The 56082-nt window shown below is 62.1% G+C and carries 53 protein-coding genes (1 of these 53 only partly in view); 33 read left to right on the forward strand and 20 right to left on the reverse strand.

Translation table 11 applies throughout. The features are described 5' to 3' along the window. From BT173_RS17505 to BT173_RS17565, 14 genes are all read left to right on the forward strand, one after another. The coding region (locus tag BT173_RS17505) for a DUF2345 domain-containing protein (protein WP_139256212.1) at nucleotides 1–480 on the forward strand (480 nt) is incomplete at its 5' end. 3 nt (nucleotides 481–483) lie between these two features. Further along, entirely contained in the window at nucleotides 484–2757 is a 2274-nt protein-coding gene (locus BT173_RS17510; protein ID WP_072429973.1) for a peptidoglycan DD-metalloendopeptidase family protein, read from the forward strand. After that, nucleotides 2747–3367: a hypothetical protein gene (locus BT173_RS19465; protein ID WP_139256213.1), complete on the forward strand. Its 621-nt coding sequence runs from the start codon at nucleotides 2747–2749 to the stop codon at nucleotides 3365–3367. The genes BT173_RS17510 and BT173_RS19465 overlap by 11 nt, the downstream gene beginning before the upstream one ends. Before the next feature lie 77 nt (nucleotides 3368–3444). Next, nucleotides 3445–3699 (forward strand): hypothetical protein, encoded by a 255-nt coding sequence (locus tag BT173_RS17515; protein ID WP_072429974.1) that lies wholly within the window; start codon nucleotides 3445–3447, stop codon nucleotides 3697–3699. Nucleotides 3700–3724: 25 nt separating this feature from the next. Continuing rightward, nucleotides 3725–4450, forward strand: coding sequence for a hypothetical protein (locus tag BT173_RS17520; RefSeq protein WP_072429975.1), 726 nt, complete (start codon nucleotides 3725–3727; stop codon nucleotides 4448–4450). A gap of 90 nt (nucleotides 4451–4540) precedes the next feature. Beyond that, a complete protein-coding gene (locus BT173_RS17525) occupies nucleotides 4541–5263 on the forward strand; it encodes a hypothetical protein (RefSeq protein WP_072429976.1) in 723 nt (240 codons plus the stop codon). Between the two features lie 39 nt (nucleotides 5264–5302). Continuing rightward, complete coding sequence (locus tag BT173_RS17530; RefSeq protein ID WP_139256214.1) at nucleotides 5303–5770, forward strand: hypothetical protein; 468 nt, start codon at nucleotides 5303–5305, stop codon at nucleotides 5768–5770. An 859-nt stretch (nucleotides 5771–6629) separates the two neighbouring features. Then, nucleotides 6630–7841 carry a nitrate/nitrite transporter gene (locus BT173_RS17535; RefSeq protein ID WP_072429978.1) on the forward strand — a complete coding sequence of 404 codons (1212 nt, stop codon included), beginning with the start codon at nucleotides 6630–6632 and terminating at the stop codon, nucleotides 7839–7841. Between the two features lie 132 nt (nucleotides 7842–7973). After that, nucleotides 7974–9719 (forward strand): bifunctional protein-serine/threonine kinase/phosphatase, encoded by a 1746-nt coding sequence (locus BT173_RS17540; protein WP_072429979.1) that lies wholly within the window; start codon nucleotides 7974–7976, stop codon nucleotides 9717–9719. A 4-nt stretch (nucleotides 9720–9723) separates the two neighbouring features. Further along, nucleotides 9724–12156: a nitrite reductase large subunit NirB gene (nirB, locus tag BT173_RS17545; RefSeq protein WP_072429980.1), complete on the forward strand. Its 2433-nt coding sequence runs from the start codon at nucleotides 9724–9726 to the stop codon at nucleotides 12154–12156. 183 nt (nucleotides 12157–12339) lie between these two features. After that, nucleotides 12340–12666, forward strand: coding sequence for a nitrite reductase small subunit NirD (gene nirD / locus BT173_RS17550; RefSeq protein ID WP_072429981.1), 327 nt, complete (start codon nucleotides 12340–12342; stop codon nucleotides 12664–12666). Between the two features lie 122 nt (nucleotides 12667–12788). After that, nucleotides 12789–15470: a nitrate reductase gene (locus BT173_RS17555; protein WP_072430055.1), complete on the forward strand. Its 2682-nt coding sequence runs from the start codon at nucleotides 12789–12791 to the stop codon at nucleotides 15468–15470. Nucleotides 15471–15587: 117 nt separating this feature from the next. Beyond that, complete coding sequence (cobA, locus tag BT173_RS17560) at nucleotides 15588–16337, forward strand: uroporphyrinogen-III C-methyltransferase (RefSeq protein WP_072429982.1); 750 nt, start codon at nucleotides 15588–15590, stop codon at nucleotides 16335–16337. Between the two features lie 246 nt (nucleotides 16338–16583). Further along, nucleotides 16584–17000, forward strand: coding sequence for a hypothetical protein (locus tag BT173_RS17565; RefSeq protein WP_072429983.1), 417 nt, complete (start codon nucleotides 16584–16586; stop codon nucleotides 16998–17000). Between the two features lie 65 nt (nucleotides 17001–17065). Here the strand turns inward: BT173_RS17565 and efp are convergent, their stop codons facing one another. Then, a complete protein-coding gene (efp, locus tag BT173_RS17570; protein WP_072429984.1) occupies nucleotides 17066–17629 on the reverse strand; it encodes an elongation factor P in 564 nt (187 codons plus the stop codon). 124 nt (nucleotides 17630–17753) lie between these two features. Next, nucleotides 17754–18905 (reverse strand): elongation factor P maturation arginine rhamnosyltransferase EarP, encoded by a 1152-nt coding sequence (gene earP / locus BT173_RS17575; RefSeq protein ID WP_072430056.1) that lies wholly within the window; start codon nucleotides 18903–18905, stop codon nucleotides 17754–17756. A gap of 98 nt (nucleotides 18906–19003) precedes the next feature. Between earP and BT173_RS17580 the strand changes: the two genes are divergently transcribed. Genes BT173_RS17580 through BT173_RS17620 form a run of 9 tightly spaced genes read left to right on the forward strand, consistent with a single transcriptional unit; the run spans nucleotide 19004 to nucleotide 26686 of the window. Next, a complete protein-coding gene (locus BT173_RS17580; protein ID WP_072429985.1) occupies nucleotides 19004–20302 on the forward strand; it encodes an NAD(P)/FAD-dependent oxidoreductase in 1299 nt (432 codons plus the stop codon). Then, complete coding sequence (locus tag BT173_RS17585) at nucleotides 20295–21095, forward strand: DUF1365 domain-containing protein (protein WP_072429986.1); 801 nt, start codon at nucleotides 20295–20297, stop codon at nucleotides 21093–21095. Before BT173_RS17580 ends, BT173_RS17585 begins: the two co-directional genes overlap by 8 nt. Continuing rightward, nucleotides 21092–22303, forward strand: a complete 1212-nt coding sequence (locus BT173_RS17590; protein WP_072429987.1) for an SAM-dependent methyltransferase — start codon at nucleotides 21092–21094, stop codon at nucleotides 22301–22303. The genes BT173_RS17585 and BT173_RS17590 overlap by 4 nt, the downstream gene beginning before the upstream one ends. Then, nucleotides 22288–22797, forward strand: a complete 510-nt coding sequence (locus BT173_RS17595) for a chalcone isomerase family protein (RefSeq protein WP_072430058.1) — start codon at nucleotides 22288–22290, stop codon at nucleotides 22795–22797. Before BT173_RS17590 ends, BT173_RS17595 begins: the two co-directional genes overlap by 16 nt. Continuing rightward, nucleotides 22794–24062 carry an MFS transporter gene (locus BT173_RS17600; RefSeq protein ID WP_084658830.1) on the forward strand — a complete coding sequence of 423 codons (1269 nt, stop codon included), beginning with the start codon at nucleotides 22794–22796 and terminating at the stop codon, nucleotides 24060–24062. The genes BT173_RS17595 and BT173_RS17600 overlap by 4 nt, the downstream gene beginning before the upstream one ends. Next, complete coding sequence (locus BT173_RS17605) at nucleotides 24059–24583, forward strand: DUF3833 domain-containing protein (protein ID WP_072429988.1); 525 nt, start codon at nucleotides 24059–24061, stop codon at nucleotides 24581–24583. The genes BT173_RS17600 and BT173_RS17605 overlap by 4 nt, the downstream gene beginning before the upstream one ends. Nucleotides 24584–24597: 14 nt before the next feature. Continuing rightward, nucleotides 24598–25365 carry an SDR family NAD(P)-dependent oxidoreductase gene (locus tag BT173_RS17610; protein WP_072429989.1) on the forward strand — a complete coding sequence of 256 codons (768 nt, stop codon included), beginning with the start codon at nucleotides 24598–24600 and terminating at the stop codon, nucleotides 25363–25365. After that, entirely contained in the window at nucleotides 25362–25778 is a 417-nt protein-coding gene (locus BT173_RS17615; RefSeq protein WP_072429990.1) for a nuclear transport factor 2 family protein, read from the forward strand. The genes BT173_RS17610 and BT173_RS17615 overlap by 4 nt, the downstream gene beginning before the upstream one ends. Then, nucleotides 25775–26686, forward strand: a complete 912-nt coding sequence (locus tag BT173_RS17620) for a MerR family transcriptional regulator (RefSeq protein WP_072429991.1) — start codon at nucleotides 25775–25777, stop codon at nucleotides 26684–26686. Before BT173_RS17615 ends, BT173_RS17620 begins: the two co-directional genes overlap by 4 nt. Before the next feature lie 3 nt (nucleotides 26687–26689). On the opposite strand, the gene mltA is transcribed toward BT173_RS17620, so the two are convergent. From mltA to BT173_RS17670, 10 genes are all read right to left on the reverse strand, one after another. Next, complete coding sequence (mltA, locus tag BT173_RS17625; protein WP_072429992.1) at nucleotides 26690–27856, reverse strand: murein transglycosylase A; 1167 nt, start codon at nucleotides 27854–27856, stop codon at nucleotides 26690–26692. 112 nt (nucleotides 27857–27968) lie between these two features. Further along, the gene (locus BT173_RS17630) at nucleotides 27969–29609 is read right to left on the reverse strand and encodes a porin (RefSeq protein WP_072429993.1); all 1641 of its coding nucleotides are present in this window, start codon (nucleotides 29607–29609) and stop codon (nucleotides 27969–27971) included. A gap of 201 nt (nucleotides 29610–29810) precedes the next feature. Continuing rightward, nucleotides 29811–30860: a porin gene (locus tag BT173_RS17635; RefSeq protein WP_072429994.1), complete on the reverse strand. Its 1050-nt coding sequence runs from the start codon at nucleotides 30858–30860 to the stop codon at nucleotides 29811–29813. A gap of 220 nt (nucleotides 30861–31080) precedes the next feature. Further along, entirely contained in the window at nucleotides 31081–32130 is a 1050-nt protein-coding gene (locus tag BT173_RS17640; protein ID WP_072429995.1) for a porin, read from the reverse strand. Between the two features lie 206 nt (nucleotides 32131–32336). Further along, complete coding sequence (trpC, locus tag BT173_RS17645; RefSeq protein ID WP_072429996.1) at nucleotides 32337–33128, reverse strand: indole-3-glycerol phosphate synthase TrpC; 792 nt, start codon at nucleotides 33126–33128, stop codon at nucleotides 32337–32339. A 3-nt stretch (nucleotides 33129–33131) separates the two neighbouring features. Next, the gene (trpD, locus tag BT173_RS17650) at nucleotides 33132–34160 is read right to left on the reverse strand and encodes an anthranilate phosphoribosyltransferase (protein WP_072429997.1); all 1029 of its coding nucleotides are present in this window, start codon (nucleotides 34158–34160) and stop codon (nucleotides 33132–33134) included. A gap of 173 nt (nucleotides 34161–34333) precedes the next feature. Then, a complete protein-coding gene (gene leuA / locus BT173_RS17655) occupies nucleotides 34334–36013 on the reverse strand; it encodes a 2-isopropylmalate synthase (protein WP_072429998.1) in 1680 nt (559 codons plus the stop codon). Nucleotides 36014–36417: 404 nt separating this feature from the next. Further along, the gene (locus tag BT173_RS17660; protein WP_072429999.1) at nucleotides 36418–37716 is read right to left on the reverse strand and encodes an NAD(P)/FAD-dependent oxidoreductase; all 1299 of its coding nucleotides are present in this window, start codon (nucleotides 37714–37716) and stop codon (nucleotides 36418–36420) included. A 47-nt stretch (nucleotides 37717–37763) separates the two neighbouring features. Further along, nucleotides 37764–39254 carry an Ig-like domain-containing protein gene (locus BT173_RS17665; protein ID WP_072430000.1) on the reverse strand — a complete coding sequence of 497 codons (1491 nt, stop codon included), beginning with the start codon at nucleotides 39252–39254 and terminating at the stop codon, nucleotides 37764–37766. 206 nt (nucleotides 39255–39460) lie between these two features. After that, a complete protein-coding gene (locus tag BT173_RS17670) occupies nucleotides 39461–40030 on the reverse strand; it encodes an aminodeoxychorismate/anthranilate synthase component II (RefSeq protein WP_072430001.1) in 570 nt (189 codons plus the stop codon). Nucleotides 40031–40118: 88 nt separating this feature from the next. Between BT173_RS17670 and BT173_RS17675 the strand changes: the two genes are divergently transcribed. After that, nucleotides 40119–40811: an META domain-containing protein gene (locus BT173_RS17675; protein ID WP_072430002.1), complete on the forward strand. Its 693-nt coding sequence runs from the start codon at nucleotides 40119–40121 to the stop codon at nucleotides 40809–40811. A 37-nt stretch (nucleotides 40812–40848) separates the two neighbouring features. Here BT173_RS17675 and trpE read toward each other — a convergent pair whose 3' ends face one another. From trpE to rpe, 4 genes are all read right to left on the reverse strand, one after another. Continuing rightward, on the reverse strand, nucleotides 40849–42312 hold the full coding sequence (gene trpE / locus BT173_RS17680; RefSeq protein WP_072430003.1) for an anthranilate synthase component I: 1464 nt from the start codon (nucleotides 42310–42312) through the stop codon (nucleotides 40849–40851). Nucleotides 42313–42432: 120 nt separating this feature from the next. Further along, a complete protein-coding gene (locus BT173_RS17685) occupies nucleotides 42433–43104 on the reverse strand; it encodes a phosphoglycolate phosphatase (protein WP_072430004.1) in 672 nt (223 codons plus the stop codon). A 6-nt stretch (nucleotides 43105–43110) separates the two neighbouring features. Continuing rightward, complete coding sequence (locus BT173_RS17690) at nucleotides 43111–43863, reverse strand: SDR family NAD(P)-dependent oxidoreductase (protein ID WP_072430005.1); 753 nt, start codon at nucleotides 43861–43863, stop codon at nucleotides 43111–43113. Between the two features lie 3 nt (nucleotides 43864–43866). Next, nucleotides 43867–44550, reverse strand: a complete 684-nt coding sequence (gene rpe, locus BT173_RS17695) for a ribulose-phosphate 3-epimerase (RefSeq protein WP_072430006.1) — start codon at nucleotides 44548–44550, stop codon at nucleotides 43867–43869. A gap of 205 nt (nucleotides 44551–44755) precedes the next feature. Here rpe and apaG point away from each other — a divergent pair, with 205 nt between their 5' ends. Next, complete coding sequence (gene apaG, locus BT173_RS17700; RefSeq protein ID WP_072430007.1) at nucleotides 44756–45139, forward strand: Co2+/Mg2+ efflux facilitator ApaG/CorD; 384 nt, start codon at nucleotides 44756–44758, stop codon at nucleotides 45137–45139. A gap of 84 nt (nucleotides 45140–45223) precedes the next feature. Here the strand turns inward: apaG and BT173_RS17705 are convergent, their stop codons facing one another. Both BT173_RS17705 and BT173_RS17710 read right to left on the reverse strand, forming a co-directional pair. Next, entirely contained in the window at nucleotides 45224–45682 is a 459-nt protein-coding gene (locus BT173_RS17705; RefSeq protein WP_072430008.1) for a hypothetical protein, read from the reverse strand. Between the two features lie 58 nt (nucleotides 45683–45740). Beyond that, nucleotides 45741–46652, reverse strand: a complete 912-nt coding sequence (locus BT173_RS17710) for a polysaccharide deacetylase family protein (protein ID WP_072430009.1) — start codon at nucleotides 46650–46652, stop codon at nucleotides 45741–45743. A gap of 237 nt (nucleotides 46653–46889) precedes the next feature. On the opposite strand from BT173_RS17710, the gene BT173_RS17715 reads away from it, so the two are divergent. Continuing rightward, nucleotides 46890–48182, forward strand: coding sequence for a DUF4397 domain-containing protein (locus BT173_RS17715; protein WP_072430010.1), 1293 nt, complete (start codon nucleotides 46890–46892; stop codon nucleotides 48180–48182). Nucleotides 48183–48234: 52 nt separating this feature from the next. Here the strand turns inward: BT173_RS17715 and BT173_RS17720 are convergent, their stop codons facing one another. After that, the gene (locus BT173_RS17720; RefSeq protein WP_084658834.1) at nucleotides 48235–48867 is read right to left on the reverse strand and encodes a Smr/MutS family protein; all 633 of its coding nucleotides are present in this window, start codon (nucleotides 48865–48867) and stop codon (nucleotides 48235–48237) included. A gap of 87 nt (nucleotides 48868–48954) precedes the next feature. After that, complete coding sequence (gene trxB / locus BT173_RS17725; RefSeq protein ID WP_072430011.1) at nucleotides 48955–49908, reverse strand: thioredoxin-disulfide reductase; 954 nt, start codon at nucleotides 49906–49908, stop codon at nucleotides 48955–48957. Nucleotides 49909–50310: 402 nt separating this feature from the next. Between trxB and rpsB the strand changes: the two genes are divergently transcribed. The 7 genes from rpsB to ispC all read left to right on the forward strand — a co-directional run. Beyond that, the gene (gene rpsB / locus BT173_RS17730) at nucleotides 50311–51033 is read left to right on the forward strand and encodes a 30S ribosomal protein S2 (protein WP_072430012.1); all 723 of its coding nucleotides are present in this window, start codon (nucleotides 50311–50313) and stop codon (nucleotides 51031–51033) included. Between the two features lie 86 nt (nucleotides 51034–51119). Then, nucleotides 51120–51992 (forward strand): translation elongation factor Ts, encoded by an 873-nt coding sequence (gene tsf, locus BT173_RS17735; RefSeq protein WP_072430013.1) that lies wholly within the window; start codon nucleotides 51120–51122, stop codon nucleotides 51990–51992. 158 nt (nucleotides 51993–52150) lie between these two features. Continuing rightward, nucleotides 52151–52870, forward strand: coding sequence for a UMP kinase (gene pyrH, locus BT173_RS17740; protein WP_072430014.1), 720 nt, complete (start codon nucleotides 52151–52153; stop codon nucleotides 52868–52870). A 182-nt stretch (nucleotides 52871–53052) separates the two neighbouring features. Then, complete coding sequence (gene frr, locus BT173_RS17745) at nucleotides 53053–53610, forward strand: ribosome recycling factor (protein ID WP_072430015.1); 558 nt, start codon at nucleotides 53053–53055, stop codon at nucleotides 53608–53610. Between the two features lie 79 nt (nucleotides 53611–53689). Continuing rightward, nucleotides 53690–54385 (forward strand): polyprenyl diphosphate synthase, encoded by a 696-nt coding sequence (gene uppS / locus BT173_RS17750; protein WP_217651506.1) that lies wholly within the window; start codon nucleotides 53690–53692, stop codon nucleotides 54383–54385. Further along, nucleotides 54379–55197, forward strand: coding sequence for a phosphatidate cytidylyltransferase (locus BT173_RS17755; protein ID WP_072430017.1), 819 nt, complete (start codon nucleotides 54379–54381; stop codon nucleotides 55195–55197). Before uppS ends, BT173_RS17755 begins: the two co-directional genes overlap by 7 nt. A gap of 18 nt (nucleotides 55198–55215) precedes the next feature. Further along, nucleotides 55216–56082, forward strand: the 5' portion of a protein-coding gene (gene ispC / locus BT173_RS17760; RefSeq protein WP_072430018.1) for a 1-deoxy-D-xylulose-5-phosphate reductoisomerase. Its footprint extends 330 nt past the window's final position; 867 of the gene's 1197 nt are visible here — the first part of the coding sequence; it begins with the start codon at nucleotides 55216–55218; its stop codon lies beyond the right edge, outside the window.

Raw genomic sequence — 56082 nt, forward strand, 5'->3', positions numbered from 1 at the left:
AGCCAGGACGCCTTCTTCCTGACCGGCGAAACTCAGAACTGGCTCGCCGGCGGCCACCTGAACCTGCTCACCGGCCATCAGCTGCGTCTGGATGCCAACCAGGCGATCAGCTTCACCGGCGGCCTGGCCGAAGGTGACAAGGACCAGGGCCAAGGCCTGAGCGCGATCACCGGCGAAGGCGACCTGCTGATCCAAGCCCACGCCGGCCCGATGAACCTGGCCGCGAAGGGCAAGCTGACGCTGGAATCGGCCAAGGCGGACACCACGCTGGCGGCAGCCAAGACGATCGTGATCCAGACGGCGGGTGGGGCGAGCATCACGCTGGATGGTGGGATCACGGTGGCGTGTCCGGGGACGATTACGGTGAAGGCGAGTAAGAAGTCGTTTGTGGGGGCGGCGAAGCTGGATGCCGATCTGCCGAAGTTTCAACAAAGCCAACTTGAATTCAAGTTCAAGCGCCGTTTCTCGTTTTCGATGTAAATCATGCTGATAAGCCCACCCTTTTTGCCAACACGCCAAGCCAATGAAACCGATGAGGCTTGGTTGAATCGCGCGCTCATCGAAGCTAGGGGCGAGGGAATGTACCCCGTCGGTAACAAACTTTGCTGGCATGGGGGCGTGCATCTTGAGGCGCCGGAAGAGAACCGGAACCGCTTACGCGTGAGAGCGATTGCTGACGGCACTGTTGTCTTTGCTCGTGCCGGAGAGGCGACACGTAGTGATGACCCTGCACATGTACTGAACTACAACGGCTGGACCAGCAACGGCGTCGTTGTGCTTGAGCACAACACAGAGATAGGCGCCACCGCCGAGGGCGTAGCTACTAGCGTTCGGTTCTATTCCATTTACATGCATTTAACCGACATACCGCGCTCGGTGCGTGCTGGACAGTCGATTCATAGAAAAGCTGAGATCGGGCAGGCTGGATATATTGAGGGACAGCCCAATTGCATGCATTTCGAAATACGTTGCGACACAGAAAATCTTGGCCGGCTTGCTGGCCGGACAACTGGTGATTTGGCTACTCATCGCGATGGACGCAGTGACGCTGTGTTTGGCGAAATCTATTTCCATCTTCCTCAAGGAACGCCGGTCTACGATCAATGTCCGCTGGATAACAACCCACTTGCTCAGGTTCAACCACCGCGGCCAACGAGACAAAGCCCGCTTCCCCCACCAGTTCCGTTGAATCCCGCCGCCAGTACAGAAATCCCCTGCATTATTGGGATGCGTTTTGCTGCCGGTGACGGGGCGGCAGAGGTGCGTGGGAATATGTTGGCCACCACCTATCGCGAGGATGGGAGTGAGTGCGGCCGGCATAACAATCCTGCTTATGAATATCAATTGTATGCTCGGGCGAAACAGATCAGCGAGTCCTACCCTGCTGCCACCCGACCTGCAATGAGCGCGGTTTACGAGTTGCTACGATTTGGACGAGTGATCAATACGGCTCATGAAACGCTGAACCCTGCCGATGTACCCCACTGGCAGCAGATCGTCATTCCACTGGCCCAAGGTACCGGTACGCAAACGGGATGGGTTAATCTCAATGCGCAAGGTATGGAGATGACTGTACGGAAATTCAGCGATGCTGATTTTCCGCACTGGAAAGGCTGGCAGTTCATCGAGGACGATACCGCCGCAACGGATAGCCGCTGCGACTCGGCCACCGTGAAAGCGCTGTTAGATATTGATGGCGACATGCATGTTTCGCCGGCAGAACGCCGGACACGCATGGCCGAGCCGGCAATAAACGCAAAGCTGCGTAAGACAATCTGCGCCATCCCTTTAGACTGGAATGCTGCGTCGCTACAAGCGCGCTGGGCCTGGTTGCAGCAAGTAACACCTGAGAACCCAGAAGCACTGGACGCCGAGAGCTTTGCTGGCTTTACCAGTAATGCCGAGGCGCTTTGCTTCACAGCGCCTGCTTTGCAGACTGCTTCCTGGTGTTTTCATCCGCGAGCATTCATTGAAACGTTTAGGCGGTGTGGTTGGTTAAGTAATGCCGATTTGGCGCGTATATATCCTGATACTAAGTACGCTATGACTGCATTGTCTCGCGAGGGTAGGGGCAGAACACCTAGCTCGATAAGAGGTCTTTACCTGGAGCATATTAATAGAATAATCCGGAAGTATTTAATCTTAAGCCCAGCCAGAATGACCCATTTTTTTGGGCAGGGTGCTGTTGAGTCAATGTTTCTTTCTTTAATGGTGGAAGGGTCTGCAAATTACTCACGCAACCCAACGCACCCAAGCTTTCAACCGGAAGATGCTGGATATTACGTCCCTGCCCAGAGTACTGATTACCTTTTTTATCTGGAAGGTCGATTAGGTAATATCGAGGCAGGAGATGGGCCGAAATATCGTGGGCGAGGAATGAAGCAACTCACTGGCAGAGAAAACTATAGTAAGTATTGGGTGTATAGGCACTGGATTACAAGCGACTCATTTCAAGCACCTTGGTGGAATCCTGCACGACCTACGAGAGCGCCGGCAATCCCCGACCCACAAAGGCTATCGGTTAGTCCATTTAATGCGATTGATGCAGGCGGCTGGTATTGGGAGGGGGGGGCAGCTAGCAATGATTTTCGAACAATAAACTCTATTATTACTGGTGACGATATAAATCGGCAAAGTGTTCGCGCCGTGGCAAGAGCAATCAACGGCATTAACAGGAATACTGGCGAGCCGAATGGATTAAACGAGCGGCTCGCCGAAACAATTGCGATTGAAATGATAATTATGGATGGGTCGTAAAATGCGATTTTTACATATTCAAACAATTCTGAGTTTGGCATTGGTTCTAACCGCCCACGCAGAATCCAATGTTAAATTAGATGCATCACGTGTCGATATAACCTTGCCTTCGTATATGCATGCAAAAGAATCTCGTTCAGAAAAATATTCGGCATATGAAAAAACAAAATGCTTGGAGGTGTTTGCCACCTCGAACAAACGTTTTGTTGGTGATTTTTGTATCTCAGAGGATGTCCATTTCCTACGTGACATGGGTGTGATTGAGCGAAATGTCGATGTCAACGCATTGCCAAACATGAATGAACAAAGATCGAGCCTGGTGTTCGCATCGCCAATGTCTCAATATGAAATGAAGCCGCTTCTTGAGAATGATTCGAGAATTCAGGCGTCAATTGTTGATTGTGACATTGGGTCAGGAAAAATCTATCGACCTACCGCAACTTGCCATGTGGCAGTTTCCAGCATAAGCAATAATCGCTTTATCTACAGTTATTTCTTTGTCAAAAATAATTTAAATAAAAAGCAACTGGTTCGCGTGAGCGATATTAAAAAAATATGGTTGAATCTAAAAAAACAGGCCGCTGAGGCGAATGCATTAAATGCAAAATGAACTGTAAAAGTAATGCATAAATTGCATGTGCAGATAGAAGGAAGTGCCCATTATAACAATGGGAAACACAGGTCGAGATGGCCCGGCTTGACAGGGAAATTGCTGCGTTCAAGCGCGGGGACAAGACCTTCCTGAACCGCGGCGGCGTCAATCAGGAAATGTATGCGATGTGGGGCTATCTGCGCTGGCGGCGCTGTAAAGCAATGAATTGCAGACATTGGACATCATCCGGTTTAATGATTGAAAGCATCAGTGGCGACACCAGGATGCAGTATGCCTTCCAGGCCCCGCGCCTCAACACCAACCCGCTCGAAGTCACGGATGTGGCTTGATCTGGGAATAATGAAAGCGAACCGAATGACCCCCAGCAAATACTGCTTTGCGCTGCTGACGTTCGCCGCCACCGGCCTAGTCGGTGCGAAGCCGGTGAAGGCGCCCTCGATGCGCGCCATCAGCGGTCATTACTATCTGCAAGGGGTACGCGAGGTAGGGGCGGAGTTGCTGCTCAGTCGCGATGGCCGATTTGAGTACGGCATCAGCTATGGCGGCGTTGATCAGCAGGCGCAAGGCAAGTGGTCGGTGCAGGACCAGACCGTGGTCTTGCAGACCGATATAAAGTCCGACGCGCGCTTTGGCGCCATCAGCGAATCGACCGAGGTGCTGGCGCCCTATAACGAGGCCGGTGCGCGACCTGTGCTGCTGGTGGTTGAGATCAAGTCGAGTGCCTTGGGACTGGTCTGGTCCGGGGCTGAGATTAGCGCCGAGTTCAGCAATGGCCAGGTCCGTAACGGCGTGACTGGGCGGAATGGCATGTTGGGCTTTGATGTACGCGCAGAGCCCGAATGGCAGGGTCAGACGATTAAGCGCGTCGGCCTTGCCTATCCGCGTCGTGGCGTAGCGCAGAGCTGGCATGCGATTCAATCGCCCGACACACGCTCGCTGAGCGTGGAGTTCGACCCTGGCCGCAGCCTGCGTCCCGCCTTCGAAACCCTGCATCTGAAAATCGACTACCAAGGCAAGGCGGTGCTGAGCTTAACTATGTTGCCGGAGTCGAATCCGTCTTGGCGGTATGTGCGCCAGTAGCGGTACCACGCCGTCTTATTCCGCTCCCTGACCTAGGGGGCGCTGGGCGGTATTGGATTTCTTAGCCTACCTAGCTCGAAGAGAAAGCACGTGACGATATACCCTAGGATTCTGCTGCTGACGCTGCTCACCCTGCTGGCTGCCTGCCAGCGCCCGGACCTTGATCTTGCCGAGCTCAGCCTGCCCATGGCGCCCAGCGCCATTCTGGATAAGCACACCCATCGGCTTGATTACGAGCTAACTGATTGGGTCGTTTATCGCTCCAAGGACGAGGGTTTGCTGTGGTTTGGCGGTCAGTCGCTCTCGGGCAGCATGCTGGATAATGAGGACAAGCCGAACGCCTTTCTGGCCAGCAACTATGTGCGCTTCTATGTCGATAAGTCGGTCCAGCAGATCGCAGCCTACGAAATTCATACCGAGACTGCGGATAAGACGGCCACGCTTGAGTCCACGCTAATGGAACGCTTGGGGCCGCCGGATTACTTCTACCGCGATGCGCGCTTCAGCTCCCGGGTTTGGGAGCGGCAGGGCCGTTTCTATCTGTTCGCCACCAATAACACTGGGCGCATCATGGGCAAGCCAACCCTTAGCAGCGATCTGCAGGTGCTGCCCGAATCGAGCGCCAAGCTGCTGGCCTGGTTCAGCTCGGCAGGCGGATTTGCCTACTATGGCGAATATCTGGCGGAGCGCGCCAAGCCCGCGCAGCGGGGGCGTACTTACCGCTATCGCGATTTCGTCCAGCAGGCCGAGGCGGAGGCGCAGCGTTGGGGGAGGGCGCACAGCATCTATTTCGACCGCTATGTGCCGAGCTGAGCTGATGCCGCCAGATGCCCATGCCTGGGCGAATTCACCATGAGAAGTAAGCTTGTGCAGGATAGGCTTGGCCGCGTTGCCACGCTGCTGCTGTCCTTTGTGCTGCCGTTTCTGTATCTGCTGGCCAGCGACCTCATCTGGCAAGTGGGTGAGAAACTGCCTGGCAGTGTGGAAGATACGGCCTTGTCCCTGCCCAGTGCTTTGCCCTTGATAGGCCTGGTGTGCCTGGCCTGGCTGGTGGGTTTTGTGCTGTGCCGCTATCAGTCCTGCCCGTTGTTCACCGCCCAACAACTGGCCAATCTCTTGGCGGTGCTAGCGTTTCTATTGGCCTTCCTGCTGACTCAGGATGGCGTGCTGCACAGGGGGCTAGCGGCGCTGGTGCTGCACCCTGAACAAGGCTTGACCAATCTGTTCCCGATCCGCCTCGCACTGGCCATCACGCTGGCCTTTGGCATCAGCGGGCTGGTCGGCTATCGCGCCATGCGCCGCGGCCGACCCATCGCTTGAATGCCATGCGGTCTCGCCTTGCCCTGCTGCCTATCCTGCTGTCGTCCCTGCTGCCCTGGCTGGTTTTCTTTGTCAGCAGCCATCCTGCGTTAGCTCCTCATATCCAAGGCCCCGTATTGCTAGGCCTGGCCCTGGGTATGGCCGCCTGTCCCTTGCTGACTGCCATCTTGATACGTGGCTTGCGCCAGCGCGCTGGTGACTGCTCGTGGGGGATACCTTTGCTGTGAGGCCTGCTGGCTGCGCTGCTCAATAGCCCGGTCATCCTGCTCTATCTGGCCATTGCCCAGCAGGCGCCGTCGGTTTGATGGCGAGCGTGGCTGAGGGCCGTGTATCTGCCTTAGCCGATAGCTAGCCATAGGGCCTTCCTGCTTCACGGCATGATCCTGCCCCCAATCGGGCTTTCCTTGTCTCCCAATCACCAGGGAAGACGCTGCCAGGCGCGTCAACACGCCCCGGCATCCCGATCTGCCGGCGCCAAGCCAACCGCTCCGCCGCAGTGCAATGGGCGGATTGCTTGCACTGTTGCAGTGCAATAAAGGCGTGGCTTGGCGCCACTGCGGGCGGGCTCGGCTCGGGTAAACCCTGATCTATCAAGGCACTCGCCGCTTGGCACGCGCATTGCTGTAGGTAAGGCGAGACCAGTGCAATGAGGTGCTGGTCAGTATTCCGGTAAGTGGGTCGCACGACTCGCTTGCCCGACGGCAAGACTGGCCCGGCAGCATTGGGCCCGGCCTGTTTCCAGCCCGTCACCGTATCAGGACAACGGCGTCCCCTCTGCCTTTATCGGCAAGAGCGGACGCCGTTTTTGTTTTCTGCTCCCTCGCAGGGCGAGGGCCAGCAGCTTCCCGGAGAAACAGCTATGGATCGCTCATTCTGGCGCGCAGGCCACACCCCGACACTGCTGTCGGCCTTTCTGTACTTCGACCTGGCCTTCATGGTCTGGGTGCTGCTTGGCCCATTGGCGATCCATATCGCGCGTGATCTGGGCCTGAGTCCGGCGCAGAAGGGCCTGATGGTGGCCACGCCGCTGCTGGCCGGTGCGCTGCTGCGTTTGGTGATGGGGGTGCTGGTTGATCATCTGAAACCGAAGAAAGCCGGTGCGATTGGCCAGCTGATTGTGATGGCCGCCCTGGCCGCGGCCTGGCTGCTGGGCGTGCACAGCTTCTCGCAGGTGATGGTGCTGGCGGTCTTCCTCGGCGTGGCCGGCGCCTCGTTTGCCGTGGCCCTGCCGCTGGCTTCGCGCTGGTATCCGCCCGAACACCAGGGCGCCGCGATGGGCATTGCCGGCGCCGGGAATTCTGGTACCGCCATCGCCGCGCTGTTCGCCCCCACGCTGGCCGGTATGTTCGGCTGGAACACGGTATTCGGTCTGGTGTTGATTCCGCTCGTGCTGGCCTTCATCGTCTATATGGTGTTCGCCAAGGACAGCCCGAACTGCCCGCCACCCAAGAAGCTGGGCGAGTACTTGACCGTGCTGAAGGACAAGGACGCCTGGTGGTTCATGTTCTTCTACAGCGTGACCTTCGGCGGCTTCTCCGGCCTCGCCTCCTCGCTCACCGTCTATTTCAACGACCAGTACGGGCTGAGCCCGGTACAGGCCGGCTTCTACACCGCCATGTGCGTGTTCGCCGGCTCGCTGATGCGCCCGATTGGCGGCACGGTGGCCGACCGGGTGGGCGGCATCCGCTCGCTGCTGGTCATGTACACGCTGGCGGCCGTTTGCCTGTATGTGGTGTCGCTGAACCTGTCGCAGGCCTGGATGGCGCTCGGTGCGCTGGTGGCCGGCATGCTGTGGCTGGGCATGGGCAATGGCGCGGTGTTCCAGCTGGTGCCGCAACGCTTCCGCAAGGAAATCGGCGTGATGACCGGCCTCGTCGGCATGGCGGGCGGCATCGGCGGCTTCTGCCTGGCGACTGGCCTTGGTTACTCCAAGCAGGCCACGGGTGGCTACAGTCTGGGCCTGACCATCTTCGCCGCCTTGGCCCTGTTCGCCTGGGTGGGCCTCCTATCGGTCAAGCAACGCTGGCGCACCACCTGGGGTGCCGCGCATATCGCCGGCGCGAAGGTATGAGAGGGGTAAGGCGTGAGGGGTGAGGTGTCGTTCAGCGGCGCAGCCGCACCAGATCAAGTGTCGCTGCGCGACAGCCGGTACACCTCACACCTATCACCTCACGCCTCACGCATCACCAAGGAACCAAGCGCCATGCTGCAACTCGCCATCGGCACCGCTACCGATACCGGCCCCAAGCCGCGCAACGAAGATGCGCTGGCGGCGATCGAGCCGCCGGCCGGCTTCGAGGCCAGCAAGGGTTGGCTATTGGCGCTGGCCGATGGGGTCAGCCAGTCGGCGGATGGCAAGCTGGCCGCTCAGGCCACGGTGCGCGGCCTGGTGTCTGATTACTACGCCACCCCCGATACCTGGGAGCCGGCGCATGCGATCGATCGCATCGTTAGCGCCCAGAATCTGTGGCTGAACGGCCAGGCCGGTAGCGGCGAGCCGCTGGCCACCACGCTCAGCGCGCTGGTGCTACGTGGGCGGCGCTTTACCTTGGCCCATGTCGGCGATTGCCGCGTGTATCGCATGAAGGGCGGGCGCTTCGAGCAGCTGAGTGAGGACCATGTCTGGCAGCACGAAGGCTTTCAGCATGTGCTCAAGCGCGCGGTGGGTCTCGACAAGCATGTGGTGCTCGACTTCCGTGATGGCGAGCTGGCCGAGGGCGATGTGTTCACGCTGCTGTGCGACGGGGTGTGGGCAGCGCTGGGCGATGTGGAAGTCCATCGCCTGCTGCAGCTGCACGACGAGCCGCAGCGCGCCGCCGAAGCGCTGGTGGCCGCTGCCCTGGCGGCCAATGCGCAGGACAATGTTTCGGCCATCGTGCTGCGCGTGCTGTCCCTGCCGGGCAGCGGCCTGCGCGACGAATTGGCCAGTGCCCCGGCCCTGGCGGTATTGCCGCGCCTGAAACCGGGTCAGCAGGTGGCCGGCTTCACCGTAGAAAAGCTGTTGGCAGAAAGCCGCGCCAGCCTCGTCTACCTGGCGCGCGATGCACAAGGCCAGCGCGCGGTGCTGAAGACGCTGACCGAGCTGGCCGGCGCCGATGAAGAACTGGCGCAGGGTCTGCTGACCGAGGGCTGGCTGATGAAGCGCGTCGGCAGCCACTACCTGCCCGAACTGATCGAGCCGCAGGAACGCCAATGGCTGATGCTGGCCATGCGCTGGTATCCGGGCGAGACCCTAGGCGACAAGCTGGCGCGCGGCGAGCGCATTAGCGCGGTAGAGGCGGTGCGCATCGGCCTGCGCCTGAGCCGCGCGCTGAGCGGCCTACACCGGCTCGACATCCTGCACCGCGACATCAAGCCGGAAAACCTGCACCTCGATCCGGAAGGGCGCTTGCGCCTATTGGACCTGGGTGTGGCGCACTGCCCGGGCATTACCGTGGAGGGTGATGCCACGCCGGGCACGGCAAGCTTCCTGGCCCCGGAACAATTCGGTGGCGCGCGCGCCAGCGTGCAGACCGATCTGTATGCGACCGGCGCGACGCTCTACCACGCGCTGACCCGCCGCTACCCCTATGGCGAGATCGAGCCATTCCAGACCCCGCATTTCGGCGACCCGATTCCGCCCACCCGCTACCGGCCCGACATTCCGGCCTGGCTGGAAAGCGTGCTGCTGAAAGCCGTGGCGCGCGACCCGGCGCTGCGCTTCGAAACCGCCGACGAAATGCGTGTGGCGCTGGAACTGGGCGAGGCGCGCCCGCTGCGCGTGGCGCGCAAGAGCCCGTTGGCCCAGCGCGCGCCGGGGCGCTTGTGGATGGCGCTGGCGCTGGCCTCGCTTGGTCTGAATCTCTTGCTGTTGTTTGTCCTGCTGGTCAGTTCGGCCGCAGATCCCCAGAAAAATCCATCCCGCGCAGACGGGGCTTCCCATTCATCGTTGGCCGCTAAACGGAGCTAAGACCGTGCAAAAACAGAAACTCGTCATGATTGGTAACGGCATGGCCGGGGTACGTACCCTGGAAGAGCTGCTCAAGCTCCAGCCGGATCTTTACGACATCACGGTGTTTGGCGAAGAGCCGCATCCGAACTACAACCGCATCCTGCTGAGCCCGGTGCTGGCCGGCGAGCAGACCGTGCAGGAGATCATCCTCAACCCGGTCTCCTGGTACGAGGAAAACAACATCACCCTGCATCTAAAGAAGAAGGTGGTGAAGATCAACCGCATGAAGCGCGTGGTGGTGGCCGAGGATGGCACCGAGGCCGCCTACGACCGCCTCTTGATCGCCACTGGCTCCAAGCCCTTCATCCTGCCGATTCCGGGCAAGGATCTGCCCGGCGTGATCAGCTACCGCGATATCTACGACACCGAGCAGATGATTGAGGCGGCCAAGGTCTATAAGCATGCGGTGGTGATCGGCGGTGGCCTCTTGGGCCTGGAAGCGGCCAATGGCCTCAAGCTGCGCGGCATGGATGTGACGGTCATCCATATCGGCGACTGGCTGCTGGAGCGCCAGCTGGACGAGACCGCGGCACGCCTGCTGCAGAAGTCGCTGGAGGAGCGCGGCCTGAAGTTCGCGCTGCAGAAGCAGACTGCTGAGCTGGTGGCCGGGGAGACCGGCCGGGTGGCGGCGCTGCGCTTCAAGGATGGCGAGACCATCCCGGCCGACCTCGTGGTGATGGCGGTCGGCATCCGCCCGAATACCGAGCTGGCCGAAGCGGCCGGCCTGCACTGCAATCGCGGCATCGTGGTCAGCGATGGCATGCAGACCTTCGACCCGCGCATCTATTCGGTGGGCGAGTGCGTGAGTCACCGCGGCATTGCCTACGGCCTCGTGGCGCCCTTGTTCGAACAGGCCAAGGTCTGCGCCAACCATCTGGCCCAGTACGGCATCGGCCAGTACAAGGGCTCGGTGCTATCCACCAAGCTCAAGGTCACCGGCATCGACCTGTTTAGCGCTGGCGACTTCATGGGCGGGGAAGGCACCGAGGAGATCATGCTGAGCGACCCGGCCGGCGGCGTGTACAAGAAGCTGGTGATCAAGGACGACAAGCTGGTCGGCGCCTGCCTGTATGGCGATACCGCCGATGGCGCCTGGTATTTCAAGCTCTTGCGTGAAAACCGCCCGATTGGCGAGCTGCGCGAGCACATCATGTTCGGCGAGACCAATCTGGGCGATACCGGCCATCAGGGCCAGAGCCGCGCCGCCAGCATGCAGGACAGCGATGAGGTGTGCGGCTGCAATGGCGTATGTAAGGGCACCATCGTCAAGGCGATCAAGGAAAAGGGCCTGTTTACCGTCGATGACGTGAAGAAGCACACCAAGGCGGCCAGCTCCTGCGGTTCCTGCACGGGCCTGGTCGAGCAGGTGCTGATGAACTGCCTGGGTTCCAACTTCCAGGAGTCGCCGAAGACCCGCGCCATCTGCGGCTGTACCGACCGCAACCACGGCGAAGTGCGCCAGGCGATACGCGAGAACAAGCTGCTTACCCACAAGGATGTCTACGACTTCCTGGAATGGCGCACCCCGAACGGCTGCGCCACCTGCCGGCCGGCCGTCAATTACTACCTGATCTCCACCTGGCCACACGAGGCCATCGACGACCCGCAAAGCCGTTTCGTCAACGAACGCGTGCACGCCAATATCCAGAAGGACGGCACCTTCTCGGTGATTCCCCAGATGAAGGGCGGGGTGACCAATGCCAGCGAGCTGCGCCGCATTGCCGACGTAGCCGACAAGTACGCGGTGCCCATGGTCAAGGTCACTGGCGGCCAGCGTATCGACTTGCTCGGGGTGAAAAAGGAAGACCTGGTCAGTGTCTGGAAAGACCTGGGCATGAATTCCGGCCACGCCTATGGCAAGTCGATCCGCACCGTGAAGACCTGCGTGGGTAGCGAGTTCTGCCGCTTCGGCACCCAGAACAGCACCCAGATGGGCATCGATCTGGAAACCATGCTGGCCAATATGTGGTCGCCCCACAAGGTCAAGCTGGCCGTATCGGGCTGCCCGCGCAACTGCGCCGAATCCGGCATCAAGGACGTCGGCATTATCGCGGTGGATAGCGGCTGGGAGCTGTATGTGGGCGGCAACGGCGGCATCAAGACCGAGGTGGCGCAGTTCCTGTGCAAGGTGAAGACGGCCGAGGAAGTGAAGGAATACAGCGGCGCCTTCCTGCAGCTGTATCGCGAGGAAGCCTACTACCTCGACCGCACCGTGCACTACCTCGAGCGGGTGGGCCTCGACTATGTGAAGGCCAAGGTGGTCGACGACGCGGCCAATCGTAAAGCCCTGTACGAGCGCCTGCTCTATTCGCTGGATGGCCTGCCCGACCCGTGGGCGGCGCGCATCAAGGGTGCGCAGAAGAATGAATACATCCCTCTGAAGGTCATTGCGTGAACACGGATTGACCATTGCTGAGTTGGCCAAGCGCAGCGCAACACCCGGCACAGCCGGGTGCGAGCGGGCAGCAAGACATTAACGATTCTTCGCTGAGCCCACTCCCCCCGCCCTCGCGCAGCGAGGGAGCCTCGCCAAGGGGCTCGGGCTTAGCTGCAAACAGCGTTTTGTGAAGGAGTAAGCATGAATATGTCCGCATCTACCCCATGGGTTCACCTGTGTGCCGTCGAAGACATCCCCCGTCTGGGCAGCCGCGTCGTGGAGCGTGAAGCCGGCAATTTGGCGGTGTTCCGCACCGCTGCCGATACGGTTTTTGCGCTGCTCGACCGCTGCCCGCACAAGGGCGGCCCGCTAAGCCAGGGCATCGTGCACGGCGAGACAGTGACCTGCCCCTTGCATAGCTGGAACATCGATCTCGTCACTGGCGAGGCCAAGGCACCCGACGAGGGCTGCGCGCGGCGCTTTCCGGTGAAGGTGGAGAACGGCGAGGTGTTTTTGAGTCTGGCTTGATTGCGGCTTAGCCGCCTTCCTACCACTCCCCCTCCGGGAGAGGGGTTGGGGTGATGGTGGCGCGACGAAGCGCCTACCTCATCAGCACCAAGCATCAAAACCAGGCAAAGCCGGAGCGGCAAATGAAAACGATCACGAAATCCACCTGTTGTTACTGCGGCGTTGGCTGCGGTGTGCTGATCGAAAGCGAAAACGGCCAGATTATCGGCGTGCAGGGTGATCCCGATCATCCGGCCAACTTCGGCCGCCTGTGCACCAAGGGCCTGACCCTGGCGCAGACTGCGCAGAGCCAGACCGGCCGCGCGCTCTACCCCGAGCTGCGCCTGAGCCGCGATGCCCAGCGCCAGCGTACCGACTGGGATAGTGCGCTGGATACCGTGGCGGCACGCTTTGCCGGCATCGTGCAGCAGCATGGCCCCGATGCGGTGGCGTTTTATGTGTCCGGCCAGTTGCTGACCGAGGACTACTACGTCTTCAACAAGCTGGCCAAGGGTCTGATCGGCACCAATAACATCGATACCAACTCGCGCCTGTGTATGTCGAGCTCGGTGACGGCCTACAAGCTGGCACTGGGTGCCGATGGCCCGCCTACCTGCTACGAAGACCTGGAGCTGGCCGATTGCGTGCTGCTGGCCGGCAGCAATATGGCCTATGCCCACCCGGTGCTGTTCCGCCGCCTGGAAGCCGCCAAGGCAGCGCGTGGCGCGAAGTGGATTGTGGTCGACCCGCGCCGCACCGATACCGCCGCGCTGGCGGACCTGCACCTGCAAATCCAGCCCGGCACCGATGTGGCGCTGTTCAACGGCATGCTGCACCACCTGATCTGGGAAGGGCTGATCGCCGCCGACTATATCGCCGCCCACACCGAGGGCTTTGCCGCGCTGAAGGCGCTGGTGCGCGATTACACCCCGCGCATGGCGGCGGAAATCTGCGGCATCCTGGAAGCCGATCTGATCCAGGCGGCCGAATTGTTCGGCCGTAGCCCTGCCAGCCTGTCGCTGTACTGCATGGGCTTGAACCAGAGCGCCCATGGCACCGACAAGAATCTGGCCCTGATCAATCTGCACCTGGCCAGCCAGCAGATTGGCCGCCCCGGTGCCGGCCCCTTCAGCCTGACCGGTCAGCCGAATGCCATGGGCGGGCGCGAAGTGGGCGGCATGGCCACCATGCTGGCCGCGCACCGCGATATCCAGAACCCCGAGCACCGCGCCGAAGTGGCACGCTTCTGGGGCGTGGAGCGGCTGTCGGATATTCCCGGCACGCCGGCGGTGGCTTTGTTCGACGCGCTGAAAAGCGGCCAGATCAAGGCGGTGTTCATTGCCTGCACCAATCCGGCCCATTCGATGCCGGATCTGAATACGGTGCGCGAGGCCTTGCAGACGGCTGAATTCGTGGTGCTGCAGGAGGCGTTTGCCCACACCGATACCGCCGCCTACGCCGATGTGCTGCTGCCAGCCAGCAGCTGGGGCGAGAAGGTGGGCACGGTGACCAATTCCGAGCGGCGCATCTCGCGCGTGCGCGCCGCCGTGGCCGCACCGGGCGAGGCCAGGCATGACTGGTGGATTGCAACCGAAGTGGCGCGCCGCATGGAAATGCTGCTGCGCCCTGGCTTGCCGACGCTCTTCCCTTATGCCGACCCGGAGAGCGTGTTCAATGAGCACCGCGCGCTGACTGTGGGGCGCGATCTAGATATCGCCGGTCTGTCCTACGCCCTGCTCGAGCAGGCCGGTCCGCAGCAATGGCCGCTGCCGCAAGGCCAGCTGCATGGCCAGGCGCGCCGCTACACGGATGGCGTGTTTGCTACCGCCTCCGGCCAGGCTAAGTTCCACGCCACGCCCTACAAGCCGCTGGCCGAGCCGACCAATGCCCGTTACCCCTTCCATCTGTTGACCGGCCGCCTGCGTGATCAGTGGCACGGCATGAGCCGCACCGGCCGCCTGCCGCAGCTGTTCAGCCACACACCCGAACCCAGCCTGAGCATGCACCCGCTCGATGCCGAGCGACGCGGCTTCAAGGCCGGAGATCTGCTGCGTGTGAGCAGCAAACGCGGCCAGCTGGTACTGCCTTTGCAGATTTCCGACGAGGTGAGCAGCGGCAGCGTGTTTGCCGCCATGCACTGGAATGGCCAGTTCCTCAATAGCGGTGGCATCAATGAGGCCTCGATCGGCAAGGTGGACGGCAAGTCCTTCCAGCCCGAGCTCAAGCACGCCGCTGTGCGCGTGGAGCCGGCCGAGTTGCCCTGGCGCGCCGTCATCGCCCGCAAGCATCCCGATGTGCTGGCCCTGCAAACCCTGCTGCAACCGTTGCTGGCCGAATGCGGCTATGCCTCGCTGAGCCTGCAAGGGCGCGATGTGCTGGTGATACGGGCGGCGGCCAAGACGGCTATGGACGACTGGCTGGCGCGGCTGTTCACGCTGATTGACCTCTTGCCCGGCGCCGATGTCCTGGAATACCGCGACGCCCGCCGCGGCCTGCTCAAGCGTGCGGGCTGGCAGGACGGCGCGCTGAGCGGCTTCGTCTTCGCCGGCGATGTGCAGGGCAGCGAAGCGCTGCTGAATAGCCTGATCGATGCCCAGGCCTGGCAAGGCCCGCGCCTGGCCGTGTTCTCGCCCAAGCTGGCCAATGCCACGCCGCGCGACAAGGTGGTGTGCAACTGCACCCAGGTGAAGGCCTCGCAGATCAGCGGCCTGCTGCAAACCGGCGCCGAGCTGGAGGAAATCAAGAGCACGCTCGGTTGCGGCACGGTGTGCGGCTCCTGCGTGCCGGAACTGAAACAGATGTGCGCCAAGGCGGTAACAGCGTGAAGGAAAGGTGGGCTGCGTAGGGCGCCATGAGCGCAGCGATTCGCGCCAAATGGCCTTTTGCCGACCTACAAACCCGAAACACCGTATCGAACAACGGAACACAAGGAGGGAACCACCATGCCACAAGCCAAAGTCACCCTGCTCGGCGCCGGCCCCGGCGATCTGGAACTGCTGACCCTCAAGGCCGCCCGCGCGCTGGCCAATGCCGAGATACTGCTGCTGGACGAGCTGGCGAATGCAGATATCGTGACCCTGGCTCCGCAGGCGCGCGTGATCAAGGTCGGCAAGCGCGGTGGCTGCAAGTCCACCCCGCAGGATTTCATCCAGCGCCTGATGCGTCGCTATGCCTTGCAGGGCAAGCGTGTGGTGCGTGTGAAGGGCGGTGAGGTGCTGCTGTTCGGCCGCGCTGGTGAGGAAATCCGCTTCCTGCACGCGGCTGGGGTGGAAGTCGAGATCATCAATGGCATCAGCTCGGGCCTGGCAGCCGCGGCCAGTCTGGGCATCTCGCTCACCCATCGCGACCACTGCCAAGGGGTAACCTTCGTGACCGCCCATGCCCAGGACGATAGCGAGCCGAACTGGCAGGCGCTGGCCGCCACCGGCACCACCCTGGTCATCTACATGGGCATGAGCCGCATTGCTCAGATCAGCCAGGGCCTGTTGGCGCATCTGCCTGCCCACACGCCAGCCGCCGTGGTGCAGTGGGCGAGCACCGCGCGCGAGCGCCGCCTGCTCAGTAGCCTGGGCCAGCTGGCCAGCGAAGCTAGCGCGGCCGGCATGGGCAGCCCCGCCATCATCTTGGTTGGTGCTGCCGTGGGCGAGGCGCAGTCCACCCTGGCGAATGCCGCCTGGCTGGCCGCCGCCTGAGTTTCTGCCGGGCCCGAAGTAACCAAGCTTGCCAGGCATTCGAGTGCGCCTTAGCCACCAGCCGCCTGACTATGTCCCTTGGTCTGGGGCGGGCAGTACTGCTCGCCCTGGCTGATGGCGTAGCGGCAGCGTGCCGTGTGAGCTTGGCCTGCCCCGCATCAGCGTTGAAGCGTACGCCAGACCTTGCGCGGGGAATCTTCCCGGCCTGCGCGGGTCCGAGCAGCATTGACCTCGCTGGAAACCATCATGCGCTTTGCACTTATCCCTCTGGCCCTGCTGCTACCTGTCCTGCTGGCCGCCTGTGCGCCGGAACCCGAACTGAAACAGACCGCCGAGCAAGCCCAGCAAAAGCTGAAGGAAGCGGCCGATGCCACGGCCGAACAGGCCCGGCAGCTGGCCGAGCAGGATGCCAAGACCGCCCTGGGCGGCATCCTGCAGTCGGCCGGAGAGCTGGCGGACAGGCAGGCCGACAAGGCAATCAATGCGATTAAGGAAGAAGCGCTGGCTGCCGCTGCCGAGGCGGAACCGGCCACCCGGGCGGCGATTGCCAAGGCAGCAGAAAGCACGCAGGCCGCGGTGGACAAGGCCGCCCAGGCCGTCAGCAAGACGGCCGAGCAGGTGAAGGCGGCGGCACAGCAGGGCGAGGCCGCGCCCAAGCCCTGAGGCCTTGGGCACAGGCATGAAAAAAGGCAGCCTAGGCTGCCTTTTCTCTCGAACGCAGGAAGGGCTTAGGCGCGCTTCTTGAATTCCATGGTGCGGGTATCGATTTCGATCTTGTCACCGATTTCGATGAATGCGGCCACTGGCAGCTCGAAAGTGGTGCCCTTGAGCTTGGCCGGCTTCATGACCTTGCCCGAGGTGTCGCCGCGCACGGCCGGCTCGGTGTACTCGACTTCGCGCACGATGGTGGTCGGCAGTTCGACCGAGATGGCCTTGCCTTCGTAGAACACCACTTCGCAGATGTCTTCCATGCCGTCAACGATGAAGTTCACGGTGTCGCCGACGTTTTCGGCTTCCACTTCGTACTGGTTGAACTCGGTGTCCATGAACACGAACATCGGGTCGGCGAAGTAGGAATAGGTGCATTCCTTCTTGTCCAGCACGACCACGTCGAACTTCTCGTCGGCCTTGTAGACGGCTTCCAGGCCCTGCTCGGTCAGCAGGTTCTTCATCTTCATCTTCACGACCGAAGCGTTACGGCCCGACTTGCTGTATTCGGCCTTGATCACGACCATAGGCTGGCCATCAACCATGGCGACGTTGCCGGCGCGGAGTTCTTGTGCGGTTTTCATGCTGTTAAGTCCTGCGAAAGAGGTAAGCGTTTGATAAAACGCGGCATTATAGCCGTGTGCCGTCCATGTCCGCCACCTCGGCGCGCGTCGCCTCGGCGGCTCTCGTTGGCGGATGGGGTGGGAATCAGCCGGCGGCCTGGCGTTTCTCGCTGGCGAATGCTGCCAGGGCCTGCATCAGGTCGGGCGCTTGCGCGAGCTCGTCTGACCAGCGGCGCGCGTGTTCGGCCAGCCGCGCCTGTGCCTGCCATAGCGCTGGCCACCCTCGCACGCAGGCCTCGCCATCGCCACGGTTCCAGGCCTGCCAGAAGCCTTGCACAAGCGCCTCGTCTGCTGTGCTCAGGCCTTCCGTGTAGCGAGCCAGGAAGGCGTCGAGCTTAATCAGATGGGCGTCCTCCTCCTGCGGGTAGATATGCCAGACCATGGGGCGAGCCGCCCACTGCGCCCGCACGAAGGAATCTTCGCCACGGACGAAATTGAGCTGGCAGGACCACAGCAGGCGGTCGTAATCGGACTGGGGCAGGAAGGGCAGGGCGATCAGGCGCAGCTGACCGCGCTGCACATGGCTGCCGGGCGGGAAGTCCTCACCCAGCCATTCGGCCACCGCGCGGCGCGGCTTGCCATCGGCTACCAGCAGGCACAGTGGCTGGGCCCGTGACCAGTGCGCAAGCAGCTCGGCCAGCACCGGGTTGTCGTAGCAGAACAGCGAGACGCGCGGCAGGGTCTGTTCCTGCGCATCCAGGCCCAGGGCGCTCAGCCACTGCTGCTGCGCGCCTTGGTGGGTCTGGAAGACATCGCGCGCGGCCAGGAGGTCAGCTTCGCGCAGCAGGCCGCCCGTCTTGGCCGTGAAGCCGGGGAAGAAGAAATGGTGGGTCAGTGGCAGGCGCGGGTGGCGTGAGCCGAGCGCATGGCAGCCCTCCACCCAGGCTTCGGCCGACAGGTACTCCAGATTGATCCAGACTGGCGGCGGGCGTTGTGCGGCCATGGCGGCCAGAAAGTCGGCGGGTGGGTTGCAGGCAAAGGCCTCGATCACCACGGCCTGCGGCTGTACAGCGGGGAAGGGGGCTTGCCAGCGCTGGATGTAAACCCCGTCCAGGTCTTGTTCATCTCTTGTCGCATCGAGACGACGCTCGAGCTGGGCAAATGCAGCCAGATCATCGACCCAGAGTCTGACCGGCTCGGCGCGCTCGTCTGCCAGCTGACGCGCCAGGCGCCAGCACACGCCGATGTCACCGAAGTTATCGATAACGCTGCAGAAGATATCCCAGGAGAGTCGCATGGCCGGCATTTTACCCTGTGGCCCTGTGTGAACAAATTTCGGTGTTTGGTCTTGGACAAAGCATTGACATATGTTCACCTGACTTCTACAGTGCAGCCATGAACGCACATCCGACCTCCTTGCTCGATGGCAGCCGCATTGCCGTGATCGGCGCCGGCATTGCCGGCCTCTCCAGTGCCTGGTTGCTGCAGCAAAAGCACCACATAAGCCTGTTCGAGGCAGGCAGCTATTTCGGCGGGCATAGCAATACCGTCGAGATCACGCTCGAGGGGCGCACCCATCCGGTCGATACCGGCTTCCTGGTTCACAACGACCTTACCTATCCGAACCTGATTGCCCTATTCGAACACCTAGGCGTGGCGGTTCACCCCAGTGATATGTCCTTCGGCGTCTCGATTGCCGACCCCGATATCGAGTGGGCGGGCAGTAATCTGGCCACCGTGTTTGCCCAGAAGAGCAATCTGCTGCGCCCGTCCTTCCTCGGCATGCTGGCCGACATCCTGCGCTTCAACCGCAATGCGCAAGCTCATCTGGATGAAGCGCGCGCACAGGGTTGGACGCTGGGTGAACTACTCGATGCACATCATTACGGCCAGACCATGCGCGACTGGTATCTGCTGCCCATGGCGGCCGCGATCTGGTCGTCCTCGGTGGCCGATATCCTCGGCTTCCCGGCGCAGACCTTCCTGAACTTCTGCCTCAACCACCGCCTGCTGCAGATTGAAGGCCGCCCGCAGTGGCGCAGCGTGGTGGGCGGTGCGCGCGAATATGTGCGCAAGCTGGTCGCCCAGCTGCCTGATGCGCGCCTGAATGCGCCGGTCCACGCGGTGCGACGGGCTGACGGCCAGGTCTGGCTAAGCAGCCCGGCCGGTCAAGAGGCATTCGATGCAGTGGTGTTTGCCTGCCATGCGCCCACCGCACTGGCCATGCTGGATGCCGATGCGCTCGAACAGGACATCCTGTCCGGCTTTCGCTACCAGCCCAACCGCGCGCTCTTGCACACTGACCGCCGCCTGCTGCCGCGCCGCGAGGCGGTCTGGTCGGCCTGGAATTATCTGGCCGCGCCGGGCGATGCGGCCGAGCGGCCGGTGGCGGTCAGCTATTTGCTCAATCAGCTTCAGCAGCTGCCTTTCCAGACCCCGGTGGTGGTGACGCTGAATCCGCATACCGAGCCAGCGCCCGAGCACCTCATCGCGGAATTCGCCTATGAGCACCCGGTCATGGATCGCGCCGCCATTGCCGCCCAAGGCCGTCTGCCCGAGATCCAGGGCCATCGCCAGGCATGGTTCTGCGGTGCCTGGTCAGGCTATGGCTTTCACGAGGATGGTCTGAAATCCGCCCTGCGAGTGGCCCGTGATTTCGGCATTCGTCCGCCCTGGGAGCCTGTCTATGACTAGCGCGGTGGAACTGTGTACTGGCCAAGTCATGCATGCGCGCAGCCGGCCCAAGCACAATCGCTTCAGCTACCCGGTGTTCTTCCTGCGCCTGTGTTTGACTGACCCGGCCGGCCTCGCCGCAGCCAGCGGCCGGCTGTTTGGCTACAACCGTGCCGGCCTTGTCAGCTTTCAGAGCCGCGACCACGCCGAACGCGATGGGGGCGATCTGCTCAGCTGGCTCGACAGCCGCCTGGCGCGCGCCGGCGTGCAGCGTCCCAGTGGGGCGGTGTGGTTGCAGACCTTTCCGCGTGTGCTTGGCTTCGTGTTCAAGCCGGTCAGCTTCTGGCATTGCCATGATGAGGCGGGCGCGCTGCGCGTGCTGCTGGCCGAGGTAAACAACACCTTTGGCGAGCGCCATCAATATGTGCTGACCGCGCCCGGCGGCGCACCGATCCAGGCCGGCACCGAACTGGTGTGCCGCAAGCATTTTCATGTCTCACCCTTTTGTGATGTGAAGGGTGAGTACCGCTTCCGCGTCCGCCACGAGGGCGAACGCCATGTAGCGGTCATCGATTATTACGACGAGCCGGGCGAGCCCTTGCCGCTGCTGAAGACAGCGATTTGGGGTCGGGCGCAGCCCATGGCGCGCGGGCTGCTCTTGCGCACCGTGCTGCGCATGCCCTTGCTCACCTTTGGCGTCGTGGCGCGCATCCACTGGCAGGCACTCAAGCTGTGGTGGATGGGTGTGCCCTTCTTTTCCAAACCTGCCGCACCCCACCACGAAATCTCGCACAACGTCGAGGTCAAACCATGAAATCCACCGATCTTTCCCTGCCCTATAAGGCGGCGCATCTGCCGCTGCAGGCGCGCCTTTTCGTCGGCATGTTGCAGAAGCTGTCAGTCGGCTCGCTGACCTTTATCGACCCCAAGGGGCAGGTTGCCCATTTTGGTCAGCTGGGTGCCCAGCCGCATGCCGAGCTGCAGGTGCGCGATTGGCGGGCGGCCGGCGTCATTCTGCGCCAGGGCGATATCGGCTTTGCCGAGAGCTATAAGCTCGGTTGGGTGGACAGCAATGATCTGCTCGCCGTGTTCACGCTGGCGCTGCGCAATGAGGACGCGATGGAGCGCGCCTTGCACGGCCACTGGTGGGCGCTGCTGGCCAAGCGCATTGCCCACCTGCTGCTGCGTGACAACAATCGGCGCGGCAGCCGGCGCAATATTTCCGCCCACTACGATCTGGGCAATGGTTTCTACCAGCTCTGGCTCGATCCCTCGATGTCCTACTCGGCCGGCATCTTTCTGCCCGAGCACGCGGGCGATCTGGAAGCCGCGCAGTGGGCCAAGTACGACCGCATCCTCGATCAGCTGGATGCCCAGCCCGGTCAGACCGTGCTTGAGGTCGGTTGTGGCTGGGGTGGTTTCGCCGAGCGTGCCGCCCAGCGTGGCCTGAAGGTACATGGCATCACGCTCTCCAAGGAGCAGCTCGCCTATGCCCAGGCCCGGATAGCACGCGCTGGGCTGGATGGGCTGGTCACGCTGTCGCTGACCGACTACCGCGATGTGGCGGGCCAGTTCGACCATATCGTCTCGATCGAGATGATCGAAGCGGTGGGCGAGCGCTGGTGGCCAAGCTATTTCGCCATGCTGGCCCGTTTGCGCAAGCCGGGTGGCAAGGTGGTGATCCAGGCCATCGATATCGCCGATGCGCGTTTCGAGGCCTATCGCAGCGGCACCGACTTCATCCAGCAATACATCTTTCCGGGTGGCATGCTGCCCAGCCCCGAGCGCTTCGTGCAGCAGGCGCAGCGCGTGGGCCTGCGTGTGCACAGTGAATTTGAATTCGGCCTCGATTACGCCGAAACCCTGCGCCAGTGGCGCTTGCGTTTTGAAGCGCAACTGGACGCCGTACGTGCCGAGGGCTTTGACGAGGCCTTCATCCGCCTGTGGCGCATGTATTACCTGTATTGCGAGGCCGGCTTTCGCGAGCGGCGCACGGGGGTGCGGCAATGGACACTAGGCTGATCCTGGCTCTGCTGGCCAGTGCATGCATGGGCCTGGCTCAGGCCAGCTGGCGCGAAGTGCTGCCCGGCGCCCAATCTGTGGGCGCGGGCGAGATGCGCTGGTTCGGGCTCAAACTCTACGATGCGCAGCTGTTCAGCAGCGCCAAGCCGCTCGACCCGCGCAGGCCCTATGCGCTGGTGCTTACCTATGCGCGCCAGTTCCAGGCCAAACGCATTGTCGCCGCCAGCCTTGAGCAGATGGAGAAGCTTGGCGCACCCAAGGCGCAGTTTCCGCGCTGGGCTGAATACATGCAGCGCGGCTTCGTGGATGTGCAGGCCGGCGAGCGCATCACCGGCGTGCATCTGCCCGGCCAGGGCGCGCGCTTCTATGCGGGCGAGCGCCTGACGGCGGCGATTGATGACCCGGAATTCGCCCAGTGGTTCTTTGCCATCTGGCTGGACGCGAAGACCAGCGAGCCAGGCCTGCGCCGCCAGTTGCTGGGAGAAGCGCAGTGACTACGCGCGGCCTGAGCGCCTATGCCGCCCTGGGCCTGCCGCTGGCCATGGCCGCGCTGCCCATCTATGTGGCGGCGCCACAGTTCTACGGTGCCGAGCTCGGTCTCGATCTGGCCATGCTGGGCAGTGTGCTGTTCTTCGCCCGCCTCGTGGATACCGCGCAAGACCCGTGGCTGGGCCGCTGGGTGGATGCCAGCCAGCATCGCCCGCAGGGCTGGCCCCGGCTGATGCGCTGGGGCAGTGCGGCGCTGGCGCTAGGCCTGTATGCGCTATTCAGCCCGCCCGCGCTGGCGGCAGGCTGGCTGTATGCCTGGCTCGCGCTCTGTCTGGTGCTCGTTTACACCGCGCACAGCGTGGTGAATATCGCCTACCTGGCCTGGGGTACCCGGCTTAGCGACCAGGTCGATGCGCGTGCGCGCATCAGTGCCTGGCGCGAGGGAGCCGGCTTGCTTGGCGTGGTGTTGGCCTCGGTGTTGCCGGTGGTGCTGGTGCAGGCCTTGGGCGCACAAGCCGGCTATGCCTGGTTCAGCCTGCTGTTCGCCGCACTGCTGGCCATTGCCCTGTACACCACCCTGGGCTGGTCGCCCGCGCCGCAGCTGGCGCCCAAGGCCGCTCCCACGCCCTGGCGCACGCTGCTGGCTCCGCCGGCGGTACGCCGGCTCTGCCTTGTCTATTTGCTCAATGCCACCGCGGTGGCGATACCGGCCACCCTGGTGCTGTTCTATGTAGCCGATGTGCTGCGCGCGCCCGAGGCTTCGGGCTGGTTGCTGGCCAGTTATTTCGTCAGCGGTGCGCTGGCCTTGCCAGCCTGGGTCTATCTGGCGGCTCGCCTGGGCAAGGCGCGCGCCTGGCTGCTTGGCATGCTGCTCGGTGCCAGCGCCTTCTGCTGGGCGGCTTTGCTCGGGCCGGGCGATACCTGGCAGTTCGCGCTGGTCTGCATCCTGTCGGGCGGCGCGCTCGGCGCCGATCTGGCCCTGCCGCCCGCGCTGCTGGCTGATCTGATCCCGTCCGAGCATCGCCACGACACCGGTGGCTACTTCGGTCTGTGGGCCATGCTGGGCAAGCTCGCGCTCGCGCTATCGGCCGGTGTGGGCCTGCCTCTACTGAGCTGGCTTGGCTATGTGCCGGGCCAGCAGCAGGCGGCCGCCGCGCTGGCTCTCGTCTATGCCGGCCTGCCCTGTGTACTCAAATTGCTCAGTGGCGCCTTGCTGCTGGGCTGGCGCGGCCGTCTGGCGGAAGCGCCCCTGTTGGAGAAACAAGCATGAAAACCCTGCTGATGCTATTCACCGCGCTAATGCTGAGCGCCTGTGCCGGTGTGGATATTGAGCACTACGCCAAGCAAAAGCCAGTGCTCGATCTGCCCCAGTACTTCAACGGCACCCTCGATGCCTGGGGGGTGTTCCAGAAACGTAATGGCGAGGTGGCGCGTCGCTTCAAGGTCGAGATTGTCGCCAGCTGGCAGGGCGATACCGGCACGCTGGATGAGCGCTTTGTGTATGACGATGGCGAGAAGCAGCGTCGCGTCTGGACGCTGAAGCGCCAGCCCGATGGCAGCTGGCGTGGCACAGCCGACGATGTGAAGGGCGAGGCGATCGGCCGGGTGGCTGGCAATGCGCTGCACTGGACCTACACGCTGCGCCTGCCGGTGGACGGCACGGTCTACGAAGTCGCCTTCGATGACTGGATGTGGCTGATGGATGACAAAACCATGCTCAACCGCTCGCGCATGTCCAAGTTCGGCGTGGACCTGGGCGAAGTGACGCTGTTCTTCCAGAAGCGGACCTAAGCATCATGTCCAGCATGAACCCCCCGATTCAGGATTGGTCCAGCCAGCGCGTGTGGGTGATCGGTGCCTCGAGCGGCATCGGCGCCGCCCTCGCGCAGCAGCTGCTGGCCACTGGAGCCCGGGTGGTACTGTCGGCCCGCCGTGCCCCCGAGCTGGCGGCTTTGACAGCCGGCAATCCGCGCGCTGCAGCGGTGCCTTTCGATGCCGCCGATGCCAATGCCTGGGATGCTGCGCACCAGGCTGCCCAGGCAGCCTTCGCCGGGCTGGACCTGGTGGTCTTCGTGGCTGCGCGTTACGACCCGCAACGCGCCTGGGAGCTCGATGCGGCATCGGCCCGGCGCAGCTTCGAGCTGAACGTGCTGGGTGTGTATGAGGGCCTGACGCGCGTGCTGCCTGCGCTGCAAGCGCAAGGCCGTGGTGGTGTGGCCCTGGTAGCCAGCGTGTCGGGCTATACCGGCCTGCCCAAGGCCAGCGTGTATGGCGCCACCAAGGCCGCGCTGATCAATCTGGCCGAGACCCTGTATTTCGACCTCGCGCCGCGCGGGCTGGCCGTCTACCTGATCAACCCAGGTTTCGTGGCCACGCCGATGACGGCGCGCAATGACTTCGCCATGCCAGAAATCATCAGCCCTGAGCAGGCCGCCCAGGCCATTGTGCAGGGCCTGGAGCAGGGCGAGTTCGAGATCCGCTTTCCCAAACGTTTCACCGGCCGCATGGCCTGGCTGGCGCGCCTGCCGTATCGGCTGCGTTTCTGGCTATTGCATAAGACGACTGGATTATGAGCGCCCACTTCGATGCCCTGATTGCCTGGTTCGAGCACTTGACCCCGAGCACGCTCGAGCAGATCGGCGATTACTACGCGCCGGCCGCGCGCTTCAGGGACCCGTTCAATGACCTGGCCGGGATCGCCAATGTGCGCCGTGTGTATGCGCATATGTTCGACAGCCTGGAGGCACCGCGCTTCGTGGTGGAAAACCGCATCGAGCAGGGGGCGCAGGCCTTCCTGGTCTGGCGTTTCGAGTTCGGCCTGCGCGGGCGTGCCATGTGCATACGCGGCGGCAGCCATATGGTGCTGGATGAGCAAGGCCGTATTGCCCTGCACCGCGATTACTGGGATGCAGCGGAAGAGTTGTATGAACACCTGCCTGTACTGGGCGGGGTGTTGCGATTGCTGAAGCGGAGGTTGGCGATATGACTGAGCAAGCGCTGTGTCTGCCGATAGGTGCGGTGGAGCGCGAAACCCGCGTCTCCAAGGAATTGCTGCGCATGTGGGAGCGCCGCTACGGCTTTCCCGCCCCGCAGCGCGATGAGGCGGGTGACCGTCTCTATACCCATGACGATGTGGACAAGCTCAAGCTGATTCGCCTGCTGATCGACCGCGGTTTTCGCCCCGGGCGGCTGATGGGCATGTCGGTTAGCGCGCTGCGTGAGCTGCAGTCGGGCGGCTCGCGCCCGGTACCAGCCCTGCCCGAGGCACGTGGCCCAGGTGAGGAGGCGCTCTATCTGCTGCAGCGCCGCGATGCTGAGGCGCTGCGGCGCTGGTTCAGCCAGATGTTGACCGAACAGGGTCTGCGCCGCTTTATCACCCAGACCCTGCGCCAGACCAATGAGGCGGTCGGGCAAGCCTGGCAGCGTGGCCAGCTGGCGATACACGAGGAGCATCTGTACGCCGAACTCGCCCATGCCACCTTGCGCCAGGCTGTGCACCAGCTGTATCCGCTTGCCCAGCCGCCGCGCATCATGCTGACCACGGTGCCAGACGAGGCGCACAGGCTGGGGCTGTTGATGGTGGAGGTGATGTTGCGCCTCGAACAATGCGATCTACTGTCCTTCGGCACCGAGATGCCGCTGGCCGATATCGCCGAGGCGGCAATCGCGCACAAGGTCGACATCATCGCGCTGTCCTTCAGCGGCGCGTATGGCACGGCCAATGCCCAGCATATGCTGCAGGGCCTGGCCTCCCAGCTTCCCGCACGCGTGCAGATCTGGGTTGGTGGCGCGGGTGTGCAGGGCCTGCAAACCCTGCCCGACAGCGTGCGCGTGATCCAGGATCTGAACCTGCTTGGCCCGGCGATTGCCGACTGGCGTGCCAGCCGGCGCTGATAGTTACTTGCCGGCCGGTAGGGGCAGATCACGCGGCCAGATCATCCAGATCTGGCCTTGTTGTTTCATACGTCCCGCCAGCTGGCCGGCCTCGTGACCAAAACCCCAGAAAAAGTCCGCACGGATGGGGCCGCGAATGGCGCCACCGGTATCCTGCGCGTGCACGAGGCGATTGAGCGGCTTGCTATCGTTGGGCCAGGTGGTGGCCAGAAACAGCGGCGTGCCGAGCGGTACGAATTTCGGGTCGATGGCCACGCTGGCCTCGTCGGTCAGCGGCACATTCAGCGCGCCTATCGGGCCACCCTCGGCATTCGGCAGCTGGCGGAAGAACACATAGCTGGGATTCGCCTCTAGCATCTCCTGCAGGCGGGCCGGATTCGCACGCGCCCAGGCCTGGATGCCCTGCATCGAGGCCTCGTTGGGCTGCAACTGCCCCTGCTCGATCAACCACTTGCCGATCGATTTGTAAGGATGGCCGTTCTGGTCGGCATAGCCGACCCGCAGCAGGCTGCCGTCCTCAAGCTTCACGCGGCCCGAGCCCTGGATCTGCAGAAAGAAGGCTTCAATCGGATCATCAGCCCAGACTAGGGCCAGGCCCGGTGTCGGTGCCTTGCCGGCATCGATCTCGGCGCGGCTCCAGTAAGGCACCACCTTGCGTCCCTCCAGGCGGCCGCGCAGACGCTGACCCTTCAGCTCGGGAAAGTTGTCACCGAGGTCGATGGTCAATAGGTCGTCCGGCACCGCATAGATGGGTGCGCGACCCGGTGCGGCTTCCTTGCTACCGGTCAGCAGGGGCTCGTAATAGCCGGTGATCAGGCCGCTGTCCTTGCCCTCGCTGCTGAGGATGCGCTGCGGCTGGAAGCGGCTTTCGAAGAACTGGCGGATGGTGGCCTCATCGGGCTGGCCCATCGCGCGCGCTTCGGCGCACAGCGCTTTCCAGCCTGCACGGTTAGCCAGCTTGCTGCACGACTGCAACCAGGCCGCCCAGCTGGCCGACAGCTTTTCGGCTGGCCAGCCGGGCAGGGCGGACCAGCTGGCCGCCTGGTAGACCGCGCTGATCGGCGCGGGCTTGGCGGCCTCGCCGCAGCGGCAATCGGTCGGGGATGGGGGTGTGCTGGCGCAGCCGGCCAAGAGGGTCAGCAAAAGGGCAGAGCGAAGAAGCGAGCGCATACGAACTCAGAGAAGGCGGGGAAGCCGCGAGCTTACCGCAAGCGCGCGGGCAGGCAAAAAAACGGGGCGCCCTAGCGCCCCGCTTCACTGTGCTGCAGCTGGCTGCAGGCGATCAGAAGTTGTGGTTCATGCCGAGCTGGATGCTGGTCGGATTCGCACCACGCGGGCTGAACTGCGCGCTTTGGATATCGCCATTCGGCTGCACGGCGCCACTCACATAGAAGTTGTAAGCGGCTTCCGCCTCGTTGGCCACCTTGGCATAGGTGAGGAAGAGGTTGGTGCGCGCGCTCAGAGTGTAGATACCGGTCAGCTGTGCGTACTTGGCACCCGATTCGCGGTTCTTCACCCCGTGCATTTCCGCATCCAGCGCCACGGCATAGGTGCCGATCACTTCGATCTTCGGGCTGAACTTGTGGCTGCCGGAAATCACCCAGGCATCGCGCACATTGTCGTCAAAGCCCAGTGCTGCGTTGTACTTGTTGATCTGGCGCTCGAACACCACGCCAGCGCGGGTATTGGGCGTGAAGTACATGCCATAGGCAGCCTTAATGCCCTGGGCGCTATCGAGCGCACCGCCCATCGCATACGGGTCGTTGTCATGCATGAGCGACAGGCTGGCGAACACGCCCTTCTGCATATAGTGCAGGGTCAGCTCGGCGCCCCATGGGTCGATCTTGCGCGTGGCGCCGGCATTGCTCAAGCTGGGGTCGAGCACATAAGCCACGCCATCCTGGCCCTTTTCCTCGCGGGTGTGATAGGCGCCCAGCACAGTCAGGCCGCCCATGGACGGGGTGCGGTACTGGATCACATTGTTGTAGCGATGGCCGACGAAGTAGAAGCCATTCTGCACTGTGTAGGCGCGTGCCTGGTTCAGCACCTGCTGGTTCAGCGCGGTACCAGGGGCGAACACCTGGCTGGCCGCGACTTGCAGCGCGCCACCAATGGCGGCACCTGCTTGTTGCGGGGTCAGGCCATTTTGCATCAGCACGGCTGCAATATTCGGGTTCGAGACCAGCGCGGTCACGCCACCGGCGGCGCCAGCCAGAATCTGCGCCGGGGTCTTGCCCTCGGCATAGGCTGCGCCAATGCCATCAGCCAGCGCCTTGGTGATGATGGCATTGACCGGCGTGTTCACGCCCAGCGCATTGGTGATGATGGGGGTGAGCGCCGCATTGAAGGTCTTCTGCGCGACTACGGTATCGTTGGCGGCCACGGCATTGGTCAGCTGATTGCTGCCCAGCACGGCCAGGGCGGTGGTGTTCAGACCGGTGCGCAGCAGGTGCAGCTCGTTCGGCACATGCTTCTCGTAATACATATCCATGCGGCCGAACTGGATCTGACCCCAGCCGCCACGCAGGCCGACGAAGCTTGGGCGGTTGGCGAAACGCGAAGCGCCAGTGTGTGGAGAAGTGATGCTGGCGTAGCGATCATCCACCTGGCCCAGCGAGCTCATCTTGCCGGTGGTCGAACAGCCGGCGAAACCACAGCTGTCATCGGGCTTGATCTGGGTCTCGATCTGGAAGTAGGCGCTCAGACCATCACTGATCTCTTCGCTGCCGCGGATGCCCAGGGTGGATGCCCCATCGGTCACGCGCATGCGCCGTTCGATATTCTGATTGGCCAGGGTGGCGCCTGTGGCCGAGGCGGCTTCTACGCCCAAGGTCATTTTTCCATACACCACCACGCCGTTATCGGCGAGTGTGGGCAGGGCAAAGGCGGCCAGGACGGCGCAGGCAAGCAGGCTGCGTTGCATAGGGTGAATCTCCGAGGGGAACTGCAGGGTGTTTAAACGAAATCCGACGATTGTCTCAATTCGAGCAGTTGCTCGGCAAGCTGCTTGTCATTTTTTTCCACGCCGCCCGTTTCGTAGTCCCGCCTAAACCCCAAAAATGAAAAACGGGCGTGCCGAAGCACGCCCGTTTCATGCAATGCGATCTAAACGCGAATGACGCGATTAGAACGAGTGCAGCAGACCGACGGACAGCGCCTTCGGATCGGCGTTGTTGCCCTTGGTTTCGTCGCCCGAGAACTCGACCAGCGCAGCGGTGCGCTTGCTCAGTGCGTGTTTGGCACCAATGGTGTAACGCACGAACTGCGAGTTGTCCTGGCTCACGCCGGCAACCTTGGCCTTGCTACCGAAGATCGCGCCGCCCTTCAGGGTAGTCGGGCCCATTGCGTAACTGACGGTGGTCACGAAGGAGTCGCGCTTGAACTTGACGGCAGCGGCTTCCTTCTCTGCGCGCTGGTAACCAAGACCGAGCTTGATCGCATCAATCGTGTAGGTACCGGCCAGCAGGTAGCCGGTGCTATCGCGGCCATTTTCAGCCTTCTTGTCAGGATTGACCTTGGTGTCAGGATTGACGCCGTTTGTTTCATTGTTGTACGCGGCGGCAAGGAACAACGGGCCTGCCGTGTAGCGTACGGCCAACGATACTTTGTCGTTGTTGTCGAGCTTGGCAGCATCGTCCTTGGTTTCACCCGTTCCGTACATGGCAGCGAAAGTCAGACCGGAGAAGGAGGCGCTGTCAAAGCGGATGGCGTTGTCGAAACGATTGCTGATCACGCTATCCGGGCTGTAGATGGCCAGGTTGCGGGCGCCATCAACGAGGCCGTCAAACGTATCGGCAACATTGGTGTAGGGGGTCTTGCCGCGGCCCAGACCGACCTTACCGAAATCGCCTTGCAGGCCTACCCAGCCTTCGCGGCTGGCGAAGGCGCTGTTGGCAGCGTCGTCGGTGTTGACACGGGTTTCGATCTGGAACCAGGCCTTCAGGCCGTCGCCCAGGTCTTCTTCACCCTTGAAGCCGATGCGCGACGGGGTGTTGCCCTGGTCGATCGACAGCTTCTTGGTGCTGGCGGTGCCATTGTTCAGACCGTTGTCGCTGTAGATACCGACAACGTTCACTTGACCGTACAGCTGAACGCTACCGTCAGCAAAAGCAGTCGCCGAGAGAGCACCCAGAACGGCTGCAGCAATCAAAGTAGTACGCATGTAATTCTCCATATTGATTTCATTCGGGAGCCTGTCCGGGACTCAGGCAAGCGGAGTCTGGCGGTGACTGTCACATTCCCGCAATCTGGAAAACCCGTATTTGCTACATATTCTGTGTATTTGTTGCTATTTCGACAGTGATTTCCCGGCATCACTCACAACAAAACGGGCACCTGAGCGCCCGTTTGTGAAGAAGGCCAGCCGAGAAGGCCTGGCCGGCCACTCGTCTTGCTTAGAAGCTGTGGCGCACGCCAACCGACAGAATGGCCGGGTCCTTGCCAGCGGCCGACGGCGCGCCCTTGGTGGTGCCGTTGACGAACTCGCCCTTGGCCTTTACGTCGTTCTTGATGGCGGTGTATAGACCGTAGACGGCAGTACGCTTGGACAAGGCGTAATCCACTTCCACGCCATACATGTCCACGCCATCTTGAGCGCCGCCCTTGGACTCGTCAGCCGACGCAAAGCTACCCTTCAGGGTGATCTTGTCGATCTTGTGGGTAACAGCCAGGGCATAGGTATCGACTTCCTTGGCGCCTTCGTTTTCCAGCTTGCTGTAGCCGAGGCCCAGCGTGGTGTCACCGAACTTGGCGCCACCCACCAGCTTCAGACCGGTGCGGTCCTTGCCCTTTGCTACTTCATCGGCTTGGTTTTCGTAGCCGATGCCCACGTTGAACGTGCCATCGTCGTATTCGCCCGACACCGAGAAGCGGTTCTTTTCCGAACCAGCGGCGTTGCCGGTGTAGGTACCCTTGTCCTCATCCGGTGCGTAAGAAGCGCGCATGGTGACATTGGCAAATTTTGGCGAAGTGTAGTGCAGCACATTGTTCTGGCGGGTGTGCAGATTGATGCCGGAAGCCTTGCCATTGGTGATGACTTCGGTTTGTTCGGCATTGCCCCACATCACATCGATGTTCTTGTTCAGTTGCTTGAACGGGGTGTCATGGCGGCCCAGCAGGATAGTACCGAAGTCACCCTTCAAGCCTACAAAGCTATTACGGGTAGTGAGGGAGTTATCCTCGGGCTTGGTACCATTGCTGCCAGAATCCGGGCTGACTTTGGTTTCGATCTGCCAGATGGCTTTCAGGCCATCGCCCAGATCTTCTTCGCCCTTGAAGCCGATACGCGACGAGTAGCCTTCCACCTTCATCAGCGAGGTATCGCCGTTATCGAAGGCTTCTACGCCCAGTTCCAGGCGGCCGTACAGGGTCACGCTATTGTCGGCGGCGAAAGCCGGGGCGGACAGGGCGCCGAGGACGGCGAGGGCGATCAGTTGCTTTTGCATTTGGATAAGCTCCGTTGGTTTGTAAGTCGCTGCGTTGATGCGTGGCCCGCTGCATTGCGTGGGGCGACGGAGCGCTTTATACGGAGCCAGAATGACGCGGATGTTACAAAGTCCGCCTGTTGTTGCATGGCAACATTGGGGATAACGGTCGTCTTAAAAATGAAACAGGGCGCCCATGGGCGCCCTGTGTGCGAAAGCGGTCAGGCTCAGCCGAACAGCTTGGCCAGTTCCTTGCCCGGCGAGGGCTGGCGCATAAAGGCCTCGCCGACCAGAAATGCATACACCTCGTGCTCCAGCATCAGTTCCACATCGGCCGGCGCCAGAATGCCCGATTCGGTGACCACGATGCGCTCGGACGGAATACGGTCGAGCAGCTTGAGCGTGGTCTGCAGCGTGACCTCGAAGGTGCGCAGATTGCGGTTATTGATGCCGATCAGCGGCGTCTTGAGCTTGAGCGCCTCATCAAGCTCACGCCCATCGTGCGACTCGACCAGCACCGCCATGCCTAGCTCATGCGCTAGCGCTTCCAGCTCCAGCATATGGGCGGTTTCCAGTGCGCCGACGATCAGCAGTATGCAGTCCGCCCCCATCGCACGAGCCTCGTACACCTGGTAGGCGTCGATCATGAAGTCCTTGCGGATCACCGGCAGATCGCAGGCTGCGCGGGCCGCAATCAGGTAATCGGCATGGCCCTGGAAGTATTTCTCATCAGTCAGCACCGACAGGCAGGCCGCGCCATGCGCGGCATAGTCGGCGGCAATCGCGGCAGGCTGGAAGTCAGCCCGGATCACGCCCTTGCTGGGGCTGGCCTTTTTGATTTCGGCAATCACCGCAGCATGGCCATCGGCGTACTTGTTGCGCAGGGCGGCCACGAAATCGCGCCGGTCGTCGCGCTTGGCCTCGGCGGCGGCGCGTACGTCGGCCAGCGATTGGCGCTGCTGGGCTTGCGCCACTTCTTCGGCCTTGGTGGCCAGGATCTGCTTGAGGATGTCGGACATGGGTCAGGCTTTGAAGGTTTGGGTCATGGCCACCAGCGCGTCGAGCTTCTGGCGCGCGGCACCGCTGGCGAGGGCGGCACGCGCGGCGTCGAAGCCTTCAGCCAGGGTGGGGGCGATGCCGGCTGCGTAGATGGCGGCGCCGGCATTCAGCACCACGATATCGCGGCAGGGGCCGGCTTCGTTGGCCAGCACGGCTTCCACCTTGGCTTTCGATTCCAGCGGGCCGCTGGCTTTGAGTGCGGCCGGCTCGCAGAAGGCGAAGCCATGCTCGCGCGGATCGAACACATATTCATGTACCTCGCCGTCCTTGAGTTCGGCCACCAGGGTGGTGTCGAGCAGGCTGATTTCATCCAGGCCATCGCGGCCATGCACGATCAGCACATGGCGGCTGCCCAGCTCCTTCAGCACACGCGCCTGGATGCCGACCAGGTCAGGGTGGAATACGCCCATCAGCTGGTTGTCGGCATCGGCCGGATTGGTCAGCGGACCGAGGATATTGAAAATCGTGCGCACACCCAGCTCCTTGCGGATCGGGCCGACATTCTTCATTGCGCCATGGTGATTGGGCGCAAACATAAAGCCCACGCCGACCTCATCGATGCACTGGCCGACCTGAGCCGGCGTCAGCGCCAAGTTCACACCCAGCGCTTCGAGCACATCGGCCGAACCGCTGCTGGACGACACCCCACGGTTGCCATGCTTGGCCACCTTGGCGCCGGCGGCGGCGGCCACGAAGGCGGCGGTGGTGGAGATATTGAAGGTGTGCGCGCCATCGCCACCGGTGCCGCAGGTGTCGATCAGGTGACGGCGGTCCTGTACGCTGACCTTGCTGGCCAGCTCACGCATCACGGTGGCGGCCGCCGCGATCTCGGATACGGTTTCTACCTTCACGCGCAGGCCGATCAGGATGGCGGCGGTCTGCACCGGGCTCATCTCCCCGCTCATGATCTGGCGCATGACCGACAACATCTCGTCGTAGAACAGTTCATTGCCGTCGATCAGACGGTTGAGCGCGGCTTGCGGCGTAATCATCGGTGGGGCCTGTACAGGTGGGACGGGGAAGGTGCTCGATTCTAGCCGCGTAAGGGCGGCCGACAAAGTACGGACTGATGCGCGCCATATGCCGTTTGGGCTTCAGGGCAGATGACAAAAACCGCCGCACTGCGCACGGGTAGGGCGCAGCGGGCGGCTTATCTGCGAAGCGCTTATGCCGCTTGCTGATCCGCGCGGGCCGGGGTGTTGGCCTGGGCGCGGTTGGTAGCGCTGATCAGCGCCAGAATCGATGCAGTCACGATATTGCTGTGCAGGCCAACGCCGAACACGCTGCCCTCGATGCCGGGTGCGCTGACTTCAACAAAGGCCACCGCACGCGCATCGGCGCCATGGCCGAGCGAGCGCTCTTCATACGACATCACCTTGACCGGGTTGCCCAGTGCGGCGGCGGCAGCGGCAATCGGACCATTGCCGCTGCCATGCAGGCGCTGCGACTGGCCGTTGATTTCCACTACCAGCTCGATGCCCTGCGCATTGCCGTCTTCGCGCAGATGATGGCCATGCAGACGAATCGGCTGCTGCGCGTCCAGGTATTCCTGACCAAACAGACGCCACAGCTCATCGGCACTGACCTCGGCGCCGGTGGCGTCGGTGTGCTTCTGCACCACACCGCTGAATTCCACCTGCAGACGGCGCGGCATGACCAGGCCGTAGTGGGCTTCGAGCAAATAGGCGATGCCACCCTTGCCCGACTGGCTGTTCACCCGGATCACCGATTCATAGCTGCGCCCCACATCGGCTGGGTCGATCGGCAGATAGGGCACATCCCAGCTATCGCCGTCACGACGAGCCGCGAGCCCCTTCTTGATCGCATCCTGATGCGAGCCGGAGAAGGCGGTGAACACCAGGTCGCCCACATAGGGGTGGCGCGGGTGGATGGGCAGCTGGGTGCAGTCTTCCACCGTGCGTGCCACCGCATTGATGTCGGAAAAATCGAGGCCGGGATCGACGCCCTGGGTGTAGAGATTGAGCGCCAGCGTAACCAGGTCGACATTGCCGGTGCGTTCGCCATTGCCGAACAGGCAGCCTTCCACGCGGTCGGCGCCGGCCAGCACGCCCAGTTCGGCCGCCGCCACGGCCGTGCCGCGGTCATTGTGTGGGTGCACGCTCAGCACCACGCAGTCGCGCCGGTCGAGCTTGCGGTGCATGAATTCGACCTGGTCGGCATACACATTCGGCGTGGCCGCTTCCACGGTGGCGGGCAGGTTGATGATCAGTTTCTTGCTCGGGGTTGGGTTCCAGGTGGCGATCACCGCATTGCACACCTCGAGCGCGAATTCCGGCTCGGTCTGGCTAAAGGTTTCCGGGCTGTACTGCAGAATCCACTCGGTTTCCGGGTGGGCTTCGGTCAGGGTCTTGATCAGGCTGACGGCTTCGACCGCCAGCTGTTTGACCTCGACCAGGCTCATACCGAACACCTGCTCGCGCCAGGGGCGGGCAGTGGCGTTGTACACATGCACGATGGCGCGCCGCGCGCCGATCAGCGATTCAACCGTGCGGCGGATCAGGTGTTCGCGTGCCTGGGTCAGCACCTCGATGGTCACATCTTGAGGAATGCGATCTTCCTCGATCAGCTTACGCACGAAATCGAAATCGGTCTGCGAGGCGGAGGGGAAGGCGACTTCGATCTCCTTCACGCCGATCTGCACCAGGGTCTCGAACATGCGCAGCTTGCGCTCGGCATTCATCGGTTCGAACAGCGCCTGGTTGCCATCGCGCAGATCGGTGCTCATCCAGATCGGGGCCTGGGTGATGGTCTTGCTGGGCCAGCTGCGCTCGGCCACCGGGAAGGCGGGAAAGGGGCGGTACTTGGTATTCGGGTTCTTCAACATGCTAAGCCTCGTGCTCGTCGGGTAATCGGTGTGGATGCGACGTCCTGTTTGCGCGGAAACAGAGGGCTGCCGGGCAGTCGCGAACACAGGGCCAGGCAACCGTTGCGCAGTCGTAGCAGTAGGCTGTGTAGGCGAAGCATGGTGTGAACTCCTGGGTGGTTGGTGAAGCGGAAATAGCGTAGCGAGAACGTGGCCAACCCTCGCGGGTAGCGATGCTCTTCAGGACTGGGAGTGATCAGGAAATCAGGTGCGCGAGGTGCGCAGCAGCAAACCCAGGCCCGATGAGCGAGCTAGGGATAGTCGTAGCGATAGGGTTTGCTGACGGAAGGTCATGCCCGCAACCGTAAAGGCTGGCCCAAGGTCTGGTCAAGCGCTTTTTCTTGCCAAGCTTATGCCCAAACGTTTCACTCGGCGTGGTAACGCGCTTCCAGCCAGTCCAGCAGCTGGTAGCCAGCCATGCCCAGGCCGACTGCGGCACGGCTGAAGCCTGGCCAATGCGTGGGCAGGCGCGCATGTGGCAGGGCGGCAAACAGATTGAAGCGTTCGGGGTGACCGCTCATGGCTTCCGCCACCAGCTTGCCGGCCAGGCCAGTCAGCGCCAGACCATGGCCGCAGAAGCCTTGGGCAAAGTAGATGCCCTCATCCAGGCGCCCGAAATGTGGCAGCTTGTTCAGTGGTACATCCACCTGGCCACCCCAGGCATGGGCAATGGCCACATCGGCCAGCTGCGGGAACACGCTCAGCATGCGCTGGCGCGTGTTTTCGGCCCGGTCCACCGGTAGTCCCGTGCCGCGCCCGCCAAACAGCAGGCGGTGATCGCTGCTCAGGCGAAAGTAATTGAGCACCCGGTTGCTGTCCGCCACCGCGGCCCGGCTCGGCATCAACGCGGTGGCGCGCTCGGCACCCAGTGGTTCGGTGGCGACGATAAAGCTATCCACCGGCAGGAAGTAGCGTGCCAGCTCGGGCGATAGCGTTGCGGCCGCGGTATTGACCGCAATCAGCAGCTGCTGGCAGCGCACGCTGCCCTGGGCTGTGCGCACCCGCCAGCTGTTGCCCTCGCGCTGCCAGCCCAGAACAGGCGATTGCTCGAACAGCTGCGCACCGGCCGCCTCCGCCGCTTGGGCCAGGCCCAGCGTATAGGCGAGCGGATCGAGATGCACCTCGTTAGGGTCGTACAGCGCGGCCATATAGGCCAGGCTATCGAGGTGGGCGGCAAGGGCGGGGCGGTCGAGCAGTTGGAATGCCTGGTAGCCGAATTGCATGGCCATATAGCGCTGCCAGTTGGCCAGCATCGCCTGCTGACCAGCATGGCAGGCCGCATACAGATAGCCGTTCTCGGTCAGATCGCAGGCAATACCAAAGCGCTGCACATTGTGCTTGAGCAGGCTCAGTGCCTCGCAACTCATCCCCCAGATCGCACGTGCCTTATCGAGCCCCAGCGCGCGCTCGACCACATCCATGCTGGCGGCCGTGCCCTGCAAGGCCTGACCGCCATTACGTCCCGAGGCCTGCGCACCGATGCGCTCGGCTTCCAGCAAGGTGGCACTCACGCCACGCTCGGCCAGATAGAGCGCCGCCGACACACCGGTCAGGCCGCCCCCGATGATCACTACATCGCGCTGCGCATCCTGCTGCCAGCTTGGGCGCGTAGCTTGGGCTAATTGCCGTGTTGCATACCAGGAAGGATTGATGGGTGGGTGCATAGGGGTCTGCCAATCTGGGGGGCTAAAGACGGGCAGACCCACCGTGCTTAGGTACGTGGCACTACGGGGATGCTAGGGACTTCCCGCTCAATGTAGATGAGCTTGCCAGTTCTATCGAAGACTTCCAATGCGTAAACCGGCCACTTACCCATCTGGGCCTTGGCAACGTCCGTTTTGATCCACAGCATGTGTGTATTTAGGTCGAATGAACCATCAGGATTCATAGCCGAGTTGGTTTTCACTTTATCGAATACCCAGCTTCCGCTGTTATCGCTGAATTTGCTCGGGGTGTAGGTCGCCCTCACACCACCTTCAGGTAAGCCAGGTCCTTTTACTACTGCATATGCAAATCCATCTTTGATCTTATTGTTGACTGAGTCATAGAGCTCAATCGCCATGTACTTGCAGTTTTCGAAGCAGGCAGTAGTGCTTGCGTTAGCCGGTTCAATGGACGTAAAGCCTGCCGGGTACTGATTCCCCTGTAGTAGCCATTTCCCCGCAGCATCGCGCTTGAATTGAAGGTCAACGCTGCGTTGATCCTTGTTGTTCCATGCCTTCATGCTTGACCGTTGCGCAGTGTCAAGTGCGAGGGTTAGCACGCCATCTTTGAAGCCCTGGATTTGGTAGCTGATTAACGTGCGCTTGATGCTCCTGTCGTAATCTGTGCTGGTGGAGGACGCCAAATACTCTAGGTCCTTTGCCTCATCAGCTTTGGTATGCCCATAGCTCAGATAGTCGGGGTGAAGCAGAGCCAGAATTTCCTGGCCTTGCGTGAATTCGTTCAGGCTCAGGTGTTGCTTTGCGAGCTTCACCGAAGCCGCCACTGCCTCCAGCGCCTCGCTGCTGTCCGCATCGGCCTTCAAGGTGCTATTGCCCTGGCTGCCTCGTAGGCCGTCGCTGAGCGTGGCGCCATTCAGGCGGTTGCGCAGGGTGAACTGCTTGTTGTCCGCATCGATACTGACTTCGACTGCTTCCAGTACGGCATCGAGCCCGGTCAGATCGGCAGCGAATACCTGGCGACGTAAATCGACCGAGCTGGGCACCTTGGCGGCATCCAGCAGTGGTTGAATACGCGCCTGCAGTGCGGCTTCCTGCTGGTCGAGCTGGGTCTTGCCCAGCTGGCTGAAGTTGGCTGCTGCGTAGAACTGCGCAGGCGACTGGCCGACGGCGCGGGCGACAATCAGTTCGCTCAGCGGCGTGACATTGAAGTGGCCATTGCCGTCCGCATCGGTTGCTGCCGCATGTAGCACATAGCTGGTGCCATTGGCGTCGCCCTGGGCGCGCAGCATGAACGGTGCCTTCATCTGGCTCACGTCAAAACTAAAGCTACCGTCGGCCTTGATGCCAGTGGCCTTCAGATTATTGAAGCCATCTTTGATGATGATGGTGCCTTGCAGCGGCGCACCGGCCGCAGCAATACCGCTGACGGTGGTCAATGGGGTTACCGCGACAGGGGGCGGCGTCTGGCCGCTCTCACCGCCGCCACCACAGGCACTCAGAGCAAGCATCGTAGCCAGCAAGAGGCTGGCGCGCGTCATGGGAAAATGCATTGAATATTTCTCTAAAGATTTGCTGAAAAAGTGCGCTACCCCTACCAAGGCGCTTGGCTGAGGCAGGCAAATAAAAAAGCTCCAATTCACTGACGTGGTTGGAGCAAAAGAATTTTACGATTTGATAATGTACTGAACAAGCCGTGCAGATGATTTGCGGCGGGTAAAAAATACCGCAAACCCCGCTCGAGTGATCAGGCGTAGGTCTTGAGGAAGTTGTCCAGCATCTGGTGGCCGTGCTCGGTCAGGATGGCCTCGGGGTGGAATTGCACGCCTTCGATGGGCAGGGTCTTGTGGCGTACGCCCATGATCTCGCCATCGTCGGTCCAAGCGGTAATTTCTAGGCAGTCCGGGCAGCTCTCGCGTTCGATGACCAGCGAGTGGTAGCGCGTGGCGGTAAAGGGCGAGGGCAGGTCCTTGAAGGTGCCGACGCTGAGGTGGCGGACCGGTGAGGTCTTGCCATGCATGAGTTGCTTGGCGTGGATGATCTTGCCGCCGAAGGCTTGGCCGATGGACTGATGGCCAAGGCAGACGCCCAGAATTGGGATCTGCCCGGCGAAGCGCTGGATGGCGGCCACCGAGATGCCGGCCTCGCTCGGTGAGCAGGGGCCAGGCGATACCACCAGATACTGCGGCTGCTTGGCCGCGATTTCATCCAGGGTGATCTCGTCATTGCGATACACCTGCACCTCCTGGCCCAGCTCGCCGAAGTACTGCACCAGGTTGTAGGTAAACGAGTCGTAGTTGTCGATCATCAGTAGCATGATGGCTCCAAGTTCAGCCGGCATTCATGCCGGCGCGGAAATACTGCGGCTTTTGCGGCTTTGCATGGCCGTGCAAGCGGAGGAAATAATGCGTGCTTCCCTGTTATTGCTGGGCATTCTGACACTGGCGGGCTGCGCCTCCCAGTCCGGCCCGGCGGGCACCGCGTCGCCATCGAGCGTGCTCGGCGATCTGTTCTCCGCCGACCCCAAGCTGCTGGGGACGCGCTGGGTATGGGGGGATAGCAGCACAGCCAGCGGCCGCCAGCCGGCGCCGCGCAGCGGTATCTATCTGCTCGACTTCAGCAGCGCCCAGTTCATCCGCGTCACCGCCGATTGCAACCGTGGCAGCGCCAAGTACACGCTGGATGGCAAGGCTTTCAAGGCCGGCCCGGTGGCGCTGACTCGCATGGCCTGCGCACCGGGTGGGCAGGCTGGACGTTTTACCGCCGAACTGGCCCGCGCCGAGCGGGCCGAGATCAAGGACGGTGAACTGCTGCTTAGTCAGACTGCGGCCACGGCTAGCACCATGCGTTTCCTTGCTTTGCAGAGCAGGCGCTACGAATGCGCGGGCAAGCTGAAGTTTGGCCTGGTCGACTTGCCGGGCAAGGACGTGGCGCTGGAGTTTGATGGCCGCTATTACCGTGCTGCGGCGGTTACCGTGGCATCGGGTGTGGCCTATGAGGGGCAGGGCGTGCGTTTTCATGGCAAGGGCGATGAGGCGATGCTGGACCTGGGCGAACAGGCTTTGCGTGGCTGCAAGCTGCAGCCCGGCAAGTCCTGATGGCAAGCCGGCCGTTTGATGACGGCCGGGCCAGTGCTCAGGCGTCCAGGCCCTTCTGAGCCAGCTCAGCCGCGCGCAGCACGGCACGTGCCTTGTTCTGGGTTTCCTGCCATTCCGAGGCGGGCACCGAATCGGCCACGATGCCGGCACCGGCCTGTACATACAGGGTCTTGTCCTTGATCACGGCGGTGCGCAGCGCAATCGCCACATCCATATCACCATTGAAGCCTAGGTAGCCGACCGCGCCCGAGTAGATGCCACGCTTGCTCGGCTCGAACTCGTCGATGATCTGCATCGCACGTACCTTGGGCGCGCCCGATACCGTGCCAGCCGGGAAGGTGGCGCGCAGGATGTCCATATTGCTCATGCCGGGCTTGAGCACGGCTTCCACGCTGGACACGATGTGCATCACATGCGAATAGCGTTCGACCACCCGGTCGTCGGTCACCTTGACCGAGCCGGTCTTGGCGACCCGGCCGATATCGTTGCGGCCCAGGTCCATCAGCATCACATGCTCGGCAATTTCCTTCGGATCGGCCAAGAGCTCAGCTTCCAGCGCCAGGTCTTCCTCACGCGTCTTACCGCGCGGGCGCGTGCCGGCAATCGGCCGCACCGTCACGGCACCGCCTTCGTGGCGCACCAGAATCTCGGGCGAGGCGCCGACGATATGGGTGTCACCGAGCTGGTAATAGAACATATACGGCGAGGGATTGAGCGAGCGCAGCGCACGGTACAGCGTGATCGGCGACTGCTCGAAACGCATGCTCATGCGCTGGCTGAGCACCACCTGCATGATGTCGCCATCCAGGATGTACTGCTTAGCCTGCTCGACCGCTGCCTTGAACGGACCTTCGCCGAATTCGGACTTGGCGGTGGTGGTCGGTGTCGGTTCGGTGCGCGGCAGGCGCGCCGGCTCACGTAGTTGCATGCGTAGCTCGTGCAGACGCGAGTGGGCGCGGGTAAAGGCATGCGGCTGGCTCGGGTCGGCGTACACCACCAGATATAGCTTGCCGCTCAGATTATCGAAGATGGCGATTTCTTCGCTCAGCAGCAGCTGGATATCGGGTGCGCCGATCGGATCGGGCTTCTCGCACTGGGCCAGCTTCTTCTCGATCAGCCGTATGGTGTCGTAGCCGAAATAGCCGACTAGGCCGCCAGCAAAGCGCGGCAGGTCCTGGCGTGGCGGCACCTTGAAGCGGGCCGAATAGGCTTCGATAAAGGCGAGCGGATCTCCCTCGTCGGTCTCCACCACCTGGCCGTTGGTGCTGACCTCGGTGCGCTTGCCGCGCACGGTCAGGACGGTGCGCGCAGGCAGGCCGATAAAGCTGTAGCGACCGAAGCGTTCTCCACCGACCACCGATTCCAGCAGATAGGAATACGGCGCATCAGCAAGGCGCAGGTAGACAGAGAGCGGGGTGTAGAGATCGGCCAGACCTTCCTGGACGACGGGGATGCGGTTGTAGCCTTGACGCGCGAGCGCGTCGAATTCGAGTTCGGTCATGGCGAGCTTTCCGGGCAGAGGGGTGAAATGAAAAACCGGGAGGACGCGATTAGCGCCATCGCCAGGTCAGCCCGCAGTGCTTGGAAAAAATCGTCATGGTCAAAAGGCTATGTAGCGAAACTACGAAAGGGAGTCGGCATTCTTCACGAATTCCACCGCCTCGACAAGGCTGTCGATATGGCCGTTGCACGCGAGTCCACTCACGTCCTCATAGCCATAGCGAAGCAGCAGGCAGGGGGCGCCGGCATTCACTGCCGCGTCGCGGTCAAAGTGCGAGTCGCCGATCATCAGCAGCGTGGCCGGTGCAATACCGAACTGCGCGCAGGTGTGCAGCAGCGGCAGCGGATGCGGCTTCTTCTGCGCCAGGCTGTCACCACCCAGTACCAGATCGAAGTAATGGGCGAGTCCGGTGCGTTCGAGCAGCGGCAGCGAGAAGCGATAGGGCTTGTTGGTGACCACGGCTAGTTTGAGCCCGAGCGCTTGCAGCGCGTCCAACCCGGTGCGTACGCCAGGGTAGGGCTGGGTGGTATCGGCCAGCATGCGTTCATAGTGCTGGCAGAAGGCGGCCACACCGGCTTCATGCAGCTCCGGATGCGCCTGGCCATTGCGATCATCGGTCAGCGCACGGTGTACGAGCTGGGCCATGCCGCCGCCGACAAAACTCTCCAGGCGTGCCTGCGCAAGCTCAGGCAACTGGAAATCGGCACGCATCGCATTCGCGGCGCTGGCGAGGTCGGCAATCGTGTCGAGCAAGGTACCGTCGAGGTCGAGGGCAATGGCTTGGATGGGCATGGCGGCCTAACGGAAGTCGCGAATGTTCAGGATGGCGCCGAAGCCGATGTGCTCGCTGTGCAGCAAATCGAGGATTTCGCGGCCGCATTGATCTGGGTCGCTTAGCTCGCCCTCTGCCTTGTAGCGCTGGAACTGCGCCAGCATGGGGAAGTCGTCCGGGTGCGCACGGCGTATATCGGCCTGCATGCCGGTATCCACCACACCGGGCGCGAGGGAGGCGATGCGGATGCCGTCGGCTAAGGCCGCCTGTTCCAGCCCCACGCAGCGGCTGTACATGTCGAGGCCGGCCTTGCTGGCGCAATAGGCGCTCCAGCTTGGATAGGGATTACGCCCGGCCCCTGAGCTGATATTGAGCACGCGCCTGTCACCGCGTCGGTGCTGGAAGTGGCGCAGGAAGGCGTTGCTGAGCTGCAAGGCCGCGCTCAGATTGACCGACAGGCAGTGCAGCAGCGCAGCGTCTTCATAGCGGCCCGCCGGGGCAATCGGGTCGACCACGCCAGCGTTATTGATCAGATAGACCCCATCCCAATCCAGGCTGGCTAGGGAACCGAAGACTTCCTCGGCCAGTTCGCTGACCAAGTCGGCCTGGGCCAGATCGATGGCCACGAAGCGGTAGCCAGGCATGTCGGCGCCCAGCGCGTCGAGCTCGTGGCTCTCACCGCGCCCGAGCGCGATCAGCTGTCCGCCGCGCTCAGTAATGGCGCGGGCCAGGCCCAAGCCCAGTCCGCGCGCGGCGCCCGTGACGATATAGCAGCGCATGGCTTAAACCTTGGCTAGCTCGGCGCGCATCGCGTCTATGGTCGCCTTGTAGTCGGGCGTGTTGTAGATGGCGGAACCGGCCACAAAGGTATCGGCGCCGGCGCGGGCGATCTCGGCGATATTGTCGACCTTGACCCCGCCGTCGATCTCCAGCCAGATTTCCTTGCCGGTTTTGGCCGTGTAGGCATCGATGCGGCGGCGCGCTTCGCGCAGCTTGTCTAGTGTGGCAGGGATGAATTTCTGCCCGCCGAAGCCCGGGTTTACGCTCATCAGCAGAATCATGTCCACCTTGTCCATCACATAGTCGAGATAGGACAGCGGTGTGGCGGGGTTGAACACCAGGCCAGCCTTGCAGCCGTGTTCCTTGATTAGGCCCAGGCTACGGTCGACATGCTCGCTCGCTTCCGGGTGGAAGGTGATGATATTGGCGCCAGCCTTGGCAAACATCGGGATGATGGCATCGACCGGTTTGACCATCAGATGCACGTCGATCAGCGCATCGGTACAGGGGCGGATGGCCTCGCAGACCAGCGGGCCGATGGTCAGGTTCGGCACATAGTGATTGTCCATCACATCGAAGTGAATGATGTCGGCGCCCGCCGCGATCACGTTCTGGACTTCCTCGCCCAGCTTGGCGAAGTTGGCCGACAGGATGGAAGGGGCGATGCGGAAGGTGGGTTGCGCCATGATGCGGTCTCGGTGGGAAGCAGATGGGCGGATTTTAACGGATTGCGCCCCCGTGCTGCCGAATGCCTTGCAAGCTGGTGCACGGAATACCATGCTGAGAATCGCTATCTCGGATCACGCATTTATTACCACGATGCCGGGCACGGCTTGTGGCTGGACATGAATTCGCGTGTAATTCGTCAATTCGGCAAATTATTTAAATGTCATGGGCGAATCCCGCAAGTACGAAATCTCAGTCAGTGTCAGTAGCCGATTCCTGCCCGAGCAGTCGGATGAGGCGGCCGCCCGCTTTGTGTTCGCCTATCACGTCACCATGGTGAATACCGGCACCGAAGCGGCCCAGTTGCTGACCCGCCACTGGCTGATTACCGAGGCAGATGGCAAGGTGCAGGAGGTGCGTGGCCAGGGGGTGGTGGGGGAGCAGCCTACGCTCAAACCTGGTGAGGCTTTCGAGTACACGAGCGGTGTGGCGCTCGGTTCACCGGTGGGCACCATGCGTGGCAGCTATCACTTCGTGGCCGATAACGGCCTGCCTTTCGATGCCGAGGTCGCTCAGTTCGTACTGTCGGTGCCGCGCGTCCTGCACTGATTTACGTAGGGGCCGTCCCATTTCGCAGCGAAGCAAAAAGCCCGCTTAAGTAGCGGGCTTTTTGTTACCTGATTCGTCGGCGCTTCAGTGCCAATCGTGTGCGTTGGCCTGATGATCGAGCTGCTCAGCCAATTGGCGGAATCCCGCCAGCAGGCCCAGTGCCTCGTCAAGATAAGCACCATCACCCTGGCGCAGCAGGCATTCGCGCCAACGGTGGGCTAGGCGGTCGTCCAGATGGCGCGACCAGGAGAAGCGCGGGTCGAGAAAGATCGCTTCGCTGGCCGGCTGATCGCTGCTACCCACGCCACCGGGCTGCATGCGCCGGATCGAGGCGTGCAGCTGTGGGCAGAGAATCAGATCGAAGTACAGCCGTTCGAACGCGCTGTCCGGCAGTGACTCGCAATCAGCCAGCTCCACCAGGCGAGCCCGAAAAGCTTCTGGCAGGCCAAGTGGCAAGGGGTGGGGCAGGCGTTGCTGTGCGGTGCTGAGCGGCAGGCCAAGCAGAGCCTGCAGGGGTGGGTAAAAGCTGATCGCGGCATTCATGCTGCTTCTCCGGTGCGTGATGCATCCGATTAAGCAACTAGCAGGCCAAGCTGCTGAATTAATTTGGGAAAGCCGCGCCCTGCACCGTCAGCAAGCCCTGATAGCCCGGCCAGGCCTGCTGTTGCACGGCATGCCAGGGCAGGGCGTCGCGCTGCTGGAAGCGGTGCAGCTTGCCTAGACTGCTCAGCTCGTGGCCCTGGGCTTGCCAGGCGGCAAACAGTTGCGCCAGCAGCGGCAAGCGTTTGCCGCCATCGGCGCTGAGCTGGATGGTGAACACATGCCCGGTCAGCGGCACGCTTTGGGTGAGCTTGAGCAGGTGTTCAACTGCCCCCTGCTCATCGCACCCCTCGGCGCCAATCAGCTCGGATAGCGTTGGCAGGGTGGTGGGCAGTTGCGCCAGATTGACTGGTTCGCCCTCCACCACGGCCAGATGCGGGCGGCTGCCACGGCTAGCGCTCAGATAATCAAAGCCCAGCCTTTGCGCAAGCCGGAAGGCCGCCCGGTTGCTGCGCCATTGCGGCAGGGCCAGGCCCTTAGCGCGCTCGCCAAACAGCTGCTCGAAGGCGAACAGGCCGGCCTTCAGTTCCTCCTCCACCCAGGCCTCGCTGGCGCCGGCGATCTCGCGCACCCAGCTCACCCTATCCCAGGCCAACAGGCCGGTCTCGAAGCCGGCTGCTGCAATCGATTGCAATGCCTGCTTGGCCTCTTTGTGCAGCTGCGGCGCCGGCATTAGCAGGCCATACAGGCGTGCCATGCCCTTGGGGCCGGCCTGCTTGCGATTCAGTTGGCGCTGCAGCTTGCTCTCACCCACCTGGAACAGCGGACCACCGCTGCGTGCCGCGCGGTCCGGGCCGAGGTTGATGAAGAAGCTCGCCTCGGCGCCCGTGGTCTGAAGGGCGGTAAGCAGGCTAGGCAGCGCATGGTGGGCTGCGGCAAGGCTGTCCACCTCGACCCGCAAGGCAAGCAACATGAATGATCTCCCCAAGGAATGGTGGTTTTACGAGGCGCGCTATTGTCCTTGCTCCGCGCCCGCCCCACAAGCCAGCCGTGCCGGAATGTAAATGGCGTTGCTTATCTTTTGACTTATACAACTTGTCTATTTGTACAGTTTTATGTAGTGTACAAATACTGAATTAATTGCGGTGCGCAACTTTGTTCAGTGCCGATATCGCTGTAGGTCATTCGCTCAACTGATCAGGAGATAGTCATGAAAAAAGCTGCTGCATTGCTGGCGCTGCTGGCGCCGGTCTTCTTGCTTTCCGCGTGCAACGATGACGACGATCCGCCGCCCGAGGCCAAGGCCTATGTGCGCGTTGTCCATGCTTCGCCGGATGCGCCAGCGGTAGATGTGACGCTGGATGGTGCTGCTGTGGTCAGTGGGGCGGCTTTCAAAGCGGCAACCGGCTTTGCGACAACAACGGCTGGCGCGCATGCGATCAAGGTCAATGTGGCGGGCAGTGCCACAACCGTTCTCAGTGCGAATCCAACGCTGACGAAGGATCGCTACTACACGGTATTTGCAGCGAACAAAGGGGCGAGCCTCGAGCCATTGGTGGTCGAGGAGGATGGCGTGGCACCCACTGCCGGTAATATCAAGCTGCGTGTCGTGCATGCGGCACCGTCGGCGCCGAATGTGGATGTGTATGTGACCGCGCCTGGCGCCGCACTGGGCACGGCGACGCTGAGCAATGTCGCCTTCAAGGGCGTATCCGATGCCCTGCAGGTGCCGGCCGGTGACTATCGTGTTCGGGTGACGCCGACAGGCAGCAGCACCGTTGTATATGACTCGGGAACCTTGAGTCTGGCTGCGGGTGCCAATCTAGTGGCTGCGGCCGTGGATGCCAGCACGGGCAATTCCCCGGTGTCGCTGCTGGTGCTGACCCGCGATGCGGCCGCGCCGGTGTTCGAAGTGAGTGACAAGCAGGCCAAGGTGCGCGCGGTGCATGCCTCGCCCGATGCGCCGGCGGTAGATATCCTGGTCGATGATGCCGAAGTGGCTGGCGATGTGAGTTTCCCGGCCGATACCGGCTATCTCAGCCTGCTGGCCAAGACCTACAACTTCAAGGTGAATGCCGCTAACACTGCCACCTCGGTCATTGATGCGGACGTCCCGCTGGAAGCCGGCAAGCGTTACAGCGTGATTGCGGCCAATCTGCTGGCCAGCATCGAGCCTCTGGTCTTGGATGACACGACCGCGACCCCGGCTGCCGGCAAGGCCAAGCTGCGCATCGTGCACCTGTCGCCGGATGCTGGCCTGGTTGATGTGTTGGCCAATGATGCGGAACTGGCTGGCGATGTGGCCTTCAAGGACGCAACGGGTTATCTGGAAGTGGATGCCGGCGACTATGCGGTGAAGGTGAATGCGGCGGGTACGGCGACCACGGCCATCTCGGGCAATGTTACCCTGCTGTCGGGCAAGATCTATAGCGTGTATGCCGTGGGCAGTGCAGCGGGCGGCGCAACGAACCCGCTAGATCTGAAGGTGCTGACCGATAACTGAGTTGGTACGTCGATGTTGGCAAACAGGCTCGCCTTGGCGAGCCTGTTTGTTTTCAGGACTTGGGGCCGCGCAGCAGAATCAGCAAGGCGCCGGCGCCACCTGCTTGTTCTTCCGGCTCGCAGAAAGCCTGCACCTCGTCGCGTTGCACCAGCCAGTTGCGCAACTTGTGCTTAAGCACCGGCTCGCCTTGCCGCGAGCCCAGGCCCTTGCCATGCACGATGCGCACGCAGCGCCGCCGGGTATTCACACAACGAAGGATAAAGCTGCCGACCGCTGCGCGCGCGGCATCGCTATCCATGCCGTGCAGATCGAGCTCGCCCTGGATGGGCCAGTGGCCGCGTCTGAGTTTGCGCAGGGTATCGAGCTTCTGGCCGCTGCGTACGAATAGCTTGGCTGTGTCGCCACTCTGTCCATCCCAAGGCCAGAAATCGCTCATGAAATCCTGCCTGTCCTGCTCGCTGATATCTGGCTGCTTGAGTGGCCAAGGCGGAGTAGGCTTGCCTGGATGCGGGTAGGGCAGGGCGCGCTGCAGCGGCGTGACGTCGCGCATCGCCTCGCGCAGCAGCTGTTGCTCGTCGGGTGCCGGCTTGGTCTTGCTGGGTGTGCGGCTCGCGCTGGCAGGAATGGCGCGGGCTTTGATCAGCGGCTTGAGCAAGCTGGCAAGATGGGTTTTCGGGCGCGACATGGCGATGACGAAAGGCGTGGACGGAAAAACAAAAACGGCATACCGGAGTATGCCGTTGATTTACTGCAGTCAGTCGGACCGGCCTATTTACTTCAGGGTGTCGAGATACTTGTCGGCATCCAGTGCGGCCTGGCAGCCGGTGGCGGCGCTGGTGATGGCCTGGCGGTAGATATGGTCCTGCACATCGCCCGCGGCAAACACGCCGGGAATACTGGTGCTGGTGGCACCGCCCTGATTGCCACCCTTGGTGATGATGTAGCCGTTTTCCATCTCCAGCTGACCGGCAAAGATATCGGTATTCGGCTTATGGCCAATGGCGATAAAGCAGCCGGTCACTTCCAGGTTCTGGGTCGAGCTATCCACGGTGGATTTGACGCGGATGCCGTTCACGCCGCTATCGTCGCCCAGCACTTCGTCCAGCGTGCTGTTCAGTTGCAGGCTGATCTTGCCTGACTCAACCTTCTCCATCAGGTGATCGATCAGGATCTTCTCGGCGCGGAAGGTATCCCGGCGATGCACAAGGGTGACATGGCTGGCGATATTGGCCAGGTAAAGCGCCTCTTCCACGGCGGTATTGCCGCCGCCGACCACGGCAACCTTCTGGTTGCGGTAGAAAAAGCCGTCGCAGGTCGCGCAGCCCGACACGCCGCGGCCCATGAAGGCTTCTTCGGACGGCAGGCCCAGATACTGCGCCGAGGCGCCGGTGGCGATGATCAGTGCGTCACAGGTGTACTCGCCGGCATCGCCAATCAGGCGGATCGGCTTTTCCTGCAGTTTGGTGGTGTGGATATGGTCGAACACGATTTCCGTGCCGAAGCGGCGCGCGTGCTTCTCAAAGCGCTGCATCAGTTCCGGGCCTTGCACGCCGTCGGCGTCGGCTGGCCAGTTGTCCACTTCGGTCGTCGTCATCAACTGGCCGCCCTGTGCCAGACCCGTGACCAGCAGGGGCTTGCGATTGGCGCGTGCGGCATACACGGCGGCTGTGTAGCCGGCCGGGCCGGAGCCGAGAATGAGTAGACTGCTGTGGGTGACCTTGGACATAACGGTTTCCTTTATCGCTGTACGCGCTGGTGTGAGGCAGGGTGTTGCAAAGCGGGGTTGCCCGGCGAAGGGAGGTTTCGACCCGGCAGTCCTGCTTGCGTTCGCCATAGTATAAATCGGTGTTTGTTGCGCGCTTAAATTGATTGTTTCAATGCAGCTTATAGCGACCGTGCCGGGTTCATGCCGTGCCGGTCCCGGTGGATGAAACGCGCAATGCGCGGGACAGTGTGTCGAGAAGTCGGTGCTGCTTGAGTAAAAAGCGTTAATCGGCTTACAATAGCGGGCTTCCCAATTCCGGGAAGTAAATCTCCCGCTCACGCGAGCCAGGGTGCAGCAGTCCAAATCAAGGGCGCTGTGTCGGTCGTGAGCGGTAAGACCCTAACCCTCGCTTGGAGTTATCTCATGTCCGTTAGCATGCGCGAAATGCTGGAAGCCGGTGTTCACTTCGGCCACCAAACCCGTTACTGGAACCCGAAGATGGCCCCGTTCATCTTCGGTCATCGCAACAAGATCCACATCATCAACCTGGAAAAGTCCCTGCCGATGTTCGAGCAGGCACTGACCTATGTTCGTCGTCTGACCGCCAACAAGGGCAGCGTGCTGTTCGTTGGTACTAAGCGTCAGGCTCGCGAGATCGTCCAGGAAGAAGCCCTGCGCGCTGGCGCACCGTTTGTTGATCACCGCTGGCTGGGTGGCATGCTGACCAACTACAAGACGGTCAAGCAATCGATCAAGCGTTTGAACGACCTGCAAGCCACGCTGGCTGATGCCAACAATGGCCTGTCCAAGAAAGAAACCCTGATGCTGAGCCGCGAAGTCGAGAAGCTCGAGCGCTCGCTGGGTGGTATCAAGGATATGAACGGCCTGCCGGACGCTATCTTCGTGGTCGACGTTGGCTATCAGAAGGGCACCATCGTTGAAGCCAAGAAGCTGGGCATTCCGGTCATTGGCGTGGTGGATACCAACAACTCGCCGGAAGGCATCGACTACGTGATCCCGGGTAACGATGACTCGGCACGTGCGATCCGTCTGTACGCTCGTGGTGTGGCTGATGCCATCCTCGAAGGCCGTGCCCAGGCTATCCAGGAAATCGTTGCTGCCGCTGCTGCTGCCCAAGCTGCTTAATACGGCTGCAATCTGATTTTCCGAAAAAGGGGCGCAAGCCCCTTTTTCTTAGTCTTTACCGAATTTACTGATCAAGGAGTACCAAGATGGCTGAAATCACTGCAAAGATGGTTGGCGAGCTGCGCGAAATGACCGGCCTGGGCATGATGGATTGCAAGAAGGCCCTGGTTGAAGCAAATGGCGATCTGAAGGCGGCTGAAGAAGCACTGCGCATCAAGTCGGGTAACAAGGCTTCCAAGGTGGCTGGCCGTACCGCCGCTGAAGGTACCGTGGCTGCCTTCGTCAAGGGTGGTGTTGGCGCCCTGGCGGAAATCAACTGCGAAACCGACTTCGTGGGCAAGGACGCTGGCTTCCTGGCTTTCGCTGCTGCCGCTGCCGAAGCCATCGTGACCGGCAATCCGGCCGATGTGGAAGCACTGGGCAATGTGAAGACTGCTTCCGGCGAAACCGTGGAAGAGCTGCGCAAGGCCATCATCGCCAAGCTGGGCGAGAACATCAACGTGCGTCGCTTCACCCGCATCGAAACCGACGGCCTGCTGGCTACCTATCTGCACGGCTCCAAGATTGGTGTGGTGGTGGATCTGGTTGGTGGCAATGAGGCACTGGGCAAGGATATCGCCATGCACATCGCCGCTTGCAAGCCGAAGTCGCTGGATGCCTCGGGCGTGGATGCCGAGCTGATCGCCACCGAGCGTCGCGTGGCCATCGAGCGTGCCAAGGAAGCCGGTAAGCCGGAAGCCATGTGGGACAAGATTGCCGAAGGCACCGTGCAGAAGTTCCTGAAGGAAGTGACCCTGCTGAGCCAGCCTTTCGTCAAGGATGACAAGCAGACCATCGAACAGCTGCTGAAGGCCAATGGCGCCAGCATCAAGTCCTTCACCATGTATGTGGTGGGCGAAGGCATTGAGAAGAAGGTTGTCGACTTCGCTGCTGAAGTGGCTGCTGCTGCCAAGGTTTAAGTTGTACCCGTTGTAAAAGGCAACCGTCCGGGGCGACCCGGGCGGTTGTTTTGCAAGTAAGGGTCGGAAATGCACCGACCCAGGTCTGGAAAGGCCGAACTTTTCCAGGCTGTGCTGCTACAAAGAAGCTGTTTTCTACCCATATATAAGGTGATTCCATGAGCCAGACCCCCATCTACAAACGCATCCTCCTCAAACTCTCGGGTGAAGCGCTGATGGGCGAGGATAGTTATGGGATCAACCGCGCGACCGTCGAGCGCATCGTGGCCGAGGTCAAGGAAGTGGCCGAGTTGGGTGTGCAGATTGCAGTCGTGATTGGCGGCGGCAATATCTTCCGTGGTGTGGCGCCGGCTGCGGCCGGGATGGATCGTGCTACGGCCGACTATATGGGCATGCTGGCCACCGTGATGAATGCGATGGCGCTGCAGGATGCGATGCGCCAGCAAGGTCTGGTCAGCCGCGTGCAGTCGGCGCTGACCATCCAGCAGGTCGCCGAGCCCTATATCCGCCCGAAGGCCATCCAGTACCTCGAAGAGGGCAAGGTAGTGATCTTCGGTGCCGGTACCGGTAACCCATTCTTCACCACCGATACGGCCGCTGCCTTGCGCGGCATGGAAATGAACGCCGACATCGTGATGAAGGCCACCAAGGTGGATGGCGTGTACACCGATGATCCGAAGAAGAACCCGGATGCGGTGCGCTACTCCAAGCTGACCTTCGACGAGGCGATCAGCAAGAATTTGAAGGTAATGGATGCGACCGCCCTGGCGCTGTGCCGCGATCAGAACATGAATATCCGTGTGTTCAGCATCTTCAAGGCGGGTGCGCTCAAGCGCGTGGTACTCGGCGAAGACGAGGGTACGCTGGTACACTGCTGAGCTTGCCGCCCGGCGTCGACGCTTTTCTGAGTCGGCTAGAGCGGTGTGCTTGCGCCCTTGCTGATGACAGCAAGGCGGCGTGCCACGGCGGATAGCGGTGGCGTGCCTGAAAAAATTTCGCGCGGACTCCCAAGGTGTCCGCGTTTTCATATCTGAATTGAATTAATGCAGGAGCGAGAGCGATGATCGCCGACGTGAAAAAGAACGCCGAACAGAAAATGCTGAAATCGGTGGAAAACCTGAAGGCCAACTTGGCCAAAGTCCGTACTGGCCGTGCCCATGCCGGTCTGCTTGACCATGTGATGGTCGATTACTACGGCAACCCGACCCCGATCAACCAAGTGGCCAGCGTGGGCCTGATGGATGCGCGCACCCTATCGGTGTCGCCGTTCGAAAAGAAGATGGCAGCTGCCATCGAAAAGGCAATCCGCGATTCCGACCTCGGTCTGAACCCCGCCTCGATGGGTGATGTGGTGCGTGTGCCGATGCCGGCGTTGACCGAAGAGCGCCGTAAGGACCTGATCAAGGTGGTGCGTGGCGAAGCCGAAGATAGCCGCGTGGCAGTGCGCAATGTGCGTCGCGATGCGAATGAGCAGCTGAAGAAGGGCGTGAAGGACAAGCTGGTGTCGGAGGATGAGGAGCGCCGCGCATCCGACGATATCCAGAAGCTGACTGACAAGGCGATTGCCGAGATCGACAAGCAGCTGGCCGATAAAGAAAAAGAACTGCTGACGGTGTAAGCGGAAAACCGTCGTGGCTCTGTTCAAAAGTTCTACCCAGGCTGTGCCTGAAGTGGCCTGCGTGCCGCGCCATATCGCCATGATCATGGATGGCAACGGGCGCTGGGCCAAGAAGCGTTTTCTGCCACGTGTGGCCGGGCACAAGCAGGGGGTGGAAACCCTGCGCGAAATGGTCAAGGCCTGCGATGAGCTGGGGGTGGAGTTCCTGACCCTGTTCGCTTTCTCCAGTGAAAACTGGCGCCGGCCGCAGGAGGAGGTGTCCTTCCTGATGGGCTTGTTCCTTACCGTGCTCGAGCGTGAGGTCAACAAGCTCGACAAGAAGGGCATTCGCCTCAAGCTGATCGGTCGGCGCGATCGTTTCGCGCCGGAGATCGTGCGTATGATCGAAGCGGCCGAGGCGCGTACTGCAGCCAATACCGGTCTGACGCTGACCATTGCCGCTGACTACGGCGGTCGTTGGGATGTGTTGCAGGCTACCCAGGCCCTGCTGCGCGCGCGGCCCGATTTCGCCACTGGTACGGTGGATGAGGATGCACTGACGCCCTATCTGGCTATGTCCTATGCGCCGGAGCCCGATCTCTTCGTGCGCACCGGCGGCGAGGCGCGCATCTCCAACTTCCTGCTCTGGCAGCTCGCCTATACCGAGCTGTACTTCACCGATGTGTTCTGGCCCGACTTCGATCGTGCCCAGCTGCAGATCGCCATCGACTCCTACCGCCAACGCGAACGTCGCTTTGGCCGTACCAGTGAGCAGCTCAAGGAAAGCGCATGCTGAAAACCCGTGTGCTGACCGCGCTGCTCTTGCTGCCTGCGGTCCTGGCGGCCCTGTTTCTCGACCCGCCCCTGGTCTGGGGCGGCTTCGCCCTGTTTGCACTGAGTTTTGGCGCTTGGGAATGGGCGCGCTTTGCCCGTTTCGACCGGGCCGAGCAGGGTGTATTCATCGCCGCTTTTGTGCTGCTGGGCGTCGCCTGGCTGCTGTTGCCGCTGGCCAAGAGCTGGGCGCCGCTGCTGGATGCGTTTGCCCTGCTGTTCTGGCTGTTGGCGGTGCCGCTCTGGCTGCGCCAGAAATGGACACTCAAGCATAAATGGTCGTCAGCGCTGCTTGGCTGGCTGATCCTGCTGGCTGCGCTGGCCGCCGTCACCCGCTTCCGTGAAATGCAACAAGGCCCGTTGGTCCTGCTGCTGGTGTTGGCGATTGCCTGGGTGGCTGATATCGCTGCCTACTTTGCTGGCCGTGCCTTCGGGCGCCGCAAGCTGGCGCCCAGCATCAGCCCCGGTAAGAGCTGGGAGGGCGTGTATGGCGCGCTGGTAGCCGTCAGTGTCTACCTGGTCACCCTGCAGCAGTTGGGCGCACCCTTGGTGTCGCAGCTGCCGCTCTGGCTGTTGCTGCCGCTCGGTTGGGCGCTGACCGCGGTCAGCGTGGTCGGCGATCTGTTCGAATCGCTGCTCAAGCGTCAGGTGGGGCTCAAGGATTCCAGCAATCTGCTGCCCGGCCACGGCGGTGTGCTCGACCGCGTCGACAGCCTGCTGGCTCTGGCGCCGGTGGCAGCCGCACTACTCTTCGTCTACGCACTCGCCCTGGCCTAATTGTTGGATTCCCTGCCCATGGCTTCTCCGCTTCAGCGCCTTACCATTCTTGGCTCCACCGGCAGCATTGGCCTTAGCACGCTGGATGTGGTGGCGCGCCATCCCGATCGCTACCAGGTCTTTGCCCTGTCGGCACATGGTCAGCTCGACAAGCTGGTCGCTCAGTGCGCGCAGTTCCGCCCGCGCCATGCGGTGCTGGCCGATCCGGCCCGCCTACCCGAGCTGCGCGAGCGGCTGGCTGTGGCCGGTCTAGGCGATATCGAGGCCTCAGCGGGCGTGCAGGCGTTGGAATATGTGGCCAGCCATGCTGAAGTTGACGCCGTGATGGCAGCGATTGTCGGCGCGGCCGGCATGCGCCCCACGCTGGCGGCCGCACGCGCTGGCAAGCGTGTACTGCTGGCCAATAAAGAAACCCTGGTCATGGCCGGCCGCCTGTTCATGGATGCGGCGCGCGAGGGTGGTGCGACCTTGCTGCCTATCGACAGCGAGCACAATGCGATCTATCAATGCCTGCCGCAGCCCTTCAATGATCAGCCTGCCCAAGGTGTGCAGCGTATTCTGCTGACGGCCTCGGGTGGTCCTTTCCGACAGTTCAGCGCCGAGCAGCTGCGCGAGGTGACGCCCGCGCAGGCGGTCAAGCACCCGAACTGGTCGATGGGGCGCAAGATCTCGGTCGATTCCGCCAGCTTGATGAACAAGGGTCTCGAAGTCATCGAGGCGCGCTGGCTGTTCGATCTGCAGCCCGAGCGCATCGCGGTGGTCGTGCATCCGCAGAGCGTGATCCATTCCATGGTCGAGTATGTGGATGGCTCGGTGCTGGCTCAGCTCGGCAATCCTGATATGCGTACTCCTATCGCCTATGGCCTGGCCTGGCCTGAACGTATT

Source organism: Chitinimonas taiwanensis DSM 18899, from assembly GCF_900119825.1.
GTDB classification, from domain to species: Bacteria; Pseudomonadota; Gammaproteobacteria; order Burkholderiales; family Chitinimonadaceae; genus Chitinimonas; species Chitinimonas taiwanensis.

What these genes read in the sequence shown, in the direction of transcription:
- apaG (WP_072430007.1), top strand. Translation starts at nt 44,756, where the DNA reads ATGGGCGAATCCCGCAAGTACGAAATCTCAGTCAGTGTCAGTAGCCGA.
- cobA (WP_072429982.1), top strand. Translation starts at nt 15,588, where the DNA reads ATGCCACAAGCCAAAGTCACCCTGCTCGGCGCCGGCCCCGGCGATCTG.
- efp (WP_072429984.1), bottom strand. Translation starts at nt 17,629, where the DNA reads ATGAAAACCGCACAAGAACTCCGCGCCGGCAACGTCGCCATGGTTGAT.
- BT173_RS17710 (WP_072430009.1), bottom strand. Translation starts at nt 46,652, where the DNA reads ATGTTGCTTGCCTTGCGGGTCGAGGTGGACAGCCTTGCCGCAGCCCAC.
- tsf (WP_072430013.1), top strand. Translation starts at nt 51,120, where the DNA reads ATGGCTGAAATCACTGCAAAGATGGTTGGCGAGCTGCGCGAAATGACC.
- rpsB (WP_072430012.1), top strand. Translation starts at nt 50,311, where the DNA reads ATGTCCGTTAGCATGCGCGAAATGCTGGAAGCCGGTGTTCACTTCGGC.
- BT173_RS17510 (WP_072429973.1), top strand. Translation starts at nt 484, where the DNA reads ATGCTGATAAGCCCACCCTTTTTGCCAACACGCCAAGCCAATGAAACC.
- BT173_RS17715 (WP_072430010.1), top strand. Translation starts at nt 46,890, where the DNA reads ATGAAAAAAGCTGCTGCATTGCTGGCGCTGCTGGCGCCGGTCTTCTTG.
- BT173_RS17515 (WP_072429974.1), top strand. Translation starts at nt 3,445, where the DNA reads ATGGCCCGGCTTGACAGGGAAATTGCTGCGTTCAAGCGCGGGGACAAG.
- BT173_RS17685 (WP_072430004.1), bottom strand. Translation starts at nt 43,104, where the DNA reads ATGCCCATCCAAGCCATTGCCCTCGACCTCGACGGTACCTTGCTCGAC.
- trpE (WP_072430003.1), bottom strand. Translation starts at nt 42,312, where the DNA reads ATGACCGAACTCGAATTCGACGCGCTCGCGCGTCAAGGCTACAACCGC.
- BT173_RS17585 (WP_072429986.1), top strand. Translation starts at nt 20,295, where the DNA reads ATGACTAGCGCGGTGGAACTGTGTACTGGCCAAGTCATGCATGCGCGC.
- BT173_RS17535 (WP_072429978.1), top strand. Translation starts at nt 6,630, where the DNA reads ATGGATCGCTCATTCTGGCGCGCAGGCCACACCCCGACACTGCTGTCG.
- mltA (WP_072429992.1), bottom strand. Translation starts at nt 27,856, where the DNA reads ATGCGCTCGCTTCTTCGCTCTGCCCTTTTGCTGACCCTCTTGGCCGGC.
- BT173_RS17660 (WP_072429999.1), bottom strand. Translation starts at nt 37,716, where the DNA reads ATGCACCCACCCATCAATCCTTCCTGGTATGCAACACGGCAATTAGCC.
- BT173_RS17595 (WP_072430058.1), top strand. Translation starts at nt 22,288, where the DNA reads ATGGACACTAGGCTGATCCTGGCTCTGCTGGCCAGTGCATGCATGGGC.
- BT173_RS17690 (WP_072430005.1), bottom strand. Translation starts at nt 43,863, where the DNA reads ATGCGCTGCTATATCGTCACGGGCGCCGCGCGCGGACTGGGCTTGGGC.
- frr (WP_072430015.1), top strand. Translation starts at nt 53,053, where the DNA reads ATGATCGCCGACGTGAAAAAGAACGCCGAACAGAAAATGCTGAAATCG.
- trxB (WP_072430011.1), bottom strand. Translation starts at nt 49,908, where the DNA reads ATGTCCAAGGTCACCCACAGCAGTCTACTCATTCTCGGCTCCGGCCCG.
- uppS (WP_217651506.1), top strand. Translation starts at nt 53,690, where the DNA reads ATGATCATGGATGGCAACGGGCGCTGGGCCAAGAAGCGTTTTCTGCCA.
- BT173_RS17670 (WP_072430001.1), bottom strand. Translation starts at nt 40,030, where the DNA reads ATGCTACTGATGATCGACAACTACGACTCGTTTACCTACAACCTGGTG.
- BT173_RS17590 (WP_072429987.1), top strand. Translation starts at nt 21,092, where the DNA reads ATGAAATCCACCGATCTTTCCCTGCCCTATAAGGCGGCGCATCTGCCG.
- trpC (WP_072429996.1), bottom strand. Translation starts at nt 33,128, where the DNA reads ATGTCCGACATCCTCAAGCAGATCCTGGCCACCAAGGCCGAAGAAGTG.
- pyrH (WP_072430014.1), top strand. Translation starts at nt 52,151, where the DNA reads ATGAGCCAGACCCCCATCTACAAACGCATCCTCCTCAAACTCTCGGGT.
- BT173_RS17605 (WP_072429988.1), top strand. Translation starts at nt 24,059, where the DNA reads ATGAAAACCCTGCTGATGCTATTCACCGCGCTAATGCTGAGCGCCTGT.
- BT173_RS19465 (WP_139256213.1), top strand. Translation starts at nt 2,747, where the DNA reads ATGGGTCGTAAAATGCGATTTTTACATATTCAAACAATTCTGAGTTTG.
- BT173_RS17565 (WP_072429983.1), top strand. Translation starts at nt 16,584, where the DNA reads ATGCGCTTTGCACTTATCCCTCTGGCCCTGCTGCTACCTGTCCTGCTG.
- BT173_RS17615 (WP_072429990.1), top strand. Translation starts at nt 25,362, where the DNA reads ATGAGCGCCCACTTCGATGCCCTGATTGCCTGGTTCGAGCACTTGACC.
- BT173_RS17630 (WP_072429993.1), bottom strand. Translation starts at nt 29,609, where the DNA reads ATGCAACGCAGCCTGCTTGCCTGCGCCGTCCTGGCCGCCTTTGCCCTG.
- BT173_RS17665 (WP_072430000.1), bottom strand. Translation starts at nt 39,254, where the DNA reads ATGACGCGCGCCAGCCTCTTGCTGGCTACGATGCTTGCTCTGAGTGCC.
- BT173_RS17675 (WP_072430002.1), top strand. Translation starts at nt 40,119, where the DNA reads ATGCGTGCTTCCCTGTTATTGCTGGGCATTCTGACACTGGCGGGCTGC.
- BT173_RS17620 (WP_072429991.1), top strand. Translation starts at nt 25,775, where the DNA reads ATGACTGAGCAAGCGCTGTGTCTGCCGATAGGTGCGGTGGAGCGCGAA.
- BT173_RS17530 (WP_139256214.1), top strand. Translation starts at nt 5,303, where the DNA reads ATGAGAAGTAAGCTTGTGCAGGATAGGCTTGGCCGCGTTGCCACGCTG.
- BT173_RS17520 (WP_072429975.1), top strand. Translation starts at nt 3,725, where the DNA reads ATGACCCCCAGCAAATACTGCTTTGCGCTGCTGACGTTCGCCGCCACC.
- BT173_RS17705 (WP_072430008.1), bottom strand. Translation starts at nt 45,682, where the DNA reads ATGAATGCCGCGATCAGCTTTTACCCACCCCTGCAGGCTCTGCTTGGC.
- trpD (WP_072429997.1), bottom strand. Translation starts at nt 34,160, where the DNA reads ATGATTACGCCGCAAGCCGCGCTCAACCGTCTGATCGACGGCAATGAA.
- earP (WP_072430056.1), bottom strand. Translation starts at nt 18,905, where the DNA reads ATGCGACTCTCCTGGGATATCTTCTGCAGCGTTATCGATAACTTCGGT.
- rpe (WP_072430006.1), bottom strand. Translation starts at nt 44,550, where the DNA reads ATGGCGCAACCCACCTTCCGCATCGCCCCTTCCATCCTGTCGGCCAAC.
- BT173_RS17635 (WP_072429994.1), bottom strand. Translation starts at nt 30,860, where the DNA reads ATGGAGAATTACATGCGTACTACTTTGATTGCTGCAGCCGTTCTGGGT.
- leuA (WP_072429998.1), bottom strand. Translation starts at nt 36,013, where the DNA reads ATGTTGAAGAACCCGAATACCAAGTACCGCCCCTTTCCCGCCTTCCCG.
- BT173_RS17640 (WP_072429995.1), bottom strand. Translation starts at nt 32,130, where the DNA reads ATGCAAAAGCAACTGATCGCCCTCGCCGTCCTCGGCGCCCTGTCCGCC.
- BT173_RS17755 (WP_072430017.1), top strand. Translation starts at nt 54,379, where the DNA reads ATGCTGAAAACCCGTGTGCTGACCGCGCTGCTCTTGCTGCCTGCGGTC.
- BT173_RS17555 (WP_072430055.1), top strand. Translation starts at nt 12,789, where the DNA reads ATGAAAACGATCACGAAATCCACCTGTTGTTACTGCGGCGTTGGCTGC.
- BT173_RS17720 (WP_084658834.1), bottom strand. Translation starts at nt 48,867, where the DNA reads ATGTCGCGCCCGAAAACCCATCTTGCCAGCTTGCTCAAGCCGCTGATC.
- BT173_RS17540 (WP_072429979.1), top strand. Translation starts at nt 7,974, where the DNA reads ATGCTGCAACTCGCCATCGGCACCGCTACCGATACCGGCCCCAAGCCG.
- BT173_RS17610 (WP_072429989.1), top strand. Translation starts at nt 24,598, where the DNA reads ATGAACCCCCCGATTCAGGATTGGTCCAGCCAGCGCGTGTGGGTGATC.
- BT173_RS17580 (WP_072429985.1), top strand. Translation starts at nt 19,004, where the DNA reads ATGAACGCACATCCGACCTCCTTGCTCGATGGCAGCCGCATTGCCGTG.
- nirD (WP_072429981.1), top strand. Translation starts at nt 12,340, where the DNA reads ATGAATATGTCCGCATCTACCCCATGGGTTCACCTGTGTGCCGTCGAA.